Below are 51184 nucleotides of genomic sequence, written 5' to 3'. Positions count from 1 at the left end.
ACAGCGGCTCCAGCGCCGCCCACTGCTCGTCCGCGAGATCGCCCCCACCCATGGACCGGGATCATTCACAGCTCAAGATCCACCTTCGACACACGGCCTAGCGGAGCCGGAACCGGCCGTCCCCTCCTCCGCCGACCGCGCCGCCCTCCCCCTCCGCACCGACGAGGACGACCACGGCCCGCCCCCACCAGGGGGCGGGCCGTGGTCGTTGGCGCTCGAGGTGCTCGGGCACTGCGGGGCCGCAGCCGGTGGGGCCTCCAGCCCATCGGAACCGGCCCTCCAGAGTCGACCGCCACCTGGGGCATGCGGAACATCCCCCAGGCGCTGAGCGCCCGGGGGATGTTCCGACAGGTCAGTACCGGGCCGGGGACACGCACCGGAAGCTGTCGGCGACGGCCGGGTCTCCGTGGCCCTTGTAGCGGGAGACCTTCGGATAGGCGCACAGGTCACGGGTGACCCGCTCGCCGGCGGAGTTCGTGAGTGTGGCGGTCAGGGTGCTGGGCGCCTTGCCCTGCTCGACCCAGGCCCGCAGGGCGCCGAGGTCGTCGGTCTGCCCGGTCAGAGCGCAGTGGGCCGTGCCCGGCGCGAGGAAGAGACGGTAGAAGTCGTCGACCCGCCCGGCGCCGCCCATCTTCCGTTCGACATGCCGGCGGTAGGTCACCGTGCCCTGGGTGGGGATGAGCTGGTCCTGCCGGCCGTGCCAGGTCAGGAGTTTGCCGCCGGACCTGCGGAAGGCGGACAGGTCCGGGTCGTCGGTGCCGATGACCTCGTCGTACTCGGCCTGGGACTGCCGGAACAGCTCGGTGAACTGGCTGTAGGTGATCGTCGAGACGTCGAACGACGGCTGCTTCTTCAGCCAGGTCGCGACCCAGGCGGACGGGACGGGGAACGGAACGCCCTTGAGGTCGCCGTTCGCGTCCGGCAGGGTGCCCGCCAGGTACGGGAACTTCAGGTCGGCGCCGATCGGTACGCCGGACCACAGCCTCTTGCCGGACGTGGTGCGCGGGCCGTCCCAGATCTTGCGGACCACGGCCGCGTCGGCGGCGGTGACGGTCCGCTCCTCGCCCTCGCACACGACCGTGGTGCCGATCAGTCGGCGCGGGTCGAAGTCGCAGCGGGCCGGGTTCTCGACGAGGCCGTCCTCGACGCCGTCGAGGGGGTCGCAGGCCTTGATCGCGGCGGTGTTGAAGGCGTCGAACTCGCACCCGCTGAGGTAGGTCTTCTCGTTGTTCATCACCACCTGCGGCCACAGGGTGGCGACCTCGAACTCGTCCCAGTGGACGGCCGGTGCGTTGGCGAGGATGCCGTCGTAGTCGTCGGGGTGGCGCTGGGCTTCCGCGTAGCCCTGGCGGCCGCCGGTGGAGCAGCCGTTGAAGTACGCGTAGGAGGCCGCCCTGCCGTAGTAGTCGCCGATGACCTGCTTGGCGACGACGGCCGTCTCGTGCTCGGAGCGGGAGGCGAAGTTCGTGAGCAGGGTGGTGTCCACCCGGCCCTCGGTGTTCAGGGCCCAGCTGGTGTCGAGGTAGGTCTTGACGCCGGCGTCGGTGGTGGCGGCGGCGTAGCCGTTCTTGACGGCGCCCGCGAGGGCGGTGCCGTAGTCACCGGCGGCGAAGGCGCTTCCGCCGACCGTCTGCAGCCGGCCGTTCCAGCCGTCCTGGGGCAGCCAGACCTTCACCCGTGTGTGGTCGCCCTCGCCCGGGTGGGTCAGCGTGACCGTCAGATCGCAGTAGGCCGGCACGTCGGTGATCTGCGCGGCGGGGAGGGGCGGAACCTCCGGCACGTCGACGGTCCCGGCCGGACGGGAGACCGCCACGACGTTCTCCACCTCGGTGCCCGCCGGTGCCCGCACCGTGACGGTCGAGCAGGTGAGCGGCCGGGCGGCGGAACTCCCGGTACCCGCCGTACCCGCCCAGGCGCTCGGCAGGCACACCGCCGCGGCCAGCGGCACCCCCGCTGCGACGGCGATCAGAAGGCGTCGTCTCATGATTTCCCCATCAGAAATAGATAACCGCTCAACACGGTGACATCTGCGTCGGCGCGCTTCCGAGCGATGCGCGCGAGAAGAGATTGTCACGAGCCCACGTCACCGGTCAAGACGGTTACTCCAGCGATGGAGGGTCTGTGGCCCAGTCGAGCATCGAGACCGCGCGACATCGCCAGGGCCTGCCCTGGTGCCACATCACGCCCGCCAGGTAAGCCAGTTGACGATGAATACCGCCGTCACACAGCCGCGGGGCACGCACACGTCGCTCGCCGACGGGGTCTTGGACCTACCGAGCCCGTGGCGGGATCACCGCCGAGTGCTCAAGGGCATCGTGTTCACGCTCCGAACCGGTCTGCCCTGGAGGGACCTGCCCGATCGGTTCGGGCCTTGGCAGGCGGATCTCGTAGAGTCCTGCCCGTGGCGAATCACCAGGACGAGACCAGGGCGGCCTACGACGGAGTCGTCGAGCTGTACGCATCGCTGTTCGCGAACCGGTTGGAGACACAGCCGTTCGCCCGGGCCATGATCGGCACCTTCGCCGAACTGGTGCGCGCGACGGGCAACCCGCGAGCAGCGGACGTCGGGTGCGGGCCCGGGCATCTGACGGCCATGCTGCACGAACTGGGCCTGGACGCCTTTGGACTCGACCTCTCCCCCGGCATGGTCGACCACGCCCGGCGGGCCCATCCTGCGCTGCGCTTCCAGGAGGCGCGGATGGAGTCCCTGCCGATCGAGGACGGCGCGCTCGGCGGCGTACTGGCCCACTACTCGATGATCCACACCCCTCCGGGAGAACTGCCGCAGCTGCTCGCCGAACAGGTACGCGTCCTGGCGCCAGGCGGCCTGCTCCTGGTCTCCTTCTTCGGGACCGACGGGCCGGAGCCGGTTCGTTTCGACCACAAGGTGGCACCTGCCTACAGCTGGCCGACGGACCGCCTCGCCGAACTGCTGACCGACGCCGGGCTCGTTCCCTTCGCCCGGCTGCTCCACGATCCAGCCTCCGAACGGGGCTTCCTCGACGCCCACCTGCTGGCCCGCCGCTCATAGGTCCTGCCTGGCGATACCCGCCAGGTGTCGGCGCGCCTCCGGACCACCGGCTCGGCGGGCGCTTGCCGGTCCGATGAGACACCGGACTTGCCACACGTGCCCGTTCAGCGGCCCTCGCGCCACCAGAGGGGAGCTCGACGGGCAGCCCTCAGTCTTTGACGGCCGCCGCGATCCGCAGGGCGGCCTGGGCGGGCGTGAGGTGCGTGGTGTCGACGACCTCGGCCTCCGCGTGCAGCCATCCACGGGCCGCCTCGGCGTAGGGCTGGAGGTGGGCGAGGCGGAAGGGGGAGTCGGGGCCGACGACGGTGTCTCCCGCGATGCGGCTGCGGAGGGTGTCCTGGTCGGCGTGGAGGACGAAGTGCCGTATTGGGATCGCGTGCCGGGCGAGGCCGGCGCTGATCTCGCGCCAGTACTGCTCGACCAGGACGGTCATGGGGATCACCAGAATGCCGCCGGTGTAGTCGAGTACGTGGCGGGCGGTCTCGACCACGAGCGGCCGCCACGGCGGCCAGTGCTGGAAGTTGTCCGTCTCGGGCAGCCCCGGCGTGATGTCCATGAGCGTCTCGCCGACCTTCTCGGCGTCGAACACCCGGGAGTCAGGGAGTAGCTGCTGCACGAGTGCGCTGGTCGTCGTCTTGCCCGCGCCGTGGGTGCCGTTGAGCCATACGATCACGGCCCAACGCTAGCGCCGCGCGAGGCACAGGTGGTCTCAGTCGCCGATATCAGGTTTCCCTTCCTGACCGAGCACGTCGTCCGGTCAACGAGGCCAAGCCTGCCCTGGTGACGCCTGCCGTGCTTCGATCCAGCAGTGACCCGATCGGTGGCCACGCCGAGAAGACCCGCCGACGCGGTGGGGACCTGGTCGGGTCGTTCATGTCGGCCGATCCGGTCGGTGGTGGGCCGGCCGTCCTCGAGCTCGTCCGGTTCGTGGTCCGCCAGGGTCCTGTCCGAGAGGAGGTCGAGGTGGTACGAGTACCCGTGCCAGTGGAGCCGCTCGTCATCCGTCGCGGCGTCCGGCGCGGGATCGAAGGAACGGATCAGCCCCTGTGGAGCAACGGGCGTCGCTCCACAGGGGCGAGAACGATCAAGACGGCCAGGACAGCGGTCGTCTTCGAGACGGAAGCGGTGACCGTCTGTCGGGCGGGGCTCAGTCCAACCAGCGGGAGTGGTACCGCTCGGCCCAGGACTCGCTGACGTAGCCGGTCCGCATGCCCAGGCGTGATTCCGGGTCCGCGGCCGCCTTGCGCATGTGGCCGATGACGACGATGGTGATCGCCCAGGCCACGATGTCGTGCACGAAGATCGCGCTGGTGCGGGAGATGAAGGGCAGCAGGTCCATGAACCACATCAGCAGGCCGGTGAACATCATGACCAGCACGGCACCGGCGATCCAGCCCGCGTAGAGCTTCTGCCCCGCGTTGAACTTGCCGGCCGGGCGCGCGCCGGGCCAGGTGTGGCGCTTGCGAACGGCCCGCAGCCATTCCCGGTCGTACGGCGCGAAGCGGTTCAGGCGGCGCAGGTCGGCGCGGAATTCGGCGGACAGCAGGCCCAGCAGGACGGGTGCCGGGAGCAGGATGCCGGACCATTCGTGGACCGTGGCCATGAGGTGGCGCCGGCCGACGAGTCGGGCGAGCGGGCCCAGGTACAGGCAGGCCGCGGTGGCCAGGCAGAGCAGCATCAGCCATCCGGTGGCACGGTGGACCATGCGCTGGGGGCGGCCGAAGCGCCGGACTCGGCCGTCCCGGTCAGGCCGTGCCATCGGTCCGGTCCGCGTCGTCGAGCCAGCCGTCGACCGGATAGCCGCGCTCCTCCCAGAAGCCGGGGACCACCTGTTCGGTGACCTCGATGCCGGACAGCCACTTGGCCGACTTGTAGAAGTACATCGGTGCCACGTACAGGCGGACCGGGCCGCCTTGGACGTGGCTGATCGGCTTGTCCTGCATGTTCAGTGCCACCAGGACGTCGGAGCGGCGGGCCTGCTCCAGGGTGAGGCTCTCGCTGTAGGCGCCGTCGAAGCAGGTGAACCGGACCGCCGTGCCCTTCTCGCGCACGCCGGCGGCGTCGAGCAGGTCCGCCAGCCTCACCCCTTCGAAGGGGGTGTCGTCCACGCGCCACCCGTCGGTGCAGACCGCGTCGCCGAGGACCCGCGTCTGCGGGAGCGCCCGCAGTTCGGGGAGGGTGTAGGTCCTGGGGCGGTCGACCAGGCCGCCGATCGTCAGCGCGTAGGTGCGCTCGTCCTTGCGCGGCACCGAGCCGACGATGCTGTAGTACCGGAAACCACCCGGATTGGGCAGCAGTCCGGTCAGCCCGGTGGGGTCCTTCCGGGAGGCGGCTCCGAGGAAGCTCTCCCAGCCGCGCTGGAGGGACGGGGCCGCGGCGAGTCCGGCCGCTCCCGCGGCCAGCATGCCCAGCAGCGCACGCCGCCCCACCGGGGCACCCTCGGCGTTTCGCTTCGACCGACCTGTCATGTCACTGCTCCTCCGCGGCGGCATCAGTAACCGTTTTGAGTGGTGACGAGGATGGCACGGGTCAATGCGATCGGTCAACGCAAGGCCGCACCCTGGGCTTGCGTCACTCTCATACGCACGCCACACGTGCACCGCGCGCCCGAGGCACCCTCCTCCGCCCGACCCTTCCGCACGGCCGCTCCGGCCTGGGTAACATGCACAGCGTCATCCATGCGCCAGGGAGTGAACGGTTGTGACCAGCCAACCAGCCGCCACGCTCCGAGCGCGGCTCGTCGATCAGGCCGCGTCGGATCTGGAAGAGAACCGTCGCCGCCAGCAGGAGCTGACCGAGAAGGTCAGGCTGCTGAAGCAGGAGGAAGCCCTCCTCGTCGACATCCTCAAACTCGCCGAGCGGTACGAGAGCCTGGCTGAATCCTCGCCCCTGTCCGAGCAGTCCCGGGAAGAACCCGCGCCCGCCGGGGCCAGGTCACGCAGGGCATCCGCCGCCCCCTCCGGCGACACCCCTGCGCGGCAGGCGGCGCGGACGGGAAAACCCGCGAGAAAGGCCGCCGAAGGGAAGTCGCGGCAGCCTCCGCTCGGAGACCTCCTGTTGTCCCTGCTCGCCGGTCACGACGGGCCGCTCCTCGCGAAGGAACTGCGGGACGAACTGCTGGAGAAGCACCCGGACCGCAACCCCACCCCGCAGGTCGTGCGCAACACCCTGGAGTCGCTCGTGGCCAAGGGACACATCCGGCGCCGCAAACAGCAGCGATCCGTGACGTACGCCCTCGAAGAATCCGGCCGGCGCGCACTCGCAGCCCAGCAGGACGACTCCGCGGCAGACAACTGAGGCCGTGCGACCAGGTCGTCCGGTCGGTGCGTACGTCGACGGATGGCCCTTTCCGCCCGGCTTTCAGCCCGACCGGGCAAACAGCACCCGCGCCATCTCTCCTGGCGTCACCCCGACGACCCGCCTCCCGGGCCACGGCGGGCATCGGCGCCGCCGGCCGAGGGGGCCGACCGGACAGACGGGCGAGAACATGGATCTCACGACGTACGTCAAGAAAGGCACCACGCCGGGCCGGCTGTCGGTCCCCGCCCGCGAAGACGTCCCCAACTCCCTCACGGCAACAGGCCTCGGCCGTCGCAGCCGAGGCCGTCGCAGCCGACAGAGAGCCCGACGCGACTCGCATATGGACCTGGGCGGCCGACGTGACGATGTCGGGCCACGGGCCGACGGCCACGGAATTCCGCTGACCTGACACGCGGTGAGCGCGAGAAGCGGCACCCGGCCGGGCGGTGAGTCTCGGCGACCTGTCGCCCCGCACCGGCCGGGCGGAACTCGTCGACGCCGACGGCGGCCGGTCAGCCCTTGAGCGCGAAGAAGCGCATCGGCGAGTTCGGTTCGAAGCCGATGCGCGGGTACACGGGCGCCCCGGCGACGGTCGCGTGCAGGGTGGCGCGGGTCAGGCCGGTGGCGCGGGCTCCCTCGTACAGCGCCTTCCTCGTCACCGCCTCGCCGTAACCGCGGCGCTCCCACTGCGGGTCGGTGGCGACGAGCACGACGAAGAGCCGGCCCTCCGCCTCCACCGTCGCGGCGCAGGTCACCGGCACACCGTCGCGCACGCCCAGGTAGGCGTACACCCGGTCCTTCCACAGCGTGGAGCCGGCGAGGCCGTCCCGGCCGTCCTCCAGAGGGAAGCCGTACGCACGGGAGTTGAGGTCCGCGTACGCCGTGAGGTGCTCGTCGGTCGACACCCGTACGAAGGTCAGATCCGGATGGACCGGCTCAGGCAGGGGCGGCAGGTCCCCCGCCATGCCCGTACCGGGGAAGGCGTGCACCAGGCCCGCCCGCTCGGCCGCCGCGTCCAGACCCGCGCGCGCGCCGTCCTCGATCAGGTCCTCGAAGACCCACAGGAAGCCCGGCCGCTTCTTCGTCCGCATGACCTCGGCCGCTTCGTGCAGTCGCCGTTCCAGAAGCCCGGCGCCGACGCCGACATCGGTCAGGGTCACGCAGTTCCAGAAGGCGAACCGGCAGTCGGCCCAGCGGACGGCGATGCCCGGAAGGTCACGGACGTCCGCGTCCTGGTCCCGGTCGAGAACCATGGCCCGCCAGACCACCGCCAGTTGTTCCATCGATTCGACAGAGTCCCCGAGAACAGCCACTGAAATCCTCACTTCGTCGGGATGCCCGCGCAGATCGCACGGTTCCGGGGTTCCCTTCCCTCGTGAAGCGCTCATCAGTCGACCACAAGGCGCGTGGTGGGGAACTCGGCGGGGCGGGGCCGGAGCACGTCGTCCCCCTCGCCGCGCGGCGGTCCTCGACGGCCCGCGTCGAGCGCGCCGCCTCCTGGACGGCACGCGACCGCCACGGCGTACGAGGGCGCGCACCGGCATCCCGAGGAGGGACGGGCAGCGCCTCCCGGGCGTCTCTGGTGGTGGACAACAGCACGATCATCCACCACCTGGGGTCTACGGTGGCTCTCCTGTCGGTCGCCGAGTCCGACTGCCCCGCGCGATGAAAGGTGTGACAAGGCAATGATCGCCGCATATCAGGGTGAACCGGGCTCCAATTCGGCGGCAGCCACGCAGCACCTGTTTCCCGGCATCACGGAGCTGCCCTGCACCGGCTTCGAGCAGGCCCTGGACGCCGTGACGCTCGGCACCGCGGACCTGGCGGTGATCCCGGTGGACAACTCCGCCGCCGGCCGGGTCGCGGACGTGCACCACCTGCTGCCGGAGTCGGGGCTCTTCGTGACCGGCGAGTACTTCCTCGCCATCCGCTTCGACCTGATGGGCGTGCCCGGAGCGACGCTGGACGACGTCGAATGGGTGCGCAGCCACGTGCACGCGCTGGGGCAGTGCCGGAAGGTGCTGCGGGAGGGCGGCTGGCGCACGCTCGTCAGTGACGACACGGCGGGGGCCGCCCGCGAGGTGGCGGAGCTCGGTGACGTACGGCATGCGGCGCTGGCCCCGCCCGCCGCGGCCCGGCACTACGGCCTGGAGGTCCTTCGTCCGGAGGTCGAGGACGATCCGGACAACACGACGCGGTTCGTCGTGCTCTCCCGCGAGCCCGCGTTCGCGCCCGTCGGCGAGGGGCCGACGATGACGAGCCTGTTCTTCGCCGTACGGAACATCCCGAGCGCCCTGTACAAGGCTCTGGGCGGCTTCGCCAGCAGCGCCGTCAACCTCACCAAGATCGAGAGCTACCAGATGGGCGCCGGTCTCAGCCCGAGCCGGTTCTACGTCGAGATCGAGGGGCATCCGGACGAGCCGCAGGTGGCGCTGGCCCTGCACGAGTTGCGTTTCTTCTCCACCGAAGTGCGCGTTCTCGGTGTGTACCCGGCGCATCCGCACCGCCGCAGCGGCGTGACGACCGCCTGACGGTCGGGCCGGGGGGTGCCGCTCGACGACCCGGAAAGCGAGAGGGGCGGGGCGGGGCGGGGGCATCGCGAGGAAGCACACCGAAGGAACGCGTGAGGGATCCGCTCCGCGCGCTCACCCCCGGCAGGGTTCCGTCGGCACGGCCGGGAGGCGGCGCCTCCCGGCCGTGCCGACCGGGTCAGGACTCTTCTCGCCGGGGCAACCGCCAGCCGGGGCGCGGGAAGTGGCAGGTGTACCCGTCCGGGTAGCGCTGCAGATAGTCCTGGTGCTCGGGCTCGGCCTCCCAGAACGGGCCCGCCGGGGTGATCTCGGTGACCACGGGGCCCGGCCACAGTCCCGAGGCGTCGACGTCGGCGACGGTGTCCTCGGCCACGCGCCGCTGCTCGTCGTCCAGGTAGAACACGGCGGAACGGTAGCTGTCCCCGATGTCGTTGCCCTGCCGGTTCTTCGTGCTCGGGTCGTGGATCTGGAAGAAGAACTCCAGCAGGGTCCGGTAGTCGGTCACCGTCCTGTCGAAGACGATCTCGACGGCCTCCGCGTGCCCGTCGTGGCGGCGGTACGTCGGGTTGGCCAGGTCACCGCCGCTGTATCCCACCCGCGTGGCCAGCACACCCGGCTGCGCGCGGATGAGTTCCTGCACGCCCCAGAAGCAGCCGCCCGCCAGTACGGCCCTTTCCTCGCTGCCGGCCATCGTCCGTCACCGTCCTCTTCGCTTGTCACGTCGCCTCCGGCCGGCCTCGCGGGCCGCCGGTCGGCCTGGGGTGTGTCGTATCGCCGAAGGATGGACACACCCCAGACTGACACAGAACACCATCACCGGTCAAACAGGTGACGTTACGAGGGGCGCCGCCCCCGTGCCCGTAGGGAGCGTCGCCGCACCCGAGCGGGACGGGACCGGACGGCCCGGGGGCGGGCTCGCGCGGTCAGGACTGGGCGGCCTGCCGGCGCGCCCGGTAGTTGGCGGCCTTGACCCGGTTGCCACAGGTCTTCATCGCACACCATTCCCGGCGATGGCCACGCGAGCGGTCGAGGTAGACCTGCGTGCACTCCGGACGGGCGCACTCCCGCAGCAGGGCGGCCTCGTCCCCGCCCAGGAGCCGGACCGCCTCGCGGGCCAGCGTCGCCAGCCCCTGCGCGACCGACCCCGTCCGCATGACCCCGTCGGGCCCCAGCCGCAGGGTCACCGGCAGACCGGAGGCGTGCAGGTTCACCTCCGCGACCGCCTCCGTCGGCAGGGGTCGTTCATCGAGGCGTGCGGCCACCAGGTCGTAGATCGCCTCGCGCAGCTGCACGGCGATCACCACGTCCGCCCCACTCGCACCGGGCGCCAGATCCACCATCCCCGACTCCACGAACCAGTCGTCCAGGAGGCCGGGGGTGGCCAGCTTCTCCAGGGGCGCGGCGTTGCGACGCGCCCGCAGGGTGCCGACGAAGTCCAGGCAGAGCGTCCCGCAGGGAAATGCATGATTCACGTAACCATACTGAACGGTGACCGGGTGCATTGCAAGCCCCTGCCCTCCTGGCCGGCCTCACCGGCTGATCCGGCGCGGGACCGTCAGCGCGACGAGCTTGTCCGGGTTGCGGACGGCATAGACGCCGGTGACCTTTCCCTCGGTGATCTCGACCAGGAAAGCGCCTTCCGGGCGGTCGCCGCCGTGGACCACGATCGCGGGTACGTTGTTGCAGTTGACGAGCTCGATCCGCGGGTCCGTCAGCTGTCCCCGGCGGAAGATGGTCATGAGGACCGCGGCCACCTTCTCCGCTCCCACCACGGGCCGGCGCGCCGCAGTCGCCCTGCCCCCGCTGTCCGCGGTCCAGGTGACGTCCGGCGAGAGCAGCGAGAGCAGTCCCTCCAGGTCACCGGTGGCCGCGGCGGTCATGAACTGCCGGGTGATCCGTGCGTTCTCCGCCTCGTCGGCGGGCTCGAAGCGCTTGCGCCGGGCCCTGACGTGCTCACGGGCGCGGTGCGCCACCTGGCGCACCGTGACGACCGACTTGCCCACCGCCACGGCGATGGCCTCGTAACCGAAGCCGAACACCTCGCGCAGCACGAACACCGCGCGCTCGTCGGGGGTGAGCGTTTCGAGCAGCACGAGCATCGCCATCGACACCGACTCGGCGAGCACCGCATCGGTCGACGCGTCGTTCTCGTCGAGCAGGAGTGGTTCGGGCAGCCAGGGGCCGACGTAGTCCTCGCGGCGGCGCGCGTTCGTCCGCAAGGAGTTGAGCGCCTGACGGGTCACCAGCTGCGCCAGGTACGACTTCGTGTCCCGCACTGTCGCGAGGTCCACGTCGGCCCAGCGCAGGTAGCTGTCCTGCAGCACGTCGTCGGACTCGGTCGCCGAGCCGAGGATCTCGTAGACGATGGTGAACAGCAGTGGCCGCAGCAGGGTGAACCGCTCGGCGTGCTCGTCGGCGTGCTCGTCGGTGCTCACGGGGAGGCGACCTCTCCCGCGGGGGAAGGCCGTCGCCCGGGTCGCGGGCCACCCTTGGGCCAGCCCATGGAGCCCGGCCGGCGGGCCTCCTGACGGATCCTCTTCGCCACCACGAACTTGCACGTCACCTCCTTGATCACCGCACCCGCACGGCCGCCGATGTACACGTTCACCGCGGTGTCGTCCTTGCGGGCGAGCTGCCGTACGCCGGCGCGTCGGCCGAGGCTGAGGCACGCTCCCGTGAAGGCCAGGTCGATCACCGCCGGTTCGGTCTCCGCGATACGGCTCAGCACGGTGTCGGCAGCCTGCGCCCCGAGCGGCCCGGCGGCGTAGCCGCTCATCCGCAGCGGCCGGCCCGACGGTGCGGCGGCGTCGCCGGCGGCGACGATGCGGTCGTCGTCGACGCTGGTCAGCGTCTCGTCGGTGAGCAGACGGCCGAGCGCGTCGGTGCGCAGTCCGCTCGCCGCCGCCAGCTGCGGCACGCCGAAACCCGTGGCCCAGACGGTCAGCGCGCTCGGACGCACCGACCCGTCGGCAAGGACGACCGCATCCTGCCGGACCTCCGTCACCATGCCGCCCTCGATCACGGTGGCACCGTGCCGGGCCAGCCACTTGGCGATGTACCGGCGACCCGGCGCGCTGAACGTCGGCGCCAGGGTCCGGCCGCACACCAGCGTGACCGCGCGTCCCTGCTCGACCAGTTCCGCGGCCGTCTCGACGCCGGTCGACCCGCCGCCGACCACGGTGACCGGAGCATCGAGGGGCACCTCGTCCAACCTGGCGCGCAACCGCCGCGCGGACTCGAATTCAGCGACGGACACGGCGAACGCGGCCGCGCCGGGCACCGATGCCGGTGTCGCTCCGGTACTGCCGACCGCGTAGATCACGTAGTCGTAGTGCAGGTCCCGTCCCGACGCCAGCCGCACGGTGCGGGTGGCGGTGTCGATGCGCGTGGCGCTGTCGACGAGCAACTCGACGCCCTCGCCGAGCAGTGTGCCGTAGTCGATCGTGGCGTCACCGGTACGGGCCGCGAACTGGTGCAGCCGGATGCGTTCGACGAACTCCGCGCGCGGGTTGACCAGAGTGACGTCGACGTCGTCGCGCATCCGCAGACGGTTGGCGGCCAGCGTTCCGGCGTAACCGCCGCCGATGACCACGACCTTGTGGAATGTGTTGTGTTCGGTCATGTCCTCAAGACACCGCGGACCGCCGAGACGTGACACGACGGGGTGTGACGCGCATCACTCCCACTGGATTCGGCGAGGGTGGCACACCGCCTCCTCACTGCGGAGACGGACCTCGCCGAGGTGAGGGCGACGGTCACAGGGGTCGGACACACGCGTCCGCGGGCCAAGAGCCCGTTCCCACGATGTGCTCCACGAGTTCGAACGCCTCATGGATGGGGACGGTGTCCTGATCCGGGTACTCGTCGTCCCGCCCGTTGGAGAGGACGAACCCGTCGCTCGACCCTTCGGCTCCGGGGTCCACGGCATGCTCGCCGGGATCGCCCTCTTCCGCGAGCAGCATCACCATCGCGCGCTCGGTATTCGTCACGAAGGCCAGCGACCGTCCGGACGAACCGGTCAACCACGTCTCGAGCTGCCCGCTGCCGACCCTCGACCGAAGGACCTCCGGCACCACCGCGGGCGACACAGGGACAGGGCTGTCGTCGTTGATCACCCAGGACTCGATCACGAGCACGACGATCTCACGTCCGGATCCAAGAGACAGTCCCTGGCCCACCTGAGGGACACCCACGCTGTTCTGCCGGCGGCAGAACAGCGGCCGGACCGGGCCCGACGATCACTACAGTCCGGTCTCATGACGACGATTACGACGCGTACCGTCGAGTACCCGGCCGACGGTTTGACGATGATCGGGCACCTCGCGCTCCCGGCCGGTGTCGACCGCCGGCCCGCGGTGCTGCTCGGGCCGGAGGGCATGGGGCTCAGCGACGTCGAGCGCCGCCGGGCCGATGCTCTCGCCGAGCTGGGATACGTAGCACTGGCCTTCGACCTTCACGGCGGGCGCTACTTGAGTGATCCCGCGGAGATGCTGGCCCGTTGCATGCCACTGCTCGCCGATCCCGACCGGATGCGGCGCATCGGCCATGCGGCACTCGACGAGTTGTGCACCGAGCCCCGTACCGACCCCGACCGGATCGCCGCCATCGGCTACGGCACCGGGGGCGCCATCGCGCTGGAACTCGGGCGAGGCGGCGTCGACCTGCGCGCGATCGGGACAATCAACGCGACCACCACGGGCCGACCGGGCGAGGCGGCGCGCATCCGCTGCCCGGTGTGGGCCGGGGTCGGGTCGGAAGACCCGATCATGCCGTCCGCGCAACGGAACGCGTTCACCGCCGAGATGCAGGCCGCGGGCGTCGACTGGCGCCTCACGGTCTACGGCGGCGCCTTGCACGCCTTCCACCACCCGCCGGTCGACCACCCCGCGGTCCCCGGCGTCGGCCACCACCCACGGCACGCGCAGCGCGCCTGGCGTGACGTCGTCGACCTGCTCGCCGAGTGCTTGCCCGTGACGGAGGACCTGGGGGCATGACCCGGGCAGACATGCCGGCGCCAGGACCGGTCGGCGTCGCGTGATGCCGTGGGGCCCGATCGTGCTCGCCCTCGCCCTCGCCTGCGCCTGCCACCGACGTCGCACAGCGGTCTGAGCCCCACAGGCCGGGCCGGTGAGGAGGTGCGGATGCGCGGCAGCGGGGGCGGGCGTGCGGGTTCGGGGCGAAAAGAGGAATGAATCCGCCCAGAACGGTCACTTGCAGGGCTATGGACAGGACCCGTCGCACGCTCGCGCCAGGAACCGTGGTCGTGATCACCGGTGCGTCGAGCGGAATCGGCCGTGCCGTCGGGCTTGCTTTCGCCCGACGGGGCGCCCGGCTCGTCCTCACCGCCCGCAGCGCGGAGGCCCTGGGCCTCGTCGCCCGGGAGTGTGCGGCCGCGCACCCGCGGGCCGAGGCGGTGGCCGTGCCCGCCGACGTCACCGACGCGGAGGCGATGGTCCGGGTGGCGGACACGGCGGTCGGCCTGTACGGCCGTGTCGACGTGTGGGTGAACGCGGCCGGAGTGGGGGTCCTCGGCCGCCTCGACGCCGTGCCACTGGCCGACGTCCGTCGCTCCTGGGAGGTCAATGTGCTGGGCGTCCTCCAGGGCGCCCAGGCCGCTCTCCCCTTGATGCGCCGCCAGGGCCACGGTGTGCTCATCGACCTGTCCTCGGTCCTCGGAGGCGCCGTCACGGCTCCCTACATGGGTGCGTACGCCGTCACCAAGGCCGCACTGGTCGTGCTCGACGAGGTGGTGCGCCAGGAGCTGGCCCTCAGCGGCGACCACGGCGTCGCCGTCTGCACCGTGCTGCCCGCCGGCGTCGACACCCCGTTCTTCAAGCACGCGGCCAACCACACAGGCCGCCGCGTGCGGTCCCTGCCCGCCCTCGCGACTCCCGAACGAGTGGCGCGCGCCGTGGTGCGCACGGCGGCCCGGCCCCGGAGGCGCGTCGTCGTCGGGCCCGGCGCGCGGCTCCTGCCGTGGAGCCACGCCCTGGCACCACGCCTGGTACGGCGCCTGGTCCGCCGCCGCACCGAGCACGGCTATCTGGGTGCTCCGGGCACCGCGCCGGTCACCACCTCCGCCCTGTACGACCCGTCCGGGGACACGGCCGCGGTGACCGGTGGCCGGCACGCACGGGCCCGCACCGCGGCACGGCGGGCGGTGGCCCTGGCCGCCGCGGGAGCCGTGGGCGTCGGCGTCCTCGGCGCCCGTTCCCGCTTCCCGTAAGGAGACTCCGATCGTGGCTCAGTGGAACCGACTCATCGAAGCCCCTCCCGACGCCGTCTGGGCGGTCCTGAGCGACGGCCGGTCGTACGCGCGGTTCGTGGTGGGCACGCACGAATCCTGGGAACAGGACGGGCAGTGGCCCGTCGCGGGCGCGGAGCTCGGCTACACCCTCAAGCTCGGCCCCTGGTCCTACCAAGGGCGGACCGTCTCCCGCGTCTGCGAGCCGGTCCACCGTCTCGAACTGGAGGCGCGGACCCATCTGGGCAGCGCGCGCATCGCCTTCCGCATCGAGCCCTGGGGCGACGGCACCCTCGTCGTCGTCGACGAGCATCCCCTGCAGGGGCCCGCGGCACGCTGGCACAACTCGGGCGCCGACGCGCTCTTGCGCTGGCGCCACCGCAAGATGCTCGACCGGCTGGATCGGGTCGCCGTGTCGACGAGGGACCGGGCCCATGGGCGTGCCTGACGCGGTGGTCGTCGGCGCCGGTCCCAACGGGCTGGTGGCAGCCAACGTCCTCGCGGACGCCGGGTGGCGGGTCGTCGTGGTGGAGGCGGGCGAGGAGCCGGGGGGCGCGGTGCGCAGCGACCGGGGCGTCCACCCGGACTACGTGCACGACGTGTTCAGCGCCTTCTATCCGCTGGCCGCCGTGTCGCCCGTGATCAGGGCCCTCGAGCTCGACCGGTACGGCCTGCGCTGGAGCCACGCCCCCGCGGTCGTGGCCCACCCCCTCGCCGACGGTCGCTGCCCGGTGCTCAGCCGGGATCCGGAGCGGACCGCCGCCTCGCTGGCCGGTTTCGCGGCCGCCGACGGCGCGGCCTGGAAGCGCCTGCACCGCCTGTGGCGGCGCGTCGGCGACGACCTCGTCGCCTGCCTGTTCACGCCGTTCCCTCCCGCCCGCGCGGGCCTTCGGCTCGCCGCCCGTACCGGGCCCCAGGAGGCGCTGCGACTGCTGCGCACCATGCTGCTGCCCGCCCGGCGGTTCGGCGAGGAGCACTTCGCGGGCGACGGGGGGAGGCTGCTGATCGCCGGCAACGCGCTCCACGCCGACCTGGCGCCCGAGTCCGCCCTCGGCGGAGGCATGGGCTGGCTGATGTGCATGCTCGGCCAGGAGCACGGCTTCCCCGTCCCCGCCGGTGGCGCCGGCCGGCTCACCGACGCCCTCGTCACGCGGCTGCGCGACCGCGGTGGCGTGCTGCTGTGCAACCGTACGGTGACCCGGGTCGTGATCCGGAACGGCCGGGCGGTCGGCGTCCGCGCGGACGACGGGACCGAGATCCCGGTCCGACGGGCGGTCCTCGCCGACATCCCCGCTCCCCTGCTGTACGAGCGCCTCGTCGGCGACGAGTACTTGTCCGCGCGGCTCCGTTCCGACCTGCGGTGCTTCCAGTGGGACTTCGCCACGGTGAAGGTGGACTGGGCCCTGTCCGGTCCGATCCCGTGGGAGTGCGGGGAGGCCCGCGGCGCGGGAACCGTCCACGTCGCGGAGGGCCTCGACGCGCTCACCCGCTTCGCGGCGCAACTCGCCATGGAGCAGGTACCGGACGTGCCGTTCACCGTGCTCGGTCAGATGACCACGGCCGATCCCGTCCGTTCGCCGGCCGGCACCGAATCGGCCTGGGGCTACACCCACGTCCCCCAGCACATCCGACGCGACGCGGGGGGCCAGGACATCGCCGGCCGCTGGGACGAGCGGGAGAAGGACGCGATCGCCGCGCGGGTCGAAGCGGGGATCGAGCGTCTGGCGCCCGGGTTCCGCGCCTCGATACGCGCCCGGCGCGTCCTCGCGCCCACTGACCTCGAACGGCTCAACCCCGCCCTCGTGGGCGGTGCCGTCAACCAGGGCACCACCAACCTGCACCAGCAGCTCCTCTTCCGACCTCTCCCCGGCACCGGCCGCCCCCGCACCCCGATCCGCGGCCTCTATCTCTGCTCCGCCACCACGCATCCGGGCGGCGGCGTCCACGGGGCGCCGGGCGCCAACGCGGCCCGTGCCGCCCTCAGGGCGCCGCACGTGCCCCGCCGACGCCGCTGAGACCCCCGGCCCGGGGGTCCTCCCTGAGCCGGTGCCCGGCCGGTTCGTCCGGCAGCGTGAGCGGCAGGTGCCGGCCCGCCGGCCCGGGAGCTTCGGCCGGCGGTCCGCGGTGGACGGAGCGGGCCGGCTTCCGATTCTCCTTCGGGTGCGCGTGAAATGCGCGACGGTCCGGGTACGCGCAGCATTGCGGGGAACCTCGAATTCCCCAGGAAGGAAGTGTTCCCCTCATGCCCAGAGGAAGCAGCTCCAAGCGCGAGCGTCAGTACGAGCACATCAAGGAGTCGGGCGAGAAGCGCGGCATGTCCGAGGACCGGGCCAAGGAGATGGCCTCCCGTACCGTGAACAAGGAACGGGCGCGGTCGGGCGAGAGCAAGTCGGCCAGCCGCAGTTCGACCTCGGGCAAGTCCGCCTCGCAGCGTGGCGGCGAGAAGTCCGGGGGCGGCGGCAGGTCGTCCGAGCGGACCAAGGACGACCTGTACCAGGAAGCGAAGAAGCGCGGCATCGAGGGTCGTTCCACGATGACGAAGCAGCAGCTCAAGAACGCTCTCGGCCACTGAGCACGAGCAGCACGGCGCCTCCTGCCGGAGCAGCGGCGTAGCGACGTGGCGGCGAGGGTGCCCGAGGCCGCGGTGAGGGAGGCGGTGTCCCGCCCGTTCGGCGAAGTACGGGCACTCGTTCGGTCGGTCCGGCGACAGGACCCGGGCAGGGCCCGCTCCTCTGCGGGCGGGCGCGGGTCCTGCCGTCAGACCGTGCGTCCGCGGCGGGAGCCTTCCACGGCGACGGCGCGCCGTGGCGTCCGTCCGTCGTGGTGGAACGCGGATCACGAGCCGAGAGCGCGGACCGCGAGGAAAGCGCGGACCGCGAGCCGGAAGTCCTGAGGAGCGCACGTGTCGCAGAGCCCCGAGTCCCTGTACGCCCGCATCAGGCAGGAGGTGGCCGCCCGCGCCGATCGGCTGTGGGACGTGAGCCTGGCGCTGCACCGCGATCCGGAGACGGCGTACGAGGAGCACCGGGCGGCCGGGCTGTTGGCCGGCGAGCTCGAACGGGAGGGCTTCGAGGTGCGGCGCGGGGTGGCCGACCTGCCGACCGCGTTCGTCGCCCGCGCGGGATCGGCCACCGGGGGCCGGGAAGGGCCCTCCGTGGCCCTTCTGATGGAGTACGACGCCCTGCCGCTCCTCGGGCACGCGTGCGGCCACAACCTGATCGCGGCGGCGGGCCTCGGTGCCGCACTCGCCGTGCGCGCCGCGCTCGGCGAGGTCGAGGGGACGCTGCTGGCCGTGGGGACGCCCGCGGAGGAGCGCGGCGGCGGCAAGGTCGCGGAGGTGGCGGCAGGAGTGTTCGAGGGGGTGGACGCGGCGCTCATGTTCCATCCCGGTGTCCACGACTGGACCTGGGCGCCGCTGACGGCCAGCGCACAGGTCCGGGTGGGGTTCCACGGCCGCGCCGCGCACCCGACCGGCAGCCCGACCGAGGGGATCGACGCGTTGGGCGCGCTGATCCAGCTCTTCAACACGCTCGGTGTGCTGGGCAGGCGGCTTCCCACGGGGTCGCACGTCCAGGGCATCGTGACGGACGGCGGGCGGGCGACGAACCTCGTCCCCGCCTACGCGGAAGGCCTGTTCGGACTGCGCGGGGAGACCACGTCGGCCCTGGAGCGACTGGTGGAGGAGCTGCGCTCGTGCGCGGAGGGCGTGGCTCTGGCCACTCGTACCAGGGTGGAGGTGACCGACGTGGGAGGCCGGTACGAGCACTTCCGTGACAACGAGGTGTTGTCGGCCCTGTTCGCCGGGCACCTCGACCGGGCCGGCATCCGTCTGTCGGAACCCACGGCGGGCGTGTACCTGGGATCGTCCGACTTCGGGAACGTCAGCACGCGCGTGCCCGGGATCCATCCGTGGATCGCCATCATGGGCCCGGAGGCCTCCGACCACACGCCCGAGTTCGCGGAGGCCGCGGCGGGGCCGAGGGCCCGGCACGTGATGTCCGCCGCGGCGGAGGCGCTGGCCTGCACGGCGGCCGACGTCCTGCTGCGCCCGGACGTGCGCGAGCGGGCCTGGGCCCGCCTGAGGGAGAAGGCCGCGGCGGGGCGGTAGCGACAGGGCCCCGGGAGATCAGTGCCGCGTCGCCGGGGTCTCGCACCCGTGGACGTCCGCGCCGCGCGCCTGCTCATGGCCCGGCGTGCCCGGCCTCGGCCTCACGACCCGGCGTGCCCGGCCTCAGCCGAGCAGCCACCGCTGCATCCACGCCGCGGCGGTACGGCGGAACAGCCGCCGGTTGTCGGCCCGCCGGAAGTCGTGGCCCTCGCCGCGCAGCAGCAGAAGCTCCGCCACCAGCCCCCGTGCGCGTGCGGCGCCGACGATCTGCTCGGACTCCCCCGGCGGGACGTTCGTGTCGTGCTCCCCGTGCACCGCGAGCAACGGGACGCGAAGTTCGTCCACGCGGCTCATGGGCGACAGCGCACGCAGGAGTGCCCGATCCCGTTCGGGATGGCCGTATTTGTGAGCGGCCGATTCCGCCAGCCACGGTTCGGTGCCGGCGAAGAAGGTGGCGAGGTCCGACATCCCGCACACGGTGATGCCCGTGCGGAAGAGGTCGGGGTGCCACACGAGCGAGGCCAGCGTGAGGTAGCCGCCGTAGGAGTGCCCCATCACGGCGAGTCGGCGAGGGTCGGCGAGTCCTGACGCGACCGCGTGCATCGCGCAGTCCGCGACGTCGTCGATCGCGGCGAAGCGGCCCTCGCCCAGGTCCGCGTCGACGAAGGAGCGGCCCCAGCCCGAGGAGCCGCGGACGTCGGGGGCGAAGACGTCCAGACCCTGGCCGAGCAGTTCCTGGTAGAGCGGGTCGAAGACCGGGCGTTCCTGCTCCTCCGGGCCGCCGTGCAGATGCAGGACGCAGGGCGCCGGTTCGCCGGGCCCCCGGCCGGGGGCCCGGTGGTACCAGCCGCCCAGGAGCAGTCCGTCGCGAGCGGTCGCGCGCAGGGGGACGGGCCGGACGGGCTCCGTCCCCTGCGGCACGGAGTCGCGGTCGCGCGCCGACCACGGTGTGCGGGCGGGCGGCGCGGAGGGCGTCGCGGCCCATACGCCGGGACGGCGGCGGGACCCCGACAGCGCGACCGTCATCCCGTCCGGCCCCGCCGGCGTGACGCGGGTGACCACCTCGTGCTCCAGCTGCACCTCTCGGGACGGAGGTCTGGTCCAGTCGCCGGTCAGGGGAATGGTCTCGAGCCGGCTCACCCCTCCGTCGTTCCAGGCCAGGGCCGCTCGTCGGCCGCTCTCCACGAAGGCGAGCAGTTCGAGGTCGCACGCGTCGCGTTCTGCCACCACGGAGAGTTCTTTCCGCTCGTCGGCGCCGTCCAGGCGGATCGCCAGCAGCGCGGCGAACTCCCGTTCGTGGTCGCTGCGCAGCCACACCGTGCGGGCGTCGGACGAGAAGCGGCCGATCCACGGATCACCGTCCGCGACCGGCAGGACGCACGTCGGCGTCCGGTCGGCCCGGCGCATGACCACGGCCTCGCGCCTCCCACGGGGGCCGCGGCGCAGCAGGGCCAGGCGCCCGTCCTGGCTGAGGTCGCACACGCGGAGCGTCGCCGCCTCCGTCTCGTCGGCCAGGAGCTCGGGCGCGGTCGTCCCGGCGGGATCGACGAGATAGGCCGTGAGCCGGTCACGGGCCGGTGCAGGTGGCAGGTCGTCCGCCGTACCGGAACGGGGAGCGTCGAGGAGGGTGGCGTGCCCGTCGCGCTCCGTCCAGCCGACGGGCCGGTCGGCGTCGACGAGTGGGTCGGGATTCTGCTGGAGGGGCTCGGCGACCGTCACCGCGAGGGCCGATCCGTCCGGCGCCCAGCAGCCCAGATAGGCCGAACTCCCGGATTCCGCGCCGGCCAGGACCCTGCGTTCCGAGCCGTCGGGGCGTACGCAGAGCACGCGCGTGTGGCCGCTTCCGCCGGGGGCCGTGGTGTACGCGATCCACCTGCCGTCCGGGGACCAGGAGACCTCCGTGACGTGGTCGGGACCGGTGTCCAGCAGGTGCACGTCGTCGCCGTCCACCGGACCGGTCCAGAGCTGCGGCGCGCCGTCGCGGTCGCAGATGAAGGCCACGTGCTCGCCACGGGGGTCGGGGGACGGGTACCAGCAGCCGTGGGCCACCCGCGGCCGGGGGGTGTCCCGCGGACCGGCGGCGTCGGCCAACGGCTCCGCCACGGGAGCCGTCGAGACGGGGGCCACGGTCAGTGGATGCCGTGCGTCTGCAGCCATATCTCCAACAACGCCACGTGCCACAGGGCGTTCGCCCCCCGGTTCGTGCGGTGCTCGTCGGGTGCCGCCAGCAGCGAGTCGACGTACTCGTCGCGGAACAGCCCGCGTGCCCGGGCCTCCGGCGCGGACAGGGCGTCCCTGACACGTTCGAGGACGGGACCCGCCATGTGGCGGACGGCCGGTACCGGGAAATAGCCCTTGGGCCGGTCCACGATGTTGCGCGGCAGCAGAGTGCGCCCGGCTTGCTTGAGCACGCCCTTGCCTCCCTCTGCGAGCTTCAGGTCCGGCGGGCAGGCGGCCGCGAGTTCGACCAGCTCGTGGTCGAGGAACGGCACGCGCGCTTCGAGTCCCCAGTCCATCGTCATGTTGTCGACCCGTTTGACCGGGTCGTCCACGAGCATGACGTGGACGTCGAGCCGGAGCGCCGCGTCCAGTGCGGTCTCGGCGCCCGGGGCGGCCATGTGCGCACGGACGTACTCCGCGGACGGGTCGTGGTCGGGCAGCATGTGCGGCTGGAGGATCTTCGCGAGATCGGCGTGCGAGCGGTCGAAGTAGACCTCCTCGTACCGCTGGGGCTCCTGTTCCCGCTCGACGTCCGCCAGGGCCGTGTACCAACGGTACCCGGCGAAGACCTCGTCCGCCCCCTGGCCGCTCTGGACGACGCTGACCTCCTTGGACACCAGCTCCGACAGCAGGTGGAAGGCGACGGCGTCGTGACTCACCATCGGTTCGCTCATGGCGGCGACGGCGTCGCCCAGGGCGGTGGCGACCCGGTCCGACGGCACCATCACCTGGTGGTGGTCGGTCGCGAAGTGCCGCGCGACCTGGTCGGAGTAGACGAACTCGTCGCCCTCCTCCCCCGCCTCCCCCTCGAAGCCCACGCTGAACGTCGCCAGGTCCCTCTGCCCCTCCTCGGCCAGCAGGGCGACGATGAGGCTGGAGTCGAGGCCGCCCGAGAGCAGGACGCCGACGGGCACGTCGGCCACCATCCGCCGCCGCACCGCCACGCGGAGCGCGTCGAGGACGGCGTCCCGCCAGTCGTCCGGGCCCATGCCCGCGAACGCGCTGCGGCGCGTGTAGGAGGGCTGCCAGTAGCGGTGGTCGCGATGCGTACCGTCCGGCTGCACCACGCGGACGGTGGCGGGCGGAAGTTTGCGCACGCCGGCGAGGACGGTGCGGGGTGAGGCCACGGTCGCGTGCCAGCTCATGTACTGGTGCACCGCCACCGGGTCGAGCGTCGTGTCCACCCCGCCGCCCGCGAGGAGCGCCGGGAGCGTCGAGGCGAAGCGCAGCCGGCCCGGCAGTTCGGCCAGGTAGAGGGGCTTGATGCCCAGCCGGTCGCGGGCGAGCACGAGCCGTCCCGTGTCGTGCTCCACCAGCGCCACGGCGAACATGCCGACGAAGTGGTGGACGAAGTCGCAGCCCCACTGGCGGTAGGCCTTGAGCACCACTTCGGTGTCGGAGGTGGTGACGAAGCGGTGGCCGAGACGCCCCAGTTCCTCACGGAGCTGCCGGTAGTTGTAGATGCAGCCGTTGAAGACGCAGGTCAGCGCCGCCTCACTGTCGGTCATCGGCTGAGCTCCCCGCTCGGACAGCTCGATGATCTTCAGTCGGCGGTGTCCGAGGGCGACGGCTCCCTGGGACCACACGCCCCGGCCGTCGGGTCCGCGGGCCGCCATCCGGTCGGTCATGCGCTCGACCGCGGCTATGTCGGGCAGTCCCTTGTCGAAGCGGATCTCGCCGCTCACACCACACATCCAGGCCCTCCTCGGCCGTCGGGCACGTACACGAAACTCGTCATCCGGAAACGGCCTTACGCCGGCACGCCCCATGCTCGGAAGCGGGGCACCGTGAGAGCGGCGCCCGCCCGCCTGCGACCGCTCCACTCCTCACCGCGCGTCTCGGCCAGGAACAGGTCCACGGCCGCGAGCAGGTCGGCCTCGGACGCGGCGCGGCGAAGGCGGTGTGCGGCGCTGCCGCGGGCCAGGGCCTCCTCGGCCAGGGTCCGGACGGCCTCCCAGTCCCCGTACGCCTCCAGCGTCGGGCGCAGGTGACGGAGCATGGCGCGTACGACCTCCGGCGCCGGCGCCGGCCGGCGGGTGACCGGGTCGACCAGGTCGCCCTCGAGGCCGGAGCGGGCCGCCCGCCACGTCGCCGCCCGCAGCCACTCGTGCCTGCCGTCGCAGCGCTCGCCGCCCGCGGCCTCGACGCGTGCGCAGGCGTCGACGACGAGCGCGCGGAACAGGGCCGCGACCAGCACCACCGTCTCGACGCGGGGGCAGGCGTCGCAGACGCGCAGTTCGAGCGTCGAGAGGTGCGCGGAGGGGCGGACGTCGTAATAGATCATCCCCGCGTCGCTGATGACGCCGGAACCGATCAGCTCGTCGACGGCGGCGTCGTAGTCCGCGGCGTCGGCGAAGCATCCGGCGGGGCCCGACGTGGGCCAGCGCTGCCAGATCATGCTGCGCCAGCTCGCGTAGCCCGTGTCGGCCCCGAGCCAGTAGGGAGAGCTCGCGGACAGCGCCAGAAGGGGCGGCACCCAGGGGTTCAGGATGCAGAGCGCCCGGATCGCGGTGTCCCTGTCGGGGACGTCGATGTGCACCTGGGCGCCGCAGATCAGCTGCTCGTCGGCGACCCGGCAGTAGTCCTCCGCCATGGCGAGGTAGCGGGGGTCGTCCGTCGCCCGTACGGCTCCGAGGCACGCGATCGGGGAGGCGCCCGCCGCCATGACCGCGAGGCCCTGGGAGGAGGCGGCCGCGTCCAGGCGCCGCCGTGAGGCGGAGAGGTCGGTGTACAGCCCGTCGAGGGTCGCGTGCACACCGCTGTTCGACTCGACGACCGACTGGGGCAGCTCCCGCGTGAACCCGTCCCCGTGCCGGGACAGCCGCCCGAGTACGGCGTCCGCCTGGGGGGTGAGCGCGCCGCTCTCGGCGTCGATCACATGGAATTCCTCTTCGACACCCATCCGGACGACCACGGTGACTCCTGGGAAGCTCGACGATCCTCGGCCGGTCGCAATCCGCCTGGCGGCCTTGCCGCTCCGGCTTGACGTGCGGGTTCCCCGTCGGCCGCGATCTAAGCACGATCGCTCTCATGATAGAGAACCTGCTCATTCGAGCACCTGCGACTGCGTCCTCGCCGCCTCCTCCACCCTCCCGGATCCGCACCGGCACGGCGAGTCCTGCCGCCGGGCACGGAGCCGCCCTCCGTTCGTCCACACGGGTGAGGGCCCGGCCGGGGACCGCGTGGCGGCGTCCGGGAGCGGGGCCGAGAATGAGAGTCGGATGATTCGCTACGGAACGCCCGTGGAGCAGCGGGAGAAGCGGCGTTCCCTCCCGGGGCTTCCGGGCCGGCACCAAGGCCCGGTCACGGGAGCGGGCCGGGCTCCGACCGGCGCCACGCCGGAGGCCGGGAACGCCTCCTCTCCGCCGTGCCGCAGGGACGCAGGTGATCACGCATGTGCCGATGGCTCGCGTATTCGGGAACACCCGTACTGCTCGACACCATCCTGTACCGACCGACGCATTCGCTGATCGACCAGAGCCGATTCGCCAGGCTCGGCGTCGAGACGACGAACGGGGACGGGTTCGGCGTCGGCTGGTACTCGAAAGAGAGCAGCACTCCGGCGCTCCTCAGAGACGTGGGCCCCGCCTGGAACAACCGGAATCTGCGGGAGCTGGCCGACCACGTCCGCTCCCCGCTGTTCTTCGCCCACATCCGGGCGTCGACCGGGACGGCGGTACAGCAGTCGAACTGCCACCCGTTCCGGCGCGGCCGCTGGATGTTCATGCACAACGGCGCCATCACCGGGTTCCACCTCGTACGCCGTGACCTCATCCTGCTGATAGACCCCTCCCTGTTCGCCGGCCTCGAAGGCACGACGGACTCCGAGGTGATGTTCTACCTGGCCCTCACCTACGGCCTGGACCAGGACCCGCCCGCCGCCGTGGCGCGCATGGCGGGAGAGGTGGAGCGCGTCGGCCGTGAGCACGGGGTGGAGTTCCCGCTCCAGATGACCCTCGCCATCACCGAGGGGGAGCGCGTGTGGGCCTTCCGCTACTCCAGCGAGCGGGCATCGCGCTCGCTGTTCTACAGCAATCGGGTGGAGGACCTGCGCAGGCTGCATCCCGATGTCGCCTTCCTGCAGGACATCTCCCCGGAGACGCGCCTCATCGTGTCCGAGCCCCTCGAGAACCTGCCCGGCGTGTGGAACGAAGTACCGGAAAGCAGCTACAGGTTCGTCCGGCCGGGCTCCGACGAGCTGCATCCCTTCGCCCCGGCACCCGCGCACCGCTGACCCGTGCGCACGGACAGCCGTGCACGCGGACGGCCTTCACGGCCGCCGGCACCTCGGAGGCCGGCGTCCTGACGAGTGAGGGCGGGGCGCACCGCAAGGTCATGGAACCTTGCCGCGCACGGGGCCGGGGTGCCGAGCGCGGAGCCGGGGTGCCGAGCGCGGAGCCGGGGTGCCGAGCGCGGAGCCAGCGGTCGATCCGGGCCGGCCGCTCCGCCTCAGGACTCCTGATGGCGCAGTCCGGGATGCCGTGTGCTGACGCATCGACGGAAATGGGTAACGGACACCTGTCCGCGACAGACGCCGAGTCGGCCATGGAGGACGGACGAATGACCGGAGCACTGAGGAGCGCGGCATCGGCGGTACTGATCGTCCTCGCCTGCATCCTCGTACCCGTCAGCGTCCTCACGGTGTGGGTGCACGACATCGTCCTCGACACCGACCGCTACGTCGCGACCATGAAACCGCTCGCCTCCGACCCGGCGATCGAGGCCGCCGCGCACAACCGGATCGTCCACGCCGTGGACGTACGGGTGGACGGCAAGGAGGTCACCGCCGAGATCGCGGCCTGGCTGCAGTCGCAGGGGCTGCCGCCGCGCGCGGCCAAGGCGGTCAAGGGTCTCGCCCCGCAGCTGGACGCCGCCGTGAACACGGCCGCCGACAAGGTGGCCACCCGCTTCGTCGAGAGCGACCGCTTCGAGAACGTGTGGGTCACCGCCAACCGGGCCGCCCACACGGCCGTGGTGCACGCCCTGACCGGCAAGGGCCGCGGCGCGGTCGGTGTCGAGGAGGGCACGGTCACCCTCGACGTCGGCACCGCCGTGGACAAGGTCAAGCAGGAGCTGGTGGACGCGGGCCTGGAACCGGCGGAGAAGATCCCGGAGGTCGACAAACAGCTGGTGCTCTTCCAGTCCGACAAGCTGGAGAAGATCCAGGGCGCCGCACACGCCCTGGACGTGATCGGGAACTGGCTGCCCGTCCTCACGGTGGTGCTCGCGGCGGGCGGGGTGTTCCTGGCCCACCGCCGCCGCCGCGCCCTGGCGAAGACGGCCCTGGGCGCGGCCTTCGCGTGTCTGGTCGTGGCCATCGGCCTCGTCGTCGCCCGCCGCTACTACCTGGACCATCTGCCACCGCAAGTGCAGTCCCAGGCGGCCGCGGCAGCCGTCTTCGACCATCTCCTGCACTTCCTGCGGATCGCCCTGCGCACCGCGATCGTGCTGGGCATCGTCATCGCCCTCGGCGCCTACTTCATCGGCCCGGGCCGACTGGCCCGCGCCACCCGCTCCACCGCCGAGCGCGGCGCCGACTCGGCGGCCGGGTGGTGGGGCGGCCACGGAATCGACACCGGGCCCGTGGGCACCTGGACGCAGGACCATCGGAAGTGGCTGACCCTCGGCGTCCTGCTCCTCGTCGCCCTGCTGTTCGCCCTGTGGAACCACCCCACAGTGCTCACCGTCCTGCTCCTCGTCCTCATCCTCCTCGCGGTGCTCGCGGTGATCGCCCTGCTGGCCGCCGACGGCCGCAGGAGAGAGAAGCCCGACAGGGTCTGACGGCAGAGCGGTGGGCATACGTACGCCGGTGCCCGCCACGGGCGGTGACGTCCGCCGAACGCGACCGGCCGCCCCTGGCCGTGACCGTCGGTCAGGCCCGCGGGACGCGCGGCTCCAGCCGGAACTCGAAGCCGAGGGTGCCCGGGTCGAGCGCGGTCGCGCCGCCGTCGACGGTGAGCACCGCACCGTTCACGAACGAGGCGGCGGGCGACAGCAGCCAGGCGATCGCCTCCGCGACCTCCTGCGGCTCACCGGGCCGCCCGGCGGGCAGGACCCGGGTCACCTCCTCGTACGCCGCCTCCACACCGTCCCCGCCCAGGCCCGCCTCGTCGGCGAACCGGTTCATCCGGCGGTCCGCCATGTCGGTGCGCACCCAGCTCGGGCACACGGTGTTGGCGCGCAGCCCCGCGCCCCCGTAGTCGACCGCGAGCGAGCGGCACAGCTGGAGCAGCGCCGCCTTGGAGGTGGCGTAGGCGGCGTTCCCGACGCCGTTGCGCAGGGCGGACACCGAGGCCACCGCGACCACCGCGCCCCGGGCGTCGAGCAGGTGCGGGAGCGCGGCGCGCAGCAGCAGGAACGGGCCGGTGAGGTTGGTCCGCATGACCTCGTCCCAGTCCTCCGGGGTCACCTCGCCCACCCCGCCGCCCCGCCCGATGCCGGCGTTGAGCACCAGACCGTCGAGCCGCCCGTACGTGCCGACCACCGTCTCGACGAGCGAGGCCACCGCGGCGGGGTCCCCGATGTCCGACGGCACGGGCAGGGCGCCGGTCTCCTCGGCGACCAGTCGCAGCGGCTCGGGGCGGCGCCCGGACACCGCCACCTTGTGTCCCGCCCGGGCCAGCGACCGCGCGGTCGCGGCGCCGATCCCCGTCCCGCCCCCGGTCACCAGGTACACGCGCTCGTCCGCCACGCCCGCCGCCTCTCCCGTGTCTCGTCCGCCGTCCCCGTCCCGGTGATCTTAGGCACGCGCCGCCCGGGGCCGGGCCGGCCGGCGAACCGCACGGCGGGACGCGTCGGCCGGGGGCGGTCTGGTGCCGGGCGGGCCGTACGTCGGATCATGAGGGTGATCACGGACGGGGAGAGCGAAATGACCGACCGCACGGACGGGAGGCCGCGGGTACGGGACGCCGGGGCGGACGCGGCCGGAACGGTCGTCGCCTCCGCCTGCGTGCGTCCCGACCACGGCGGCCCGGCCAGGGGCGTGGCCGACGCCGGCTCTGAACGTCGGCGAAGATCGGCGAAGATAGGACGACCCACCACCCACCCCGTGCCGTGCGGCACGACCAGAGGAGCGACGGCAGATGCCCCCTTCCGGGTCCGGAGCGAGCCCGCGACCGCCGACGATCGCCGACGTCGCCCGTGCGGCGGAGGTGTCGCGGACCACCGTCTCGCACGCCCTCAACGGGATCGGCAAGGTCGACCCCCGGACCCGTGAACGCATCAAGCAGGTGGCGGCCGAACTGGGTTACCGCCCCAACCTGCGGGCCCAGCGGCTGCGGCGCGGCGAGGCCCGGGCGATCGCGCTCGCCTCGTCGATGCCCTTCGCGGTGGCCGGCGGCCCGTCCCGGCTCGGCTTCTACATGGAGGTCGCCGCCGCGGCCGCCGAGAGCGCGCTCCTGCACGACTACGCGCTCGTGCTCGTACCGCCCGTGCAGTCGGGCGCCGCCCTGGACTCGGTCGACATCGACGGCGCCATCGTCGTGGAGCCCGACGTGGGCGACGCCGCCGCGGCCCGGCTGCGGCAGCGCGGCCTGCCGTACGTGGCGCTCGGCCGGCCCGTCTCGCCGGACGAGGCCGTCCCGTACGTCGACCTGCACGGCGCGGCCGTCGCCGAGGCGCTCCTGACCCATCTGCGCGAGCAGGGCGCGAGGCGGCCCGCCCTGCTCGTCGGTTCCGGCGAGCGGCACTCGTCGGTGGACGCGCGCGCGGCCTACGAACGGCTCGCCGCCGAGCACGGCTGGCAGCCGATCGTGGCGAGCGCCCCGGAGGCCGGCGGTGAACAGGCCGGCTACGAGCGGTGCGCCGCCCTGCTCGCCGAGCACCCCGGCCTCGACGCGGTGTGCGCCCTGGTCGACGCCTTCGCCGTGGGCGCGCTGCGGGCCGTCCGGGACAGCGGGCGCACCGTCCCGGACGACGTCATGGTCGTCACCCGTTACGACGGTCTGCGGGCCCGCACCGCGCAGCCGCCGCTGACCGCCGTCGACCTGCACCTGGACCGGGCGGCGGCGGCCGCCGTGGACCTGTTGCTCGGACGGTTGCGGGGGGACACCCCGGCCGGGGCCGTGGTGACGGTGCCGCCCCCGACGGTGATCCCGCGCGGGTCGTCGCTGCGGACGCCCCCGCCGGCGACGGGCCACTGAGCCGCCGCCGTACCGCCCCGCCGGGGGGGCGGGGCGGGGCCGGGGGCAGCCGCGAGGCGGCCCCGGTCAGACGCCCGCCATGAGGACCACGCCCGACACCAGCGCGAAGACCAGCACGAACAGGCGCATCCTGCGGGCGTCGACCCGGTGGTGCACCAGCCGGCTCAGCCACGCGCCCACGCCGATCGCGGGCGTCAGCGCCAGGGCGAGACCGAGGTCCGCCGTGTCGCCCCGGCCGGTCGCGAACAGCAGCGCCAGCGAGGCGACTTCGCCGGCGAGGAAGCAGGCCGCCACGGTCGAGCGCAGCTCGGCCGGCGGCCGGTGCTGGTAGACCAGCGCCAGCGGCGGGCCGCCGACGCCCGTCGCCGTCTCCGTCAGGCCGGTCACCGCGCCCGCACCGACGTAGGCGGCCCTGCCCGGCGTGAAGGCCGGAGCCGCCAGGCTCACCACGGCCGCCAGGACGGTCGCGAGGCCCACGTACAGCCCGAGTCGGCGGTCCGGGATCACCCACAGCAACGCCAGGCCGGCGGGCGTGGCCGCGAGCCGCGCGGCGGTGATCCAGCCCGCGCCGCGCAGATCGAGCGAGGCCCGCTCGCGCCAGGCGACGTACAGGTTGAGCGGCACCATCGACGCCAGGACGAACACCGGCAGCAGTCCGGGGTCGAGGATCCCGGCCACCGGGGCGACGATCAGCGCGAAGCCCAGGCCGCTGCCGCCCTGGACGAAGGCGGCGGCGGTCACGGTCAGCGCGAGCACCGTCAGGGTCTCACCGGTCATCGCGCCGTGCTCCGTTCCCGGCCGGCCGCGGCCGCGCGGGCCCGGGTGGACGTCGGGTGCGCGCGGGTGATCGCCGCCCGGGACACGGTCGCCTCGGCCAGCGCGGCGGCGCGCCGGACCAGTGCCGCCCCGTCCCACCCGACCGGCCCGCCGCACCACATTCTGAGGCGTCCCGCGACGAACACGGCCGTGATCTGGTCCCTGTTGCCGCGCCGGACCAGCTCCCAGGGGAGGTCGTGGGAGAGCGCCAGTTCGGGGGTGGTGACGTCGACGAGGAGGAAGTCGGCCGCCAGGCCCGGGGCGATCGTGCCGGTGCGCGCGCCCAGGCCCACGGCGTCGGCGCCGCCACGGGTGGCGTGCTCCAGCCAGGTCCAGCCCGCGCCGCACGAGGAGTCCCCGCCGGCGAGCCCGTAGGCGATCCGCTGGGCGAACTCGGCCGCCTCGGCGAGCCGGAAGCCGTCCCCTCGGGTGCCGTCGGTGCCGAGGCCGAACCGGATGCCGCGTTCGGCCATGGCGGTGGCGGGCGCGACGGCGTTTCCCTTCCACGCGCTGGCCACGGGGTTGTAGCTCACGGCGGTCCCGGTGGTGGCGAGCAGGGTGAGTTCGCGCGGGGTGAGCAGGGTGGCGTGCGCGGCGAGCAGCTGGGGTCCGAGCGCGCCGATCGCGTGCAGGTGCTCCAGCGGCCGCAGGCCGTGGGTCAGGAGGGACCGCTCGACGGCGGCCAGGTGTTCGTTGACGTGGATCTGGACGACGGCCCCGGCCGCCGCGGCGAGCGCGGCGGTCCGGCGCAACGTCTCCTCGGTGGCCGCCTCGGGGATGGAGACGGCGAGGGAGGCGTGCACCAGGGGATCGCCCTCGTACCGTGCGAGGTGCTTCTCGGCGCGCTCCAGGACGCCGGGGCCGGCGGGAGCGGCGCCGCCCTGGTCGTTGCAGACGAGGCCCAGGACGCAGCGGAGGCCGGCGTCACGGGTGGCGGCCGCGATCACGTCCACGTCCACGTCCGCGCGGGTCCCGGCGTCCGTGACGGTGGTGAAGCCGCCGCGCAGTGCTTCGAGCGCGGCCAACTTGGCGGCCACGTAGGCCGATTCCTCGTCCAGCGCGCCCTCCAGCGGCACCCACACCCGGCGGAAGATCTCCGACGGCTCGCCGAAGGCGAGGGCGGCGCCGAAGCTCTGGGTGAGGTGGTGGTGGGCGTCGACGAAGCCGGGCATGAGGAGGTGGCCGGGCAGGCGTACGGGGGTGGTGTCCGGGTGTCGGTCGATCAGTTCGCCGGCCGGTTCCACCGCGGTGAAGACGCCGCCGGTGACGGCCACGGCGTGGCCGGTGACGGGGCCTTCGGGCAGGAGGACGGCGTCCGGGACGAGGAGGAGCGGGCCGGGAGGGTCGAGCAGGTCTCGCAGGGGGGTGTGCTGGTTCATCGGTCGCTTTCCGCGCGGAGGCCGGTCAGCCGGGCGGCGACGCCGGGCCGGACGTGGTGGAAGAGGACGTTGAGGGCGGCGGCGACGAACGCGCCTACGGCGACGCCGCTTTCGAGGAGGATGCGGAGGTTGGGCGGGAAGCCGCCGTACACGCCGGGGACGAGGATCGGCAGCAGGCCGAGGGCGAGGGCGACGGCGCAGACGAAGGTGCTGGTGTGCCGGTCGAGGTCGGAGCGGCCGAGCATCTGGACGCCGAGCACGGTGATCACGGCGAACACGACCATCGCGGTGCCGCCGACGACGGCGGAGGGGATGACGCTGATCGCCCGGGTGACCGGGGCGAGGAAACCGATCGCGATGAGGACGACGCCGGCGGTGGCGGTGACGAAGCGGCTGCGGACGCCGGTGACCCGGACGATGCCGATGTTCTCGCCGCTGGTCACCATGAGCGGCAGCCCGAAGAACCCGCCGAACAGGGAGGTGAGGGCGTCGCCGCGGACGGTCCTGGGCACGTGGACGCGCTGGTCGATCTCCTTGCCGACGGCCTGTGCGTTGATGACGGTCTGGCCGGTCGCCTCGGCCATCGAGGCGAGGCTGTAGAGCATCAGGGGCAGCGCGGCGAGCAGGTCGAAGCGCGGGGTGCCGAAGGGCATCAGGTGCGGCAGGCTGAGCAGCCCGCCGTCGGCGGCGTGGCCGAGGGGGAGGCGGCCGAGCGCGGCGGCGAGCGCGGTGCCTGCCAGCAGGCCGAGCATGACGGCGAGTTGGCGCACGACGCCGGAGAACAGCAGGTAGAACGCGACGGTGAAGCCGATCGTCGCGATGCCGAGCAGGAGGTTCTGCGGCTGGGCGAAGCCCGGTTCGCCGGGGCGGCCGGTGACCAGGACGGCGCCCACCTTCACCAGGTTCACGCCGACGATGACGATCATCGTGCCGATCACCAGGCCGGGGAAGAACGCGAGCAGCCGTGAGAAGAGGGGCAGCACGACGAAGGAGAACAGCGCGGTGAGGACGACCGCGCCGCACGCCGTCGGCAGGCCGTGCTGTCCGGCGATGGCAAGGAACAGCACGAGTGGGGCGCCGCCCGGCAGCATCACGAACGGCAGTCGGGGCCCGAACTTCCAGGGGCCGAGCGACTGGATGAGCGAACCGACCCCCGACAGCACGAAGGCCGCGGACAGCAGATCGACGGTCAGCCGGGCGTCGAGCCGCAGGGTGGCGCTCATCAGGAAGATCGCGGAGATGGGCGTGGCGGCCATCACGAGCACGTGCTGGACGCCGAACAGCAGGATCCGGCCGAGCGGACGGCGTTCGTCGACGGGGTGCACCGACGCCGGGCGCGGAGGTCCGTCGGCGAGGGGGGTGTCCGTCGCCTCGTCCGGCGACGCGGCCGGGCTCGGGAGCGGAGCGGGGGGCGTGGACGGGGGCAGGGACGGGCGGGGGCGGGGACTGGACACGTTCGAGCTCCGTTCGGCGTTCGATACGTCGTGGTTCAGCCGCGATCCGGCCCCGGACGGGGAGCCAAATCGATTTGGCCAAATCGATTTGGCCGCCAGTATGTGAGGGCGCGCCCGGGCCGTCAAGAGATCCGACGGGCAAGCGCGCGCGAGGACGGCGTGTCTCCGGGTACCGGCCGGCCGAGCCCTCGCGTACCCCGCCCGCGTACCCCGTGCCCCGCCGGGTGTCGGCGTGGCCGTCGCCCGGCGGCGTCGGGCCCCGGGCAGGGCTCGGCACCGTGGTCCACCGCGGGCGCCGGCCGGTTTCCCGCCCGGGACATGAGGTGCAAGCTGGAAGGGAGACCGTCCTCCGATCCCGGGAACGGGCTCGGGACACGCGGTCTCGCCACTCCGAGTGAGCTCCTCGGAGCTCGGCTGGAGGAAGCGAGATGACACAGCAGGCCACCGGCACGCCCTGGCACCTGGCCGGCGACTGGTTCGACGTGTGCAAGTGCGCCATTCCCTGCCCCTGCACGTTCGCCCAGCCCCCGACCTACGGCGACTGCGAAGGCATCATGGTCTGGCACATCCGGGAGGGCAACTTCGGCGACGTACGGCTCGACGACCTCAACGTCCTGATGCTCGGCTCCTTCGAGGGCAACCCGTGGGCCGGCACGCACACGGACCCGTACGCCGCGATCTTCCTCGACGAACGCGCCGACGACGAGCAGCGCGCCGCGCTCGGGACCGTCTTCGGCGGTGAGGCGGGCGGATGGCCGGCCCGGTTCGGGGCGATGTTCCACCCCGAGATGCGGGGCATGGACGTGGTCCCGATCCACGTGGAGGTCGACGAGTACCTCACCGGCTGGCGGGCCGAGATCCCCGGCCGTGTCACGGCGGCCGCCGAGGCGCTCACCGGCCCCACCACCCCGGACGGCACGCGCGTCCAGGTCCACAACGCTCCGGGTTCCGAGGTGGGGCCGGGGCAGGTCGCCACGTGGGGGCGGGCCACCGCCGACCGCGCCGACGCGTTCGGCTTCTCCTGGGAACGCACCGGGAAGTCGAGCAAGCACTTCCCCTTCGACTGGAGCGGCCCCGACTGATCCGAATCGGCTCGACGAGGACCAGGGCACCCCGACGAGGGCCCTCCGGGCCCCAGGAGCCCGGTCCGCGGGCTGTCGTGAGGCCGGTCGGAATGGTTTCCGCCGGCTGCCGTGAGGTCGGCCAGGACCGTTTCCGCCGGCGCTCGTCGCCTTCCGGGCGGTGTCCCCGGACCCGCTTACCACCCGGCCCGGCGGTCGTCCGCCGACCGCGCACGGTCATCGCCGGAAACGGAGAAGGAGGCGGGGCGCCTTGCGCACCATGGCGGCGGCCGCAGCCCCGATCACCGCACCGGCTGCCACATCGGAAGGAAAGTGGGCCCCCCTGTGGACCCGTTCGACCGCCACCATCGCGGTCGGGACCGCGCACGCGGCACCGGCCCACGGCCAGCCGGGCGCCACGGCCGCGGTGAACGCCACAGCGGCGGCGGTGTGCCCGGAGGGAAACGAGGAGCTGTCCGGCCGGTCCGTGACGTCACCGTGCGGAATCCACTCCGCAGGGGGCCTGCGCCGCTCGACGAGCTGCTTGGCGACCCCGTTGGACAGCAGCTCCGCCCATGCCATCGCCAGGAGACCGGCCGCCGCGGCCTCGCGGCCCCTCCGGCCTCCCCCGGCCGCCATCACGACCGCCGCGGCCCACCACAGCTTCGTGTGTTCGGCCGCTTCCTCGACCGCGGGCAGCAGCCCGCGCGCGGCCGGGGAGTCCCAGGCCGCGATGCGCCGGGTCAGCCGATGGTCGCCGTCCCGCAGCCAAGTCGGCATCCTCATGTCCTGCCGCCTTCCCGGCTCGCCGCCCCTGCTGTCGCTCACTCCATCCGACGGCGGTCCTCATCGCTCCACTTCCGCGTGTCCCGGGGCTCGACGTACGGCTCCTCGTCCGCGGGGTGCCCGCCGGCGATCGCGCGCTGGCGGACCATCTCGGCGTCGAACTCCAGGCCCAGGAGGACGGCGAGGTTGGTGATCCACAACCAGACCAGGAAGACGATCACGCCCGCCAGGGTGCCGTACGTCTTGTTGTAGGAGCCGAAGTTCGCGACGTAGAACGCGAAGCCGGCGGAGGCGATCATCCAGATCAGCAGGGCCAGGAAGCTGCCCGGGGTGACCCACTTGAAACCGCGGCCCTTGGCGTTCGGAGCGGCCCAGTACAGGAGTGCGATCATGATCGTGACCAGTACGACGAGGACCGGCCACTTCGCGATCGACCACACCGTCATCGCGGTGTCGCCGATCCCCAGGGCAGCACCCACCTGCTGGGCCAGGCCTCCGGTGAACACGACGATCAGCGCGCTGGCGACGGCGAGGACCATGAGCGTGACCGTCAGGGCGAGGCGCAGCGGCAGCACCTTCCACACCGGACGGCCCTCGGGCATGTCGTAGACGGCGTTCGAGGCGCGGATGAACGCCGCCACGTACCCGGAGGCCGACCAGATCGCCACGGCCAGGCCCACGACCGCCAGCAGTGAGCCGATGCCGGCGTTGCCCTGCAGCTGCTGAACGGCGTTGCTGATCACATCGCGCGCGGCGCCCGGGGTGAGCTTCTGGAGGTTGTCCAAGACCTGCCTGGTGGCCGACTCACCGGCCACGCCCAGCAGCGACACCAGGACCAGCAGGGCGGGGAAGAGCGCCAGCACGCCGTAGTAGGTGAGCGCCGCCGCCCGGTCGGTCAGCTCGTCGTCCTTGAATTCCTTCAGCGTCCCGCGGAGCACCGCCTTCCAGGACTGCTTGGGCAGATCCGACAGTCGGTCCGGTGCCCGTTCCTCGACCTGCCTCTCCGGGCCTGCGCCCTCGGTGCGATCACTCTCTGACGGCCGGCGGTCACCGCGGGCGTCACCGTACTGGGCTCTTCCTGTGGGCTTCATGGTCGGCGCCTTTCCCCTCACGCCTCGCTCATGCACGGGGAACGCGTGGTGAGTGCCGGAACCCGGCGGAGCCGCCGCACCCGCCCTCGGCGGGCGGGTGCGGCGGCTCCTGATGTGCGGAAGGCGCCCTACGGTGCGACGAGGGCCCAGCCCGTCCGCGCCATGGTGGCGGCCGCTCCGAAGGAGACGGGGTCGTCGGCCACTCCCGCGCCGCCGGTCGCCACGTCCTCGGCGAGGGTGGCCACGACGAGCGCGCCCGCGCCGAGCACGAGCACGGCTCCGCCCGCCCACCTCGCCGCCGTCTGCCAGCGTGAGCGCTGTTGCGGTGCGGGCGCGGTCACCGGGACCGGGACCGTCTGCGGTTGACGCTGGGTGGCGGAGTAGGTGATGACTCCCTTCCCGGGGTGCTTCGTCGACGACTCGACCTGGAGCATGGTGTTGGGCTGGGTCGCGGACGGGGCCGTCATCGGAAGGATGTCGAAGCCGGCCGCGACCCGGCGCATGTCGCCCTGGGCCCTGAGCTGCGCCGTGATGCCGGCGACGTACCACTCCACGTCTCCGACGCCGGAGTCCTCGGCCCGGCCGCCCTTGTTCTTGGCGTCCCAGACGTAGACCGTGGTGTCCGTCCAGAGCAGCAGGTCGGCCCTGCCTCCGGTCGCGATCACCCTGTTCCGCGGGTCGCCGCCGCCCTTGACGGACTGGAGGTCCATGGAGACCTGCCAGGTGCCGCCGGGCTTCGCCGCGCCCATCGCCTGGAGCTGGGCCGCGGCCATCACGATCGCCTGGTCGTGGTGGACGGTGTACTTCTCCTGGAGGTGCCGGCCCAGGTTGAACGGCTCGCCGGGTTCGCGGCCGTCGGCGTCGGTGTAGCGGAGCGGGTTCTGGTAGCCGTATCCGTACAGTTGCAGGTTCGACGGCTGGTGGACGCCCTCGTTGGCCCCGCCGTCCAGGTACTCGGTCAGAGCGGGGTCGGTGGACTCCCACATGCCGCCGCGCGGGTCGTAGTAGCGGGCGCCGTGGTACGTGTAGCCGGTCTCCTGGTCGAGTTCCTTGCCGGTGAAGCCGTACGGGTCCTTCTCGCCGGGGTGTTCGTCGACCCAGGTCTCCCCGGACGGGAAGTAGTCCAGGTGCTCGGCGAGCCGGCCGGAGCCGTCCGTGCCGAAGTTGGCCGACCCCAGGTGGTCGCCGTGGAAGAAGAACTGGTCCTTCTCGTAGGCGTTGCCCGGCTTCGAGGTCTTGGTGGCGATGCGCACGCCGCCCGCGTACACGTGCTTGAACTCGGTCTGGTTGCGTGCCGTGTAGAACTGGTTCGGGTAGAGGGTGGTCTGGGCGCCGTCCTTGACGATCCGGGTGCCCTGGTCGTCGTAGGTGAAGCGGACCGACGGGGGCTTGCCGGGCTGGTTGCAGGAGGACGGGTCCTGGGCCTGGTCCTGGTTCTTGGACGTGTCGTGGACGCAGGCGAGGCGGTTCTCCTCGTCCCAGATCTGCTGGCGGCGCGGCTTGCCGGGCGCGGACGACACGCTGTCGGTCAGGTTGCCGTTCGCGTCGTAGGCGAGGGTCTGCCGGCCCATGACGGACGGTGCGTGCGGGCGGGAGGCGCTGTACGTGTAGGAGTGCCCGTACGTCGTGTTCTTCTGGACCTGTTCGTGGCCGCCGCCCACGACGATGCCGTGGTGCTGGTCCTTGGCGGTGATGTTGCCGATCGTGTCGTACGACGTGGAGTAGGTGTAGCGGTCGGTCTTGTTCGCCATGAACTGGAAGGATCCGGTGGCGCCGGTCAGCCGGTTCAGGTTGTCGTACGTGTAGGTCTGCTCCGTGGGGCCGCCCAGCTTGGGGGTCTCGGCCGGGAGCCGGGTGTCGTTCTTCTGGCCGGTGAGGTTGCCGTTGGCGTCGTACGCGTAGGCGAGGTCCTGGAAGGCGGACCCGGTCGGCAGGGTGGACGTGAGGGTGGCCAGGCGGCGGTCCTCGGCGCCGTAGGTGAAGGTGGTGCGGGTGCCGTTGCCGAGTTCCAGTGCGGCGCGGTCGCCGAACTTGTCGTACGTGATCGACCGGACGTACGCGTAGTCGAAGCCGTTCTTCGTGCCGGCCGCGGCGCTGACCTGGCCGCCGCTGTCATAGGTGTAGGACAGCCGTTCGCCGTCGGGGTAGGTGAGGGACAGCATGCGGTTGAAGCTGTCGTAGCGGTAGGCGGTGGTGAAGGTGCGCACGTGCGGGCCGGGGCCCGGGAGGGTGCGGGTCTCCTCGGTGACCTCGCCGAGCGGACCGTACTGCCGTGTCACCTCGCCGCCTGCGTCCTCGATCCTGGTGACCCGGCCGGCGGCGTTGTGCTCCGCGCCGGGCGCGCCGTAGGTGTAGCGGACGTCGTTGCCGGTGAAGACGGGGTGGCTGATCGCGGTCACGCGGTCGAAGTCGTAGGTGTAGGTGATGGCCTGGCCCTTGGCGGCCAGGTTGGCGGTCTGCTGCCGGACCACGTTGCCGGCCGGGTCGTAGCCGGTGACGGTGCGCCCGGCGTCCGGAGAGTCGACGACGGTGCGGCGGCCCAGGTTGTCGTAGGCGGAGGTGGTGACGTTGCCGTGGTCGTCGGTGACCTCGAGGACCTCGCCCAGCGGGTCGTAGGCGTAGCTGGTCCAGATCGGCGCGTCGCCGGTCTTCGCCCCGGGTTCGCGGATGGCGGTCTGCTGTTCCCGCACGTCGCTGTAGGCGGTGGTGCGGTTGCCCTTGGCGTCGGTGGAGACGGTCTCGAACTGCGTCGCGCCCGCGCGGTCCTCGCCGAAGCCGTACGCCACCGAGGTGGAGGTGCCGTCCGGCAGCACGGTGCGCAGTCGGCGGTCGAGGACGTCGTAGGTGTGGGTGGTGGGACGGACGGTGTCGAACGCGGTGTTGAAGACGGTGCCGGTGTCGCCCTTGGGCTCGGTGAGCGGGTAGTACTGCTCGACCGTGCGGCCCAGCGCGTCGAGGACGAGACGGCCGGAGACCGTCATCACGTCCTTGCCGCCGACGGTGGCGTCCTTCTTCGTCTGGACGACGCGGCCCACTCCGTCGGTGAAGGTGACGGTGTCGATCGTGTCGTCCTTCACCGCCCCCGTGGCGTCCCGGTCCAGATGGCGGGTGACCGCGTACGGGACGGACGCGTCGGGGTGGTAGCCGAAGGCGATCGTGGGTCGTCCGGCGCCCTGGTCGTGCGGGCCGGTCACGGCGGTCAGGCGGCCCAGCGCGTCGTACTCCGACACGGTCTTCCGGCCGTTGATGTCGGTGGACTCGGTCTGCAGTCCGAAGCGCAGGTCGTACGAGGCGGTGGAGCGGTAGCCGAAGCTGTCCTCGATCGAGGTGGCGTGGGTGCCGGTCGGCTCGTCGTAGGTGTAGGCGCGCCGGTAGCGCTGGCCCCGGTGGTTCTCGGGCGAGGTGATCGACCTGAGGGTGCCGTCGGGGTTGTACGCCAGGTCGGTGACGGCTTCGGCGTCGCCCTCCAGGTGGGCGGTGTGCCGGGTGACGTCGCCGGTGGTGCAGTCGACCTCGGCGTCGCGCGAGCGCATCGGCTTCCCGCCGCCGCGGACCTCCACCGTCCGGCCGATGCCGACGATGTGGGTGTCGGTGCAGGCGGTGTAGACGGTCTTCGTCTCGACGTCGTCGGCGGCGCCGGCTTCGCCGTGGTCGACCTTGCGCACCAGGTTGCCGAGGTCGTCGTAGCTCATCTCGGTGGACGTGGACTTGCGCGGGGTGGTGCCGCCCTCGCCGTCGTACCAGCGGGCCTCGGTGCGCGTCAGCTGCGGGAAGACCGAGCCGGTGAACACCGGCCGCGGGGTGTAGGTGTTGCGGGTCTCGGTGAACAGGGCGCCCTTGGCGTCGGTGACCGCTTCGCGGGTGAGCAGGCCGCGGACGGCGTGGCTCCGGGTGTCGAACTCACGGACGGTGTTCCGGTACGGCTTGTCGCCCTCGGCCAGCTGGGTGCTGGTGACGGTGCCGTAGCCGAGGAACTCGCGCTCCAGGCGGTCGTACTTGCCGTTCTCGTAGGCGAAGGAGAACGCCTGGGTGTCGGGCCCGTCTCCGGGCAGGCCGTCGTGGACCCGGGTGCCGGTGAGCAGCCAGCGGGAACCGGGCTGGTCGTAGGTGTTGCCGTCGCGCGAGTAGCTCAGGTCGATGCGTGAACCGAGCGGCCGCGTCACGTTCTTGAGCAGGTTGGTGCGGCCGGTGCGGTTGGCGGCGACGACCAGCTCGTCGTCCTTGCCGGAGGCCAGGTGGTCGGCGAGTCCGTCACCGTCGATGTCGCGGATCATCTGCTCGGCGCGCGAGGCGCCGGTGGACACGTTGACGCCCGGGTTGATGATCAGGCAGCCGACGACGAAGCAGATGGGCACGGTGAAGTAGACGCCGCCGCCGAGCTGGGCGTTGGAATCGGCGTTGATCCCGTCCAGGGAACCGTGGAAGGGGACGGGGTCGGCGAAGCCGGAGCCGGTGTTGAGCGCGACCCGCACCGGATTGCCGGCGAGGACGCGGTCGACGCGGCCGTCACCGTTGAGGTCGGCGAGGGAGCTCTTCGTCGAGGAGGACTGCTGCTGGAAGGAGGCGCCGCCGCCGAAGCCGTAGAAGTCGGTGTTGAAGCCGATGTTCAGGCCGGCGGTGGAGCCGTGGCCCTCGTTGATCTTCCCGCCGGGCCACGGTTCGGGCGCGGCGAAGCGGTAGCCGAGGTTGAGGGCGACGCGGCCGTCCTCGTACGCCCGGTCGGGCAGGCTGTCGCCGTTGATGTCGATCAGGTCGTACGAGGCGTCGGCGCGGTTGCCGCCGAGGTTGCCGCCGATGCCGAGCGGGGGCATGTCGTTGCCGGCGGAGGAGGTGTCCGCGGTGCCCCAGCCGGGCGGGGCGGCCTGGCCCCGGCCGGTGGCGATGGTGCGGGCCGCGCTGCCCGCGCTGGCGTTGCCGCTGCGGGTGTCGGAGGCGCGCACCGCGCCGCCAGGGACGGAGCCGCGGGTGGCGCCGAGGACGCCGGTCGGGTCGGTGTACTGGACGCCGCCCGCGCCGACGACGTCCGGGAAGCCGTCGCCGTTCATGTCGAGGTAGTCGAGCTCGCCGCGGGAGGTGCCCAGGGCGACGCTGCCGCCGACGCTGCCGACGCCGCCGCCGACCGAGCCGGTCAGCGAGATGCCCTTCGAGTGGGACATGCGGGGTACGGCGTGCGCGGAGGCCAGGGACGCGGCGGTGGGCAGGCCGATGCTCTGGCCGCCGAACCGCGAGCTGGAGGCGGTGGAGGCCGCCGCCCAGGTGTGCTCCCCCGAGCCCCAGCGGCCGTGCTCGGCGTCCGGGGCGAAGGGCACGGCGGTGGGCGGGGTGATCTTCGGGTCGTTCTCGAAGGCCTCCCTGTCCCGGGCCGGGTCGACGTCGGAGGGCAGGCTCTCCTTGATCTTCTCCTCGGTGAGGTCGTCCTGCCTGACCGGCTGCGTGGCGCGGTCGCGGTTGCCGTTGTAGCCGGCGTACGACCAGCCGCGGTACAGGCGCCCGAAGACGCCTTCGGCGGTGGGGGCCTGCACGGTGGCGGGCACGAGCGGGCCGCCGTTCACGGCGACGTCGGCGCTCAGGATCTTCGCGGCCGGCTCGGGCGAGGCCGCGGTGACGTCGACGTACAGGGCTTCGCCGGCGTCGGCCGTCACCTCGACGGACGGCTTGTCGCCGATGTCGAAGGCCCGCTTCGCGAGGAGCGCCCCGCGCTTCTTGACGGTGAGCACCAGCCGGCCCGTGGTGTTCTCGGCCGCCGTCACGTACGCGGTGACGGTGAAGGTGCCTCCGGGCGACGTGACGGGCTGCTGGACGCCGGACGGCCCGGACGGCACGTAGGTGTCGATGTCGTACGGGGGCCGGAACTGGAGCGGCTGGGCGGCGTCGCCGGCCGCCGCGGTCACGCCCACGGCCTCGGTGTAGCGGGCGAGCGGCGCCCATTCCAGGGCGGTGACGTCGACCGGTGAGTCGGAGAGGATCCGCCACTGGAGCTTCTGGCCCTTGGTGACGTCGATCGTGGCGCCGGCCGGGAAGGTGCCGGTCTCGGCGGCGCCGATGGCCTTCTCGACGACCGGGGTGCCGGCCCGGAGGATCTGGACGGTGACGTCGTCGGTGGTCGCGGCGTTCTTCGTCACGTCGCCGGTCAGCCGGAGGGTGCCGTCGACCGGGGCCTCGACGCTGCCGTCGCGGCCGGCCAGGGTGAAGTCCTTCGACGCCGTGTAGGAGTGCAGCGGCAGCCCGTTGGCGTCGGTGGCCTCGAAGCCGGTGTAGGTGACCGTGGGGTCCCAGGCGACCTCGTCACCGGCGCCGTCGAAGACGGAGCCGACGCGGAAATAGAGGCGTTCGCCGCGCTTGACCTCGATGGCGTCGACGCCCTGGGGGGTGTACGCGGTGTCGTCGCCGGTCTCGATGCGCCGGGACCACAGCTCGCTGCCCTCGTGCTGCACGGCGACGCGTACGCCGTCGGGCTGGGAGAACTCCGGCTGCTCGCCGCCCTCCCGGAGCGCGACGGTGCCGGTGACGCGGACGGTGCCGTCGTAGGGCGCCGTCCACCGGCGCAGGGTGTCCACCAGCGGAGAGGAGTCGATGCGCCGCTCGCGTTCGGCCGCGTAGTCGGGCAGCAGCCCGTCGGTGTCGACCTGACCGGCGCCGATCGGCACCGGGGTCCGCGAGGCGGGGCCGTACTCGACGGCGCCGTCGGCGTCGACGCGGCCGAAGCGCACGGACGAGCCGTCGACGAGGTCCACGACGCCGTCGGAGTTGACGTCGCTGAAGTAGCGCCGGGTGGTGGAGACGGTGTCGACGTAGTCGAGCTGCGCCGCCACGCCGAGGTAGCCCTCGATGCCGACGGTGAGGGAGTTGGCGGACTCGCTGAGGATGCCCGGAAGGTTGCGCAGTGGGGTGGTGGTGGAGGCGAACCTCGGCTCGCCGCCCGGCCGGGAGAGGTTCTTGCGGAAGACGAAGCCCCCGCCGTGCTTGAACACCTTGTCCGGCAGGCTGTCGCCGTCGACGTCGACCAGGGAGAGGAGCCCCTCGTCTCCGGACCTGCTGTAGCCGGCCTTGACGCCGACGGAGCCGTTCTTGGAGGGCTTGGCGCCGTATCCGACGTAGAGGTGGCCGCCGACGCTCTTGGAGGTGTTGCCGTGCAGGGCGCCCGCCTCGCCGGCCCCCGGCTTCACGCCGTTGACCGCGCCGTTGCGGACGTCGTCGTCCGGCGAGGTCCAGTTCACCTTGGCGAAGGCCTCGTAGGCGCCCTTCGCGTCGCGGATGTCGTCGAAGTACTCGAACCGGTGCCGGTTGAACTCCTTGCCGTCCGCACCGAGCTGGGCGATGGACTCCAGGAGGGTCTTGTCGAACGCGCCGGTGGTGTAGGCGAGTTCGTAGGAGCGGACGGGCTTGTCCTGGAAGCGGACGTCGATCCGGCGCAGCAGGTCGGCGGTGACCCGCTTGAACCCGCCGCGGGCGTCGATGGACACGTCGGGCCGCCGGGCCTCGCCCCGTTCCCGGTCGCGGACGAACGTCACCGTGTAGGGCCCGTCGGTGTCCCCGTGCCCGGTGTACGCGATCTTCTGGACGTACAGGTTGCGGCCGGCGACGGTGCCGCCCGCCACACCCGCGTCGCGGACCAGGGCGTAGGAGTAGCGCACGGTGTTGCCGTGCGGGTCGCGGACCTCGCGCAGGGCCCAGGAGAAGATGTTGCCCGCGTCGTCGGCGAGCGTGGCGCCCTCGCCTCCGTACAGGTAGCGCACACCGGACTTGTCGGTGACCTCCCAGCCGTAGGTGGCCGGTGAGGTCCCGGTGCGCACGATGCGGTCGAAGCCGCCCTCGATCCGCGCGTGGAAGACCTTGTCGCCGGTGCTCCGGGGGCCGGGCGTGCCGCGGTGGGCCAGGGGCGTCAGCTGATCGCCGCCCATGAGGTACGTCTCGGTCTCGCGTGCCGCGTCGTAACGCGGCACGCCCCAGCGGGTCTCGACGGAGATCGACGGGACGGACAGGTCCCAGCCGGTGCCGAGCCAGCTTTCGGCGGCCGACGAGGTGTACTCCACCGCCAGCGAGGGCGCCAGGCCGGTCCGCCCCTCGGGGAGTTCGAGCGGGTACGAGAGCCGGGCGTCGCCCTGGTTGTTGGCGGCGGGGGCCGCCATCTGGTTCACGCCGGTGACCGGGGAGGCGGCCTGGATGTTCTTGATCTGGTTGGGGTCCGAGGAGACCTGTTCGGGGCCCTCGGGGGCGGTGACCACGGCGTTCACCATGTCGGTGAAGTGGTCCGTGCGCGAGACGACGACCTGCTCGTCCTCGTCGACGGAGATCCGCTCAAGGGCCCGCCAGCAGGTGCCGGCCTCGTCGAAGTAGAAGGTCCGGATGTCGCCCGGGGTGTGCCCGGAGCTCTTCAGTGCGTCGGGGTCGTACGGCAGGGAGACGGTGATGCCCGTCTCGAAGGTGTGCGGAGTGGGGGTGAAGCGGTAGCCCTCCGGCCCCTTGGTGACGTTCTCCATGCCGGCGCCGAGGCCCGGCAGGGAGGTCTCGTCCAGCGGCTCGATGCCGACTTCGGTGGGTTCGGAGACCGCCTGGGGCGCGAGCGTCACCTCGGCGCCGTCACGTGCGACGGTCTTGGTCACCCCGGTGCCGGGGGTGATCCAGGTCGTCGACGGCCGCGCGGCCGCGTTCTTGGTCCCGGCCTCCTTGCCCGGCACACAGCCGCCGAGCGCCGGCACGACGGCTGCCACCGGCGCCGTGCGCGGCGAGTCGGTCAGGCCACTGGCCGAGACCAGCGACACCGGCAGCGCGAGGGCCAGCAGCAGCGCCGGCCCCCGGCCGCGGGCCCATGGGGCCCGCCGAAATCTGTACGCCCAGCGATGTCTCCGTACCCCACCGGTCATCGGTCTCGCCCCCGACCCTTCACGCGTCACACGGCTTGAACTGCAACGGCCCACAAAGCAGCCACATCCTCCTCGCCGCGTCGCACACAGCACAGCCACAAATGAGCCAGTACGTAAAGGAGTTGTATGCGTCTTCGATTCACTCGTTCGCGTGGTTTGGCGGATCCCCACGAGGGAATCGCGCATGGCCTCACGGGTGAGGACCGCCCGGCGGGCAGTCGCCGCTCCCGCGTCTCAAGGCAGTCGCTCGGCAGACCGCAGGAGGTCCCCCGCCCGATCGGTTGCCGTCGGCTCACACGAAGCGGCGTGCCCCCGGCCCCGGATCAACCGACGCGCCCCGGCGACACCTGCGCGTGGCCCCGTCCCGGAGCACGGACACGGTCGGAGTCCATGCCCGGGTGCCGGTGACGGGTGGCCAGTGGGGCTCGTGGGGCTCGTGGGGCTCGTGGGGCTCGTGGGGCCACCGAAACATGGCTCGCGATCAGCCGTCGCCGATGGGCCTCAGCCCAGGCTGGCGCCCTGGGCCCGCAGTTCCTGCTGGACCGCACGGACCGGGACGTCACGGGGCAGGCCGCCCTGGGCGGACGCGAGGGCCGCGCAGACACCGGCGGCCTGCCCGGTGGCGACCGAGATGGGCATCACGCGGTACGAGGAGTGGGCCACGTGGTCGCCGGAGATGCACCGGCCGGCGACCAGGATCCTGTCCAGGCCCCGGGGCATCAGACACCGCAGCGGGATGTCGTACGACTCTCCGCGCGGCAGCCTCCGCAGCACGGTGCCGCGGCCGCTCGGGTTGTGGATGTCCACCGGGTAGGCCCCCCGGGCCACGACGTCGTCGAACTTGCGCGCGCCCAGCACGTCCTCGCCCGTGAGCTCGTACTCGCCCGCGATCCGGCGGGTTTCGCGGACCCCGACCTGCACGCCGCTCTGCACGACGTACGACCGCTCGAAACCGGGCACGCGGCTGCGCAGGAAGCGGGAGATCTGCTCCATCTGACGGTGGGCGGTGAACTCGGCGCGGGTGAGGTCCCACACGCTGGTTCCCAGCACCTCGGTGACGCGGGTGGAGTTGACCGCGACCTCGCCGTCGTTCGGGGTGGCGAAGAAGAGGATGTCCTCGCGGGGCAGGTCCAGCTCGCCCGCGTCGGTGGCGGCGCGGACGAGGTCCCACAGGCCGTGCACGCCCTTCCACTGGTCCGGGTGGGCGCGGGCGTACCCGGCGAACTCCTCCTGGTCGAAGCGCACCATCCGGAACATCAGCGTCATGGGCTGCGTCCAGCCGTCCTCGGGGCGGCCGATCTCGTACTCCGCCCCGGCCGCGGCGGCGATGTCACCGTCACCGGTGCAGTCGACGATCACGTCGGCGTCGATGACGACCGGTCCCGACTTCGTCTCGAACACCGCACGGGCGTGCTCGGGGTGCGGGGCGACCCCGGAGGCGAAGGCGTGGAGCAGGGTGCGCACCTCGTGCTTCTCCAGCAGGTCGTACGCGACCAGCTTGAACAGCTCCGCGTCGAACGGCACCGTGTAGCCGGTCTCGACCGACGGGCGGATCGCCGCCCCGGCGTGCACCAACTGGTCGAGCAGCATCCACAGGACGCCTCCGACGACCGGTTCGCCCTCGCCGTGGTCGGGCGGCAGCAGGCGGGCGGTGTCCCGCGCGACGGCCTGCTTGACCTCGTTGTGAAAACTCATCAGCGGCATGACGAGCGCGGCGGTGGCATTGCCGCCGAGGAACCCGTACCGCTCCACGAGGATGACCTGGGCACCCGCGTTGGCGGCGCCGATGGCCGCCCCGATTCCGGCCGGTCCGCCGCCGACGACCAGCACCTGCGTGCTGCCTCCGTGCAGGGCCTGCCGTGGGGGCAGCTCCACGTGCCGGGGTACGCGGGGCGCGATCAGGTAGGTCACGGGTCCTCCTGGGGCCGGGGCGGGCGGGGCTCAGCCGACGGGGGCCGCGGTCGTCGGCGGGCCGGGCAGCACGGGCGACGGGGCGATGGTCTCCAGATAGGTCAGGAAGCGCTCGGCGGTCCGGTCGGCCCGCATCCGCATGGCCGCCGTCCGTGCGGCGGTCTCGGCCAGCCGTGCGGGCCGCTCGTCCCAGAGCCGGTCCACCTCGGCGAGCAGCAGGCCGACGTTCTCCCTCGCCACCCCGCGCAGGGCGGGCGCGCCGATCTGCTGGGCGAAGTCGAAGACCTTCCCCGCGTACGGCAGGGGCAGCAGGGGGACGCCGGCCAGCGCGGCGAAGACGAGGAAGTGCAGTCGCATTCCGATGGCCAGGTCCAGCTGCTTGACGATGTCGAGGACCTGTTGCGGGCGTGAGGCGCCGCGCAGCACGGTGCAGGCGCCGGCGTCGGCCATGTGGGAGGCCACGGCGTGCGCGTGCCGGATGTCGTCGCGTTCCATGGGCACGAACACGACGTGGGCGTCCAGCCGGTTGACGAGGAAGTCGCCGACGTGGGCGAGGAGCTGGTGGTAGCCGTGCTCGTCGAGGTGCGAGGCGGCCCGACCCGGCTCGCGCACGCTCATGCCCACCAGGCGCACCCCGCGCGGCACGGCCTCGGCCCTCAGCAGTTCCTCCCCGCTGTCACCGGGCCGCAGCAGCAGGGCGGGATCGGCGGTCACCGTGATGGGACGCTCCAGACCGGCCTCCTCCAGGACGAGCTTCGACTCCTCGTCGCGGACCGTCACCGCGGCCGCGTCGGTGAGGGTCGAGCGGACCCAGTCGCGGTCGACCTCGTCGGTGAGGGGGCCGGCGCCCACGGCGTACGTGAAGACGGGTACGCCGTGGGCCTGGGCGGTGCGCACCAGCCGCAGGTACCGACGGGCTTCCGTGTCGTAGAGGATGCCCCCGCCGCCGAGGACGAGGACGTCGAGCCGGCGCAGGTGCTCGGAGGTCCGCTCCCGCGTCACGCCCTCCCAGCCGACCACCTCGACGTCCGGGCGGACGCCGCGGCTGTAGTCCGGGTCGCGGGAGAACACCACGATGCGGGCGTCCGGCCGCGCGCCCTGCACACGGTCCAGCATGGCGGTGAGGATCGCCTCGTCGCCCACGTTCTTGCCGCCGTAGGAGCCCAGCACTCCTACGGTCACACCCCTGCCGTCGCGCATGACGCCCCTCGTGATCTCCAGCAAGTGCAGTTGCTCCCACCAGTTCACCCCATCGGGAGATTTACGCATCTCGGGGCGGTTCGATCGGCGAGCTCGTCTTCTGCCTGCGCTGGTCACCGACGCGGGCGGCGCCGTCCGTGTGGGTACGCGTCACTGGGACCGAGTGAGGAGTGCCCCCTGCCGCACAGCACCCAGGGCTCGGTGCGCGGGCCCTTCGGCCCGGGGAGGCGGCAGTGGCCGTACGGGCGCCGGGCGATCCACGGACGAGCCGGGCGTTTCCCCCCACCGGCCTTCGACGCCCAGCGCGCCCGCCCACGGGCTTTCCGTCAACCGCTTTCCGTCAGCCGCTTTGCGTCAGCCGACGAGTGCGAAACCGCTCCCGGAGTCGGTGCCGGACAGCTGACGGCGGGCAGTGGCCAGCGCGGTGTCGATGTCGCGGGTGCCGGTGGACACGCACAGGGTGTAGGTGACGTCTTCCATCCGCCGGCGTGCTTCGGCGGAGCCGTCCTCCGCGTGCAGAAGGAGCGTCTCGTACTGTTCGATGAGGTTCTTCAGCACCGTGGGATGTGCCATCAGCATCAGCCGTCTCCTTGCTCCGAATGGGGGACATGCGCCCCGTGCCGCTCGTCTGCCCCAGGCGCGCGGCGGTAACCGCGTGGTTCGGGTCAGAGGCCGGAACAGGTGGCTTCCAGCCGGTGGACGGGGCCCGAGACAGAGTGTCGGCCTTCGCACGGGACGGCGCACGGGTTGCGCCGGTCCGGGAGACCACGCCGACCCCGGGTCTTGGCCGTCGAGCACCGGTAGATGCCGGGCAGACGACGGACAGATGCCGGATCTCGCGCGACCGTGGTGCGCGGGATTTTCTTCGGGTCGCCGTCCGTACCGGTGTTCGCCACTCGGCTCCGATCCAGGTCACAGACCGGACACGCGGCAATGCCCCCGCTCTCACCGGTGACCGCGCGCAGGGAGAGCTGAAGGTTTCCACCGGTGTTCCGCCATTCGGCGTTACGGGAGGCGCGGGCGAGGCGGCCGCACGACCATCGGGTCGCGGCCGTACGGCCATCGGGTCGCGGGCCGTGCGGCCTCTGTGCGGCGGTCTCGTGCGCGCGTTCCGTGGCGAGGGGCACGAGTGCTGGGCCCAGGGCGCCGGAACGACCGGGCGGGAGCCGACAGGACGCGTGACCGAGTGCGTGCCGCTCACGGTCCCCGTGATCGTTCCGCAGTCCCGGCCGCACGGCGAACGGCACGCCGCCGCCCGCGCCCTGGCGGCGGGCGGACCGGCCACCCGTACGGGACCGCCGGGCCAAGCCGAGGGAATGTGCCGGTCTGCTCCGCTGGACGAAGCCGTACGGACCGGCGGCGAACGGTGGGGCTTGCGGGGCCCCGGTGACGGAGCGGAGCGGGCCGCCCGGCTGCCGGACCGCCCGGCCTCGCCGGATCCGCGCACGGGCCCGGACGCGCACGCGGATCCGGCCGCCGCCTCGCGAACGGGCGGGAGCGGCACGTGCGTGTCGCGGTGATCACCCTCATGACGGGACGCCACCGCCACCTGCTCTGTACGAACGCGATCTCGCCCGGTACGACGACCCAGCCCAGTGCCCGCTGGAGTACCGGGGCGGCTGCCGCGTCGAGGTCTCCGTCGGTGCTGATCAGCGCCGTGCCTCCACGGCGCCGGACCTCCGTGACGAGCGGTACGGGTTTCCTTCCACCACCGCCGACTGCGAGAAGTTCCCCTCTTGACCGTGTCACTCCCCAGCCGCCGTCAGGCACGCCAGGACAGGAGTGTCGCGAAGAGGCCGAAGCGGGGGGTCGGCAGCGGGGCAGGTCCGTCCAGAGGTTCGAGACGGGGTTGTACGACTGGACGCCGCCCAGGGGAGGTCCGTTCACGGCGCCCTGACCGCCCACGGTGCAGAGGCAGGTGCCGCTCTGCCCGGACGGGCAGGGGGCGGCGACCGCAGCCGTGCGCCGTGTGGGCACGGGCGGCACTCTTCTCCTCGTTCGGCGGCAGGGGGCATCCCCGGGATGGTCCACGCCATGCGGGGAGCCCGGCTGCCTACCGGCGAGTCCCCACCGATGCCCCCGTTCGCGCCGCGGCGAGCGGGCTTCGCCCGCAGCCGACACCCTCCGGATCACACCACCTACCCGCGCTTCGACATATGGCGCGCACGCAACTGTCGCAGAGGCACGCAAAGCGCTCGTTCAAGCAATTCCGCAAGGGGCTGCCATGCCGCTCGCCCTACTGACGAGCTCGTGCACGGTAGGCGGTGCACGAGCTCGTCAGGCCGTGTATCGAAAGTGCTCGTAGTACGGGGGCCGTAGGCGGACCCTTACCGGCCCGCCGTCATCTGCCTGGGGAAACGACAGCTTCCAGCGTCCGGGGCATCGGGTAGGCGCGCTCCGCAGGAAACAGCCGCTGTGCCTTGGTGAAGTGCCCGGTTTGTATCAGTGCTGAGGCCTTGCGAATCCGGGGGGTGAGGTCGGTGAGACCGACGATCCAGTCGTCGGTGAACGTGCGGATCAGGTGGCGGCCGATACCGACCTGGATGCTGTAGTGGTTCAGTGCCGCTCCGCGCGGCGAGCGCTCCGGGTCCCACTGGACATGTACGGCTGCCTGGGCCACCTCCGCCGGGTCGGCGGTCGTCAGCACGGCCTGGGACAGGGCCTCCTCCCAGCCCTCCCGAGTGATCCGCACCGCGAGAACACGTTCCTGGCCGGGCTTGCGGGCCCAGTTGCTGCGGTGCATCAGCCACATGAACGACGGCTTGATCCACGTCATTCGGTGGAACGAGAACGGCGCAACGAAGTGGCCCGCCCGCAGTGCCGCGTCAGCGATGGCAGGCGAATACGCCTGGTAGACCACGATCGTGCGAGCGTCGTAGTCGGCACGAATCTGATACTGGGGCGCCATGCGTCGCACCCTGCCATCCGGTCCGCCGGCGCGACGAGCCAATTTTGCCTTACCGCCCCCGGGGTCGGTTCGAACGCGCTGCTCAAAGCCACTCGTTGACGGCCGCGACGAGGACGGTCGCCTCGTAGCGAACCGCGAG

General features: G+C 72.4%; 38 protein-coding genes and 2 pseudogenes. 15 read left to right on the top strand and 25 right to left on the bottom strand.

Annotation, left to right across the window (positions count from 1 at the left end):
- Positions 1-352: 352 nt before the first annotated feature.
- Positions 353-1984: a DUF6351 family protein gene (locus tag K7G60_RS25740; protein ID WP_225803322.1), complete on the bottom strand. Its 1632-nt coding sequence runs from the start codon at positions 1982-1984 to the stop codon at positions 353-355.
- A gap of 298 nt (positions 1985-2282) precedes the next feature.
- Between K7G60_RS25740 and K7G60_RS25735 the strand changes: the two are divergent.
- Together K7G60_RS25735 and K7G60_RS25730 are read left to right on the top strand one after the other, a co-directional pair.
- Positions 2283-2372, top strand: a pseudogene (locus K7G60_RS25735) (transposase); the annotation flags it as partial.
- Between the two features lie 29 nt (positions 2373-2401).
- Positions 2402-3031 (top strand): class I SAM-dependent methyltransferase, encoded by a 630-nt coding sequence (locus K7G60_RS25730; RefSeq protein WP_225803321.1) that lies wholly within the window; start codon positions 2402-2404, stop codon positions 3029-3031.
- Positions 3032-3179: 148 nt separating this feature from the next.
- Here the strand turns inward: K7G60_RS25730 and K7G60_RS25725 are convergent, their stop codons facing one another.
- The 3 genes from K7G60_RS25725 to K7G60_RS25715 all read right to left on the bottom strand — a co-directional run bounded on the left by K7G60_RS25725 (position 3180) and on the right by K7G60_RS25715 (position 5499).
- Positions 3180-3704 carry an AAA family ATPase gene (locus K7G60_RS25725; protein WP_225803320.1) on the bottom strand — a complete coding sequence of 175 codons (525 nt, stop codon included), beginning with the start codon at positions 3702-3704 and terminating at the stop codon, positions 3180-3182.
- Positions 3705-4178: 474 nt separating this feature from the next.
- Positions 4179-4829 carry a cytochrome b/b6 domain-containing protein gene (locus K7G60_RS25720; protein ID WP_225803325.1) on the bottom strand — a complete coding sequence of 217 codons (651 nt, stop codon included), beginning with the start codon at positions 4827-4829 and terminating at the stop codon, positions 4179-4181.
- Positions 4777-5499, bottom strand: a complete 723-nt coding sequence (locus K7G60_RS25715; RefSeq protein WP_225803319.1) for a molybdopterin-dependent oxidoreductase — start codon at positions 5497-5499, stop codon at positions 4777-4779. The genes K7G60_RS25720 and K7G60_RS25715 overlap by 53 nt, the downstream gene beginning before the upstream one ends.
- Before the next feature lie 232 nt (positions 5500-5731).
- Here K7G60_RS25715 and K7G60_RS25710 point away from each other — a divergent pair, with 232 nt between their 5' ends.
- A complete protein-coding gene (locus K7G60_RS25710) occupies positions 5732-6328 on the top strand; it encodes a hypothetical protein (protein ID WP_225803318.1) in 597 nt (198 codons plus the stop codon).
- Between the two features lie 515 nt (positions 6329-6843).
- Here K7G60_RS25710 and K7G60_RS25705 read toward each other — a convergent pair.
- Complete coding sequence (locus K7G60_RS25705) at positions 6844-7614, bottom strand: GNAT family N-acetyltransferase (RefSeq protein ID WP_263986318.1); 771 nt, start codon at positions 7612-7614, stop codon at positions 6844-6846.
- A gap of 92 nt (positions 7615-7706) precedes the next feature.
- Between K7G60_RS25705 and K7G60_RS25700 the strand changes: the two genes are divergently transcribed.
- Both K7G60_RS25700 and K7G60_RS25695 read left to right on the top strand, forming a co-directional pair.
- Positions 7707-8000, top strand: a complete 294-nt coding sequence (locus K7G60_RS25700) for a hypothetical protein (protein ID WP_225803316.1) — start codon at positions 7707-7709, stop codon at positions 7998-8000.
- A 16-nt stretch (positions 8001-8016) separates the two neighbouring features.
- Positions 8017-8862, top strand: coding sequence for a prephenate dehydratase (locus K7G60_RS25695; RefSeq protein ID WP_225803315.1), 846 nt, complete (start codon positions 8017-8019; stop codon positions 8860-8862).
- 178 nt (positions 8863-9040) lie between these two features.
- Here K7G60_RS25695 and msrA read toward each other — a convergent pair whose 3' ends face one another.
- The 5 genes from msrA to K7G60_RS25670 form a co-directional block, all read right to left on the bottom strand.
- The gene (gene msrA / locus K7G60_RS25690) at positions 9041-9553 is read right to left on the bottom strand and encodes a peptide-methionine (S)-S-oxide reductase MsrA (RefSeq protein ID WP_225803314.1); all 513 of its coding nucleotides are present in this window, start codon (positions 9551-9553) and stop codon (positions 9041-9043) included.
- Between the two features lie 232 nt (positions 9554-9785).
- Positions 9786-10334: an ABATE domain-containing protein gene (locus K7G60_RS25685; RefSeq protein WP_225803313.1), complete on the bottom strand. Its 549-nt coding sequence runs from the start codon at positions 10332-10334 to the stop codon at positions 9786-9788.
- Positions 10335-10391: 57 nt separating this feature from the next.
- Positions 10392-11297: an RNA polymerase sigma factor SigJ gene (gene sigJ / locus K7G60_RS25680; protein WP_225803312.1), complete on the bottom strand. Its 906-nt coding sequence runs from the start codon at positions 11295-11297 to the stop codon at positions 10392-10394.
- On the bottom strand, positions 11294-12484 hold the full coding sequence (locus K7G60_RS25675; RefSeq protein WP_225803311.1) for an NAD(P)/FAD-dependent oxidoreductase: 1191 nt from the start codon (positions 12482-12484) through the stop codon (positions 11294-11296). The genes sigJ and K7G60_RS25675 overlap by 4 nt, the downstream gene beginning before the upstream one ends.
- 133 nt (positions 12485-12617) lie before the next feature.
- Positions 12618-12992, bottom strand: coding sequence for a hypothetical protein (locus K7G60_RS25670; RefSeq protein WP_225803310.1), 375 nt, complete (start codon positions 12990-12992; stop codon positions 12618-12620).
- Positions 12993-13118: 126 nt separating this feature from the next.
- On the opposite strand from K7G60_RS25670, the gene K7G60_RS25665 reads away from it, so the two are divergent.
- The 6 genes from K7G60_RS25665 to K7G60_RS25640 all read left to right on the top strand — a co-directional run bounded on the left by K7G60_RS25665 (position 13119) and on the right by K7G60_RS25640 (position 19214).
- Complete coding sequence (locus K7G60_RS25665) at positions 13119-13856, top strand: dienelactone hydrolase family protein (protein WP_225803309.1); 738 nt, start codon at positions 13119-13121, stop codon at positions 13854-13856.
- A 227-nt stretch (positions 13857-14083) separates the two neighbouring features.
- On the top strand, positions 14084-15088 hold the full coding sequence (locus K7G60_RS25660; RefSeq protein WP_225803308.1) for an SDR family NAD(P)-dependent oxidoreductase: 1005 nt from the start codon (positions 14084-14086) through the stop codon (positions 15086-15088).
- 13 nt (positions 15089-15101) lie between these two features.
- The gene (locus tag K7G60_RS25655) at positions 15102-15554 is read left to right on the top strand and encodes an SRPBCC family protein (RefSeq protein ID WP_225803307.1); all 453 of its coding nucleotides are present in this window, start codon (positions 15102-15104) and stop codon (positions 15552-15554) included.
- Positions 15541-17121: an NAD(P)/FAD-dependent oxidoreductase gene (locus K7G60_RS25650; RefSeq protein WP_225803306.1), complete on the top strand. Its 1581-nt coding sequence runs from the start codon at positions 15541-15543 to the stop codon at positions 17119-17121. The genes K7G60_RS25655 and K7G60_RS25650 overlap by 14 nt, the downstream gene beginning before the upstream one ends.
- Before the next feature lie 227 nt (positions 17122-17348).
- The gene (locus K7G60_RS25645) at positions 17349-17678 is read left to right on the top strand and encodes a plasmid stabilization protein (RefSeq protein ID WP_225803305.1); all 330 of its coding nucleotides are present in this window, start codon (positions 17349-17351) and stop codon (positions 17676-17678) included.
- A gap of 330 nt (positions 17679-18008) precedes the next feature.
- Positions 18009-19214: an amidohydrolase gene (locus K7G60_RS25640; RefSeq protein WP_225803304.1), complete on the top strand. Its 1206-nt coding sequence runs from the start codon at positions 18009-18011 to the stop codon at positions 19212-19214.
- Positions 19215-19337: 123 nt separating this feature from the next.
- Here the strand turns inward: K7G60_RS25640 and K7G60_RS25635 are convergent, their stop codons facing one another.
- Genes K7G60_RS25635 through K7G60_RS25625 form a run of 3 tightly spaced genes read right to left on the bottom strand, consistent with a single transcriptional unit; the run spans position 19338 to position 24336 of the window.
- Positions 19338-21371 carry an alpha/beta fold hydrolase gene (locus K7G60_RS25635; RefSeq protein WP_225803303.1) on the bottom strand — a complete coding sequence of 678 codons (2034 nt, stop codon included), beginning with the start codon at positions 21369-21371 and terminating at the stop codon, positions 19338-19340.
- Positions 21344-23128 (bottom strand): N-acetylglutaminylglutamine amidotransferase, encoded by a 1785-nt coding sequence (locus tag K7G60_RS25630; RefSeq protein ID WP_225803302.1) that lies wholly within the window; start codon positions 23126-23128, stop codon positions 21344-21346. Before K7G60_RS25630 ends, K7G60_RS25635 begins: the two co-directional genes overlap by 28 nt.
- 56 nt (positions 23129-23184) lie before the next feature.
- Positions 23185-24336 carry a glutamate--cysteine ligase gene (locus tag K7G60_RS25625; protein WP_263986317.1) on the bottom strand — a complete coding sequence of 384 codons (1152 nt, stop codon included), beginning with the start codon at positions 24334-24336 and terminating at the stop codon, positions 23185-23187.
- A gap of 492 nt (positions 24337-24828) precedes the next feature.
- On the opposite strand from K7G60_RS25625, the gene K7G60_RS25620 reads away from it, so the two are divergent.
- Together K7G60_RS25620 and K7G60_RS25615 are read left to right on the top strand one after the other, a co-directional pair.
- Entirely contained in the window at positions 24829-25668 is an 840-nt protein-coding gene (locus tag K7G60_RS25620) for a class II glutamine amidotransferase (RefSeq protein ID WP_225803300.1), read from the top strand.
- 326 nt (positions 25669-25994) lie between these two features.
- Entirely contained in the window at positions 25995-27215 is a 1221-nt protein-coding gene (locus tag K7G60_RS25615; protein ID WP_225803299.1) for a hypothetical protein, read from the top strand.
- 91 nt (positions 27216-27306) lie between these two features.
- Here K7G60_RS25615 and K7G60_RS25610 read toward each other — a convergent pair whose 3' ends face one another.
- Positions 27307-28125, bottom strand: a complete 819-nt coding sequence (locus K7G60_RS25610) for an SDR family NAD(P)-dependent oxidoreductase (protein WP_225803298.1) — start codon at positions 28123-28125, stop codon at positions 27307-27309.
- A 391-nt stretch (positions 28126-28516) separates the two neighbouring features.
- Between K7G60_RS25610 and K7G60_RS25605 the strand changes: the two genes are divergently transcribed.
- On the top strand, positions 28517-29575 hold the full coding sequence (locus K7G60_RS25605; protein ID WP_225803297.1) for a substrate-binding domain-containing protein: 1059 nt from the start codon (positions 28517-28519) through the stop codon (positions 29573-29575).
- 66 nt (positions 29576-29641) lie between these two features.
- On the opposite strand, the gene K7G60_RS25600 is transcribed toward K7G60_RS25605, so the two are convergent.
- From K7G60_RS25600 to K7G60_RS25590, 3 genes are read right to left on the bottom strand one after another with little or no spacing between them, the layout of a single operon-like run.
- Complete coding sequence (locus K7G60_RS25600; RefSeq protein WP_225803296.1) at positions 29642-30352, bottom strand: sulfite exporter TauE/SafE family protein; 711 nt, start codon at positions 30350-30352, stop codon at positions 29642-29644.
- Positions 30349-31770 (bottom strand): amidohydrolase family protein, encoded by a 1422-nt coding sequence (locus K7G60_RS25595; protein WP_225803295.1) that lies wholly within the window; start codon positions 31768-31770, stop codon positions 30349-30351. Before K7G60_RS25595 ends, K7G60_RS25600 begins: the two co-directional genes overlap by 4 nt.
- Positions 31767-33095: a uracil-xanthine permease family protein gene (locus K7G60_RS25590; RefSeq protein ID WP_374115684.1), complete on the bottom strand. Its 1329-nt coding sequence runs from the start codon at positions 33093-33095 to the stop codon at positions 31767-31769. Before K7G60_RS25590 ends, K7G60_RS25595 begins: the two co-directional genes overlap by 4 nt.
- A gap of 557 nt (positions 33096-33652) precedes the next feature.
- Between K7G60_RS25590 and K7G60_RS25585 the strand changes: the two genes are divergently transcribed.
- A complete protein-coding gene (locus tag K7G60_RS25585; RefSeq protein ID WP_225803293.1) occupies positions 33653-34306 on the top strand; it encodes a DUF1326 domain-containing protein in 654 nt (217 codons plus the stop codon).
- 216 nt (positions 34307-34522) lie between these two features.
- Here the strand turns inward: K7G60_RS25585 and K7G60_RS25580 are convergent, their stop codons facing one another.
- From K7G60_RS25580 to K7G60_RS25545, 8 genes and pseudogenes are all read right to left on the bottom strand, one after another.
- Positions 34523-35071 carry a phosphatase PAP2 family protein gene (locus K7G60_RS25580; RefSeq protein ID WP_225803292.1) on the bottom strand — a complete coding sequence of 183 codons (549 nt, stop codon included), beginning with the start codon at positions 35069-35071 and terminating at the stop codon, positions 34523-34525.
- Between the two features lie 38 nt (positions 35072-35109).
- Complete coding sequence (locus K7G60_RS25575) at positions 35110-36162, bottom strand: YihY/virulence factor BrkB family protein (RefSeq protein WP_225803291.1); 1053 nt, start codon at positions 36160-36162, stop codon at positions 35110-35112.
- Between the two features lie 128 nt (positions 36163-36290).
- Positions 36291-45026 carry a SpvB/TcaC N-terminal domain-containing protein gene (locus tag K7G60_RS25570; RefSeq protein ID WP_225803290.1) on the bottom strand — a complete coding sequence of 2912 codons (8736 nt, stop codon included), beginning with the start codon at positions 45024-45026 and terminating at the stop codon, positions 36291-36293.
- Between the two features lie 501 nt (positions 45027-45527).
- Complete coding sequence (locus K7G60_RS25565; RefSeq protein ID WP_225803289.1) at positions 45528-46937, bottom strand: FAD-dependent oxidoreductase; 1410 nt, start codon at positions 46935-46937, stop codon at positions 45528-45530.
- A 30-nt stretch (positions 46938-46967) separates the two neighbouring features.
- On the bottom strand, positions 46968-48161 hold the full coding sequence (locus tag K7G60_RS25560; RefSeq protein ID WP_374115683.1) for a polysaccharide pyruvyl transferase family protein: 1194 nt from the start codon (positions 48159-48161) through the stop codon (positions 46968-46970).
- 89 nt (positions 48162-48250) lie between these two features.
- A pseudogene (locus K7G60_RS25555) lies at positions 48251-48403 on the bottom strand (hypothetical protein); the annotation flags it as partial.
- Between the two features lie 88 nt (positions 48404-48491).
- A complete protein-coding gene (locus tag K7G60_RS25550) occupies positions 48492-48716 on the bottom strand; it encodes a DUF5133 domain-containing protein (RefSeq protein WP_225803288.1) in 225 nt (74 codons plus the stop codon).
- A gap of 1762 nt (positions 48717-50478) precedes the next feature.
- Entirely contained in the window at positions 50479-51045 is a 567-nt protein-coding gene (locus tag K7G60_RS25545) for a DUF4291 domain-containing protein (protein WP_225803287.1), read from the bottom strand.
- Positions 51046-51184 lie beyond the last annotated feature (139 nt).

It is taken from the genome of Streptomyces sp. NK15101 (assembly GCF_020400725.1).
Taxonomy (GTDB): domain Bacteria; phylum Actinomycetota; class Actinomycetes; order Streptomycetales; family Streptomycetaceae; genus Streptomyces.
Note: the sequence above shows the minus strand (reverse complement) of the source record. Positions and strands in the feature narration are given on the sequence as shown.

Coding starts and splice junctions, on each gene's coding strand:
- K7G60_RS25740 (WP_225803322.1), bottom strand. CDS start 1,984: ATGAGACGACGCCTTCTGATCGCCGTCGCAGCGGGGGTGCCGCTGGCC.
- K7G60_RS25715 (WP_225803319.1), bottom strand. CDS start 5,499: ATGACAGGTCGGTCGAAGCGAAACGCCGAGGGTGCCCCGGTGGGGCGG.
- K7G60_RS25705 (WP_263986318.1), bottom strand. CDS start 7,614: ATGGAACAACTGGCGGTGGTCTGGCGGGCCATGGTTCTCGACCGGGAC.
- K7G60_RS25695 (WP_225803315.1), top strand. CDS start 8,017: ATGATCGCCGCATATCAGGGTGAACCGGGCTCCAATTCGGCGGCAGCC.
- msrA (WP_225803314.1), bottom strand. CDS start 9,553: ATGGCCGGCAGCGAGGAAAGGGCCGTACTGGCGGGCGGCTGCTTCTGG.
- K7G60_RS25675 (WP_225803311.1), bottom strand. CDS start 12,484: ATGACCGAACACAACACATTCCACAAGGTCGTGGTCATCGGCGGCGGT.
- K7G60_RS25665 (WP_225803309.1), top strand. CDS start 13,119: ATGACGACGATTACGACGCGTACCGTCGAGTACCCGGCCGACGGTTTG.
- K7G60_RS25660 (WP_225803308.1), top strand. CDS start 14,084: ATGGACAGGACCCGTCGCACGCTCGCGCCAGGAACCGTGGTCGTGATC.
- K7G60_RS25650 (WP_225803306.1), top strand. CDS start 15,541: ATGGGCGTGCCTGACGCGGTGGTCGTCGGCGCCGGTCCCAACGGGCTG.
- K7G60_RS25645 (WP_225803305.1), top strand. CDS start 17,349: ATGCCCAGAGGAAGCAGCTCCAAGCGCGAGCGTCAGTACGAGCACATC.
- K7G60_RS25635 (WP_225803303.1), bottom strand. CDS start 21,371: ATGGCTGCAGACGCACGGCATCCACTGACCGTGGCCCCCGTCTCGACG.
- K7G60_RS25630 (WP_225803302.1), bottom strand. CDS start 23,128: ATGTGTGGTGTGAGCGGCGAGATCCGCTTCGACAAGGGACTGCCCGAC.
- K7G60_RS25625 (WP_263986317.1), bottom strand. CDS start 24,336: ATGGGTGTCGAAGAGGAATTCCATGTGATCGACGCCGAGAGCGGCGCG.
- K7G60_RS25620 (WP_225803300.1), top strand. CDS start 24,829: ATGTGCCGATGGCTCGCGTATTCGGGAACACCCGTACTGCTCGACACC.
- K7G60_RS25615 (WP_225803299.1), top strand. CDS start 25,995: ATGACCGGAGCACTGAGGAGCGCGGCATCGGCGGTACTGATCGTCCTC.
- K7G60_RS25605 (WP_225803297.1), top strand. CDS start 28,517: ATGCCCCCTTCCGGGTCCGGAGCGAGCCCGCGACCGCCGACGATCGCC.
- K7G60_RS25600 (WP_225803296.1), bottom strand. CDS start 30,352: ATGACCGGTGAGACCCTGACGGTGCTCGCGCTGACCGTGACCGCCGCC.
- K7G60_RS25595 (WP_225803295.1), bottom strand. CDS start 31,770: ATGAACCAGCACACCCCCCTGCGAGACCTGCTCGACCCTCCCGGCCCG.
- K7G60_RS25585 (WP_225803293.1), top strand. CDS start 33,653: ATGACACAGCAGGCCACCGGCACGCCCTGGCACCTGGCCGGCGACTGG.
- K7G60_RS25580 (WP_225803292.1), bottom strand. CDS start 35,071: ATGAGGATGCCGACTTGGCTGCGGGACGGCGACCATCGGCTGACCCGG.
- K7G60_RS25575 (WP_225803291.1), bottom strand. CDS start 36,162: ATGAAGCCCACAGGAAGAGCCCAGTACGGTGACGCCCGCGGTGACCGC.
- K7G60_RS25570 (WP_225803290.1), bottom strand. CDS start 45,026: ATGACCGGTGGGGTACGGAGACATCGCTGGGCGTACAGATTTCGGCGG.
- K7G60_RS25550 (WP_225803288.1), bottom strand. CDS start 48,716: ATGCTGATGGCACATCCCACGGTGCTGAAGAACCTCATCGAACAGTAC.
- K7G60_RS25545 (WP_225803287.1), bottom strand. CDS start 51,045: ATGGCGCCCCAGTATCAGATTCGTGCCGACTACGACGCTCGCACGATC.